Source organism: Streptomyces viridosporus, from assembly GCF_002078235.1.
GTDB lineage: Bacteria > Actinomycetota > Actinomycetes > Streptomycetales > Streptomycetaceae > Streptomyces > Streptomyces viridosporus.
On the sequence record NZ_MSGP01000218.1, the window covers coordinates 1 to 57671 of the forward strand.

At 74.2% G+C, this 57671-nt stretch carries 11 protein-coding genes (1 of these 11 running past the window's edge); 6 read left to right on the forward strand and 5 right to left on the reverse strand.

The window, feature by feature from the left end; all coding sequences use genetic code 11:
- A partial coding sequence (locus B7L92_RS16050) for a type I polyketide synthase (RefSeq protein WP_174703967.1) occupies positions 1-1645 on the reverse strand: 1645 nt, incomplete at its 3' end.
- Positions 1646-1690: 45 nt separating this feature from the next.
- A complete protein-coding gene (locus B7L92_RS16055; RefSeq protein ID WP_438363997.1) occupies positions 1691-10810 on the reverse strand; it encodes a type I polyketide synthase in 9120 nt (3039 codons plus the stop codon).
- 202 nt (positions 10811-11012) lie between these two features.
- On the opposite strand from B7L92_RS16055, the gene B7L92_RS16060 reads away from it, so the two are divergent.
- The 4 genes from B7L92_RS16060 (at position 11013) to B7L92_RS16075 (ending at position 14978) form a co-directional block, all read left to right on the forward strand.
- On the forward strand, positions 11013-12419 hold the full coding sequence (locus B7L92_RS16060; RefSeq protein WP_081238285.1) for a glycosyltransferase: 1407 nt from the start codon (positions 11013-11015) through the stop codon (positions 12417-12419).
- Between the two features lie 76 nt (positions 12420-12495).
- Positions 12496-13554 carry a DegT/DnrJ/EryC1/StrS family aminotransferase gene (locus B7L92_RS16065; RefSeq protein WP_081238286.1) on the forward strand — a complete coding sequence of 353 codons (1059 nt, stop codon included), beginning with the start codon at positions 12496-12498 and terminating at the stop codon, positions 13552-13554.
- A 31-nt stretch (positions 13555-13585) separates the two neighbouring features.
- On the forward strand, positions 13586-14764 hold the full coding sequence (locus B7L92_RS16070) for a cytochrome P450 (RefSeq protein WP_081238287.1): 1179 nt from the start codon (positions 13586-13588) through the stop codon (positions 14762-14764).
- 19 nt (positions 14765-14783) lie between these two features.
- A complete protein-coding gene (locus B7L92_RS16075) occupies positions 14784-14978 on the forward strand; it encodes a ferredoxin (RefSeq protein WP_081238288.1) in 195 nt (64 codons plus the stop codon).
- Positions 14979-15213: 235 nt separating this feature from the next.
- Here the strand turns inward: B7L92_RS16075 and B7L92_RS16080 are convergent, their stop codons facing one another.
- Genes B7L92_RS16080 through B7L92_RS16090 form a run of 3 tightly spaced genes read right to left on the reverse strand, consistent with a single transcriptional unit; the run spans position 15214 to position 54328 of the window.
- Positions 15214-21201: a type I polyketide synthase gene (locus tag B7L92_RS16080; RefSeq protein WP_081238289.1), complete on the reverse strand. Its 5988-nt coding sequence runs from the start codon at positions 21199-21201 to the stop codon at positions 15214-15216.
- A gap of 36 nt (positions 21202-21237) precedes the next feature.
- Complete coding sequence (locus tag B7L92_RS16085; protein WP_081238290.1) at positions 21238-26607, reverse strand: type I polyketide synthase; 5370 nt, start codon at positions 26605-26607, stop codon at positions 21238-21240.
- A 16-nt stretch (positions 26608-26623) separates the two neighbouring features.
- Positions 26624-54328 (reverse strand): type I polyketide synthase, encoded by a 27705-nt coding sequence (locus B7L92_RS16090; protein WP_255310986.1) that lies wholly within the window; start codon positions 54326-54328, stop codon positions 26624-26626.
- Between the two features lie 183 nt (positions 54329-54511).
- Between B7L92_RS16090 and B7L92_RS16095 the strand changes: the two genes are divergently transcribed.
- Both B7L92_RS16095 and B7L92_RS16100 read left to right on the forward strand, forming a co-directional pair.
- Positions 54512-56248, forward strand: a complete 1737-nt coding sequence (locus B7L92_RS16095; RefSeq protein ID WP_081238292.1) for an ABC transporter ATP-binding protein — start codon at positions 54512-54514, stop codon at positions 56246-56248.
- Positions 56245-57671, forward strand: partial view of an ABC transporter ATP-binding protein gene (locus B7L92_RS16100; RefSeq protein WP_081238293.1) — the 5' portion only. The gene runs 451 nt beyond the window's last position; the window shows 1427 of its 1878 coding nt (coding positions 1-1427); it begins with the start codon at positions 56245-56247; its stop codon lies beyond the right edge, outside the window. Before B7L92_RS16095 ends, B7L92_RS16100 begins: the two co-directional genes overlap by 4 nt.

The following is a 57671-nucleotide window of genomic DNA, read 5'->3' on the forward strand; positions in this document are numbered from 1 at the left end:
CGGCCACCGCCTCCGCGGCGGTCCAGGCCGACAGCTTCGCCGCCAGGTCGGCGCCGCCACGGCCGACGAACGCGGCCCGGTGCGCGAGGTGTGCTCGGCCGGTGGCCAGGGTGAGGCCGACGTCCGCCGGGTGCGCACCGGTGTCCAGCCGCAGTGCCAGCTGCTCCGCCTGTGCGCGCAACGCCGCCGGCGTGTGCCCGGACAGCACCCACGGCACGACTGCGTCGACCGGCGCTTCGGCACGCGGCTCGGCGGCCACGGTGGCGGGGGCCTGCTCCAGGATGGTGTGCGCGTTCGTGCCGGAGATCCCGAACGACGACACCGCCGCCCGCCGCGGCCGCTCCACCTCCGGCCACGGGCTCGCCTCCGCCGCGAGTGTCACCGCACCCGCCGACCAGTCCACATGGGACGACGGCGTGTCGGCGTGGAGCGACTTCGGCACGAGCCCGTGCCGCATCGCCATCACCATCTTGATCACGCCGGCGACACCTGCCGCCGCCTGTGTGTGCCCGATGTTCGACTTCACCGACCCGAGCAGGACCGGCGTCTCACGGTCACGGCCGTAGGTCGCCAGCAGCGCCTGCGCCTCGATCGGGTCGCCCAGCTCCGTGCCCGTGCCGTGCGCCTCGACGACGTCCACATCGGACGCTGCCAGCCCGGCGCTGTCCAGCGCCAGCTTGATGACCCGCTGCTGCGACGGGCCGTTCGGTGCGGTGAGTCCGTTCGACGCACCGTCCTGGTTCACCGCGGAACCCCTCACCACCGCGAGCACCGGGTGGCCGAGCCGCCGTGCGTCCGACAGACGCTCCAGCACGAGCATGCCCACGCCCTCGGCCCAGCCGGTGCCGTCGGCGGAGTCGGAGAACGCCTTGCAGCGGCCGTCCGCGGAAAGGGCGCGCTGGCGCGAGAACTCCACGAAGGTGCTGGGTGTGGACATCACCGTCACGCCGCCGGCCAGCGCCAGCGTGCAGTCGCCGTTGCGCAGCGCCTGCGCGGCCAGGTGTAGAGCCACCAGCGACGACGAACACGCCGTGTCGACCGTGACCGCCGGCCCCTCGAGTCCCAGCGTGTAGGCCACGCGGCCCGAGGCGACGCTGGGCAGGCTGCCGTTGGTGCGGTAGCCCTCGAAGCCGTCGTCGGCGAGCAGTTCCCGGTAGTCGCTGTACATCACGCCCGCGTACACGCCGGCGCGGCTGCCGCGCAGCGACACCGGATCGACGCCCGCCCGCTCCAGAGCCTCCCACGACGTCTCCAGCAACAGCCGCTGCTGCGCGTCCGTCGCCATGGCCTCCCGCGGGCTCATCCCGAAGAACTCGGCGTCGAACTCGCCCGCGTCGTGGAGGAAGCCGCCGGCCCGCGAGTAGGACGTGCCCACGTGCCCGGGGTCGGCGTCGTAGAGGGTGTCGAGGTCCCAGCCGCGGTTCGCCGGGAACTCGGTGACCGCGTCGATGCCGTCCACGACCAGTCGCCACAGGTCCTCCGGCGAGCGCACACCGCCCGGGTACCGGCACGCCATGCCGACGATCGCGATCGGCTCGCGTCCCTTCAGCTCCAGTTCCTCGATGCGCTGGCGGGCGGTGCGCAGGTCGACCGTGACACGCCTCAGATACTCGACGACCTTGTCCTGCTGGCCGTGGTCATCCATCGCAGGTCCTCTTCTCCATCAACGAACGGGGGGCGGTGGGCGGGTTCAGTCCTGGGAGATGCCCAGCTCGCCATCGATGATCGTGAACAGCTCGTCGACCGAGGCCGAGTTGATCTTGTCGGCGTCGATCTCGTCGACGTGTCCGGCCGCGTCCGTCTCCGCCTGCCGCAGCCGCCGGCCGAGCTGCTCGAGCCGGTCGGCCAGCGTCGCGTGGTCGGCCGTGGGACCGGCGGCCGCGAGGGCCGCCTCCAGCCGGTCCAACTCCTGAAGGGGCATGCCGGTCCCGGCCGCCTCGGCCCCGGCGGAGGGCGCCAGTTCGTCCCGCAGGTACTCCGCGAGTGCCGACGGAGTCGGGTAGTCAAACAGCAGCGTGGACGGCAGCCGACGGCCGGTGACCGTGTTGAGCCGGTTGCGCAGCTCGACGCCGGTGAGCGAGTCGAAGCCGAGCTGCCGGAACTCGCGGTACTGCTCGATCGCGGCCGACGAGCCGTGGCCGAGGACAGCGGCGGCCTCGGTCCGTACGGCGCCGAGCACCAGCCGGAGGCGTTCGTCGGGAGCCGCGCCGGCGAGGCGCGATGCCAAGGTGGCGACCTCCGCCGCCGCGGTGGAGGCGGCGGTACGGCGGCCGGTTCCGGCGAGACCGCGCAACACGGCCGGTGCGTCGCTCCTCGTGCGCAGCCCGGACAGCTCCAGCCGCATCGGCACCAGCGCCGGGGCGTCGACGGCCAGCGCCGCGTCGAACAACGCCATGCCCTGCTCCGTCGTCAGCGGGGCCATGCCGTCGCGGGCCATGCGCGCGAGGTCCACATCGGACAGCGTCGCGGTCATGCCGGCGCCCGGCGCCCACGCGCCCCAGGCCAGTGAGACGGCCGGAAGGCCCGCCGAACGGCGGTGTGCGGCCAGTGCGTCGAGGAAGGCGTTGGCGGCGGCGTAGTTGGCCTGGCCGGCGCCGCCGATGACGCCCATGACCGAGGAGAACGTCACGAAGTGGGCGAGTCGCCGGTCCTTGGTCGCCTCGTGCAGGTTCCAGGCCGCGTCGGCCTTCGCCCGCAGCACGGTCGCCAGCCGCTGCGGTGTGAGCGAGCCGACCACGCCGTCGTCGAGCACGCCCGCGGTGTGCACGACCGTCGTGAGATCGGGGATGCTCGCGACCAGTTCACGAGTGGCGTCACCGTCCGCGATGTCGCAGGCGACCACCCGCACCTGGACACCCAGGCCCGCCAGTTCCTCGCGCAGCTCCGTCGCGCCGTCCGCCGCCGGGCCGCGGCGTGAGGCAAGCACCATCCGGGCCACGCCCTGTCCGGCCAGATGCAGGGCGAGCCTGCTGCCGAGGCCGCCCGTGCCGCCGGTGACGAGGACCGTGCCGTCGGTGGCGGTCCCGGCCGGCATTGTGAGGGTGATCTTGCCGGTGTGCCTGGCCTGGCTCATGTACCGGAACGCGTCGCCCGCACGCCGCACGTCCCACGATCGCACCGGGAGCGGCGCCAGCACCCCGGCCTCGAACAGCTCACTCAGTTCGGCGAGCATGCCGGCGATGCGGTCCGGGTCCACCACCATCAGGTCGAACGGCAGGTAGCGCACGTCGGGCAGGTCGGCGGGGTCACGCAGGTCCGTCTTGCCCATCTCCACGAAACGGCCGCCGTCGGCGAGCAGGTCCAGGGACGCGTCGGTGAACTCCCCGGCCAGCGAGTTGAGCACGACGTCGATCCGCTGCTCGCCCAGCACCCTGCCGAACGTCCCGGCGAAGTCGAGCGTCCGGGAGGAGGCGATGTGGTCGTCCGCGACGCCGAGGGCGCGCAGCGTGTCCCACTTGCCCTCGCTCGCCGTGGCGAACACCTCGGCGCCCAGGTGCCGCGCCAGCTGGATCGCGGCCATGCCCACACCTCCGGCACCGGCGTGGACGAGTACGCGTTCGCCGCCGCGCAGCCCCGCCAGGTCGACGAGACCGTGGTAGGCGGTGAGGAACACCAGCGGGACGGCCGCGGCCACCTCGTCCGGCCAAGCCGCCGGCACGGGCGTGAGCAACCGCTCGTCCACGACCGCCAGCGGGCCGAAGCCACCCGTGATCATGCCCATGACGCGATCGCCGACGCGCACGCCCGTCACCTCGGGGCCGACCTCGACGACCTCGCCCATGCCCTCGGCGCCGGGCGCGCCCGGGTCGCCGGGGTACATGCCCAGGACGTTGAGTACGTCCCGGAAGTTCACGCCCGCCGCGCGCACCCGTACGCGCACGTGCCGGCCGGCCAGCTCGCGCTCGGCCTCGGGATACGGGACGAGTGCGATGTCGTCGATGCTGCCCCGCTTCGGGATGTCCAGCCGCCATCCGCTGCCGCCGGGCGGCAGCAGGCCCGCGTCCGCGCCGAGGCGCGCCAGCCGGGCGGCGTGCACGACGCCGTCCCGCACCCAGCCCTGCGGTTCACCGGACGTCACCAGCGCGCCGTACGCCGCCGGGAGGTCCCCGCCCTCCGGCAGGTCCAGCAGCAGGAAGCGGCCGGGGTTCTCGGTCTGAGCGGTCCGTACCAGGCCCCACACGGCGGCCGAGGCCGGATCGTCGCCCGACACCGCGCCGTGTGTCACGAACAGCAGCGGTTCCTCGCTGTCGCGGGACAGCCGCTCCTGCACGGCTTCGAGCGCCCTGGCCGCCGCCGCGTGTGCCGCCGCCGCCATGTCGCCGGTGGCCGGCGCGAACTCCAGCACCGCGGCGGGCTCGGCCGCCCCGGCCTCCGGCAGCGGCGTCCAGTCCAGTGCGAACAGCGAGTCGTACGCGAGAGCCGCGGCGGGCGTGGCGGCCGCCCGCAACGTCAGCGACTCGGCGGCCGCGACCGGTTCACCGAGCACGTCCGCGGCCGTGATGGACACGCCCGGGCCGTTCGGGGCCAGGCGGACCCGCAGCGCCGCCGCGCCGGCGGCCGGCAGGGACACTCCCTCCCAGGCGAAGGGCAGGGCACCGGGCGGCACGCCCATGTCGCCGAGGAACGCAACCTGCACGGCGGCGTCGAGCAGCGCCGGGTGCAGGCCGAAGGCGCCCGCCCGGTCGGCTACCGCGTCGGGCAGCGCCACCTCCGCGAACACCTCGGCGTCCCGCCGCCACACCGCGCGCACGCCCCGGAACGCCGGGCCGTAGTCGAGGTTCATCGCGGCCAGCCGCTCGTAGCAGTCGTCCAGCGGCAGGGCCTGCGCGCCGGCCGGCGGCCACTGGTCCCGTGCGAACGCCGTGTCCGCCGCGGGAGCGTCCGCCGCGAGGTGTCCGGTGGCGTGCAGCGTCCAGGTGCCGTCGGCCCACGAGGACACCTTCACCGGGCGGCGGCCGTCCTCGGCCGCACCGACCGCGACCTGCACGGGGACCGAGCCGCGCGCGGGCAGCACCAGCGGTACGGCCAGCGTGAGCTCGTCCAGCCGTCCGCAGCCGGCCTCGTCGCCGGCGCGCAGCGCCAGCTCCACGAAGCCCGTGCCCGGGAACAGGATCCGGCCGCCGACCACGTGGTCCGCGAGCCAGGGTTGCGCGGTGGCGGACAGCCGGCCGGTGAGCAGCACGCCGTCGCGGTCCGCCAGTTGGACGACCGCACCGAGCAACGGGTGGCCCGCCTGTTCGAGACCCGCGCCGACGACGTCACCGGTCTCGCCGTCGTCCGGCCAGAAGCGCTGATGGCGGAACGCATAGGTGGGAAGGGCCACGGTGTGCGCCCCCGTGTCCGCGAGGAAGGCCGCCCAGTCCACCTCCGTGCCGCGCACGTGCAGCTCCGTCAGCGCGGTGACGGCCCGGTCTTCCTCGGGCCGGTCACGGCGCAGCAGCGGGATCGCCCGGACGTCGGCGTCGCCGGCGGCGTCGGGCACCAGGGCGCTGAGCGTGCCGTCCGGTCCGAGTTCGAGCACGGTGCGGACACCTGCGTCGGCCATCGCCCGGACGGCGTCCGTGAACAGCACCGGTTGCCGTACGTGCTGCACCCAGTAGACGCCGCTGTCCGGCACGTCGATCCGTCCGGTGAGCGCCGACACGAACGGGATGCGCGGCTCATGGAACGCCAGGTCCTCCAGCGCCTCGCCGAACCCGGCCAGCATCGGGTCCATCAGCGGCGAGTGGTAGGCGTGGGAGACCAGCAGCAGCTTCGTGCGGCGGCCCTGCTCGGTGAAGGTGTCGCGGATCTTCGCGACCACCTCGCCGACACCGGCCACCACGACGGACGCCGGCCCGTTCACGGCCGCGACGGACACTCCTTCCACCAGCAGCGGGCAGACCTCGCCCAGGGTCGCCTCGACGGCGAGCATCGCCCCGCCCTCGGGCAGGGCCTGCATCAGGCCGGCCCGGGTGAGCACGAGCGTCGCCGCGTCGGCCAGCGACAGCACGCCCGCGACGTGCGCGGCGGCGATCTCGCCGACCGAGTGGCCGCCGACCATGTCCGGCTCGACGCCCCACGACTCCACGAGCCGGTACAGGGCGACCTCCAGCGCGAACAGCGCGGGCTGTGCCCAACGGGTCCGGTCGAGTTCCGCCGCGTCCTCGCCCCACATGACGTCCCGCACCTCGGTGCCCAGTGCCGCGATCACCTCGTCGTACGCCGTGGCGAACGCGGGAAACCGCTCGTACAGGCCGCGGCCCATGCCGAGGCGCTGCGAGCCCTGGCCGGTGAACAGCACGCCCAGCTTGCCCTGGACGACCGAGCCCTGGACCGCGTCGGTCGGGCCGGCCAGCGTGGCCCGCAGGGTGTCCCCGTCCCGGCCGGTCACGGCGAGACGATGGGCGAAGCGCGTGCGGGTGCCGGCCAGGGACAGCGCCACGTCGGCCGCACCGCCGGACGCGGTCGCGACCCGCGCCGCCTGCGCGCGCAGCGCCTCCGGCGTGGGCGCCGACACCACCCAGGGAACCAGGACACCGTTCGTCTCGGGCGCGGGCTCCGGCTGGGCGGCCTGCTCCAGGATGACGTGGGCGTTCGTGCCGGAGATGCCGAATGACGAGACCGCCGCGCGTCTCGGCCGGTCCGTGTCGGGCCACGGTGTGGCCTCGGTGAGCAGGTCCACCGCACCCGCCGACCAGTCCACGTGCGACGACGGCTGTTCGACGTGCAGGGTCTGCGGCAGCATGCCGTGCTGCATGGCCTGCACCATCTTGATGACGCCCGCGATACCCGCGGCGGCCTGCGTGTGGCCGATGTTGGACTTCAGGGAGCCGAGCAGCAGCGGCGTCTCCCGGTCCCGGCCGTAGGCCGCCAGCAGGGCCTGGGCTTCGATCGGGTCGCCGAGCCTCGTGCCGGTGCCGTGCGCCTCGACCGCGTCCACGTCGGACGGACGCAGGCCCGCGTTGGCCAGCGCGGCACGGATCACCCGCTGCTGCGAGGGCCCGTTCGGTGCGGTGAGGCCGTTGGAGGCGCCGTCCTGGTTGACGGCCGAGCCACGTACGACAGCGAGTACCCGGTGTCCGTTCGCGCGGGCGGCGGACAGCCGCTCCAGTACCAGCACGCCGACGCCCTCGGACCAGCCGGTACCGTCGGCGGCGTCGGAGAACGACTTGCACCGGCCGTCGGCGGCCAGGCCGCCCTGCCGCGTGAACTCCACGAAGTTGTCGGGCGTGGACATGATGGTCACGCCGCCCGCCAGCGCGAGCCCGCACTCCCCGGCCCGCAGTGCCTGGGCGGCCAGATGCAGCGCCACCAGCGACGACGAACACGCGGTGTCGACGGTCAGTGCCGGGCCCTCCAGGCCGAGCACGTACGCCGTCCGGCCCGACATGACACTCGGCGTCGTACCGGTCATGACGAAGCCGCGGGCGTCGTCCCGCCGGCCGAGCAACGATTCGTAGCTGCCGCCGAAGGTGCCGACGAACACGCCGGTCCGGGTACCGCGCAGGGAGGCCGGGTCGAGGCCGGCGCGCTCCAGCGCCTCCCAGGTGGTCTCCAGCAGCTGGCGCTGCTGGGGATCCATCGCCTTGGCCTCACGCGGCGAGATGCCGAAGAACTCGGCGTCGAAGCCCGCCGCGTCGGGGAGGAAGCCGCCCGAGCGGGTGGCGACGGCGGGTGTGCCGTCGGAGCCGGGGGCGAACAGCGCATCCAGGTCCCAGCCACGGTCGGTCGGGAAGTCGCCGACCACGCACCGTCCCTCGGCGGCGACCCGCCACAGGTCCTCGGGGCCGGCGATGCCGCCCGGGAACCGGCACGCCATGCCGACGATCGCGATCGGCTCGTCGGCGGCGGCCGGGGTGAGGGTGGCTTCCTCGGTCTCGCCGGTGACGGAGGCGAGCAGGAAGTCGGCGAGCCGGTCGGGCGTCGGGTGGTCGTAGACGACGGACGCGGGCAGCGCGATGCCGAGTGCGGCGACGAGCCGCTCCCGGAGGTCGACGGCGGTGATCGAGTCGAAGCCGAGGGCGCGGAACCCACGGGAGGTGTCGATCGCGGCCGCGTCCGTGTGCCCCAGCACGGTGGCGGCCTGCGCCCGGACGGTGTCGAGGAGCGCCGTGCGATCGAGCGCCGGGACCTCGGCGACGGCGGCGGGCTCCGGTTCGCGCACGGGCGCGGCCGTGGTACCGGGACCGGCCGTCCAGTACCGGCGGCGGTCGAACGCGTACGTGGGCAGGTCGATCCGGCGGCCGCCCTCGTAAAGACCGGCCCAGTCCACCGGCACACCCCGCACGAACGCCTCGGCGAACGACGCGTACACGCGGTCCAGGCCGTCCTCGCCACGGCGCAGCGTGCCCGTCACGACGGCCCGCACGCCGGCCGCTTCGATCGCCTCGGTGATGCCGACGCGCAGCACGGGATGCGGGCTGCACTCGATGAACGCGCGGTGCCCCTCGTCGAGCAGCGTGGCGATCGCGGGCCCGAAGTTCACCGTGCTGCGCAGGTTCCGGTACCAGTAGCCGCCGTCCATAGTCTCGGTGTCCAGCCACTCGCCGGTCACCGTCGAATGGAACGGCACCTCCGCGGTGCGGGGCCGGACCGGTGCGAGCAGGTCGAGCAGTTCCTCCTGGATCTTCTCGACCTGCGCCGTGTGCGAGGCGTAGTCGACGTCGATACGCCGCACTCGCACCCCGTCGGCGGTCAAGGTGTCGAACAGCGTCTCCAGCGCGGCGGGCGCACCGGCGACGACGACCGAGGCCGGCCCGTTGACGACCGCGATCTGCACGGACCCGTCCGCGGGCAGCAACGACTCAACGCGCTCCACCGGCAACGGCACCGACATCATGGCGCCCTCGCCCGCGATCCGGCGGGCGATGGCCCGGCTGCGCAGCGCGACCACCCGCGCACCGTCCTCGAGGGACAGCGCTCCGGCGACGACGGCGGCGGCGATCTCACCCTGCGAATGACCGACGACCGCGTCCGGACGCACGCCCCGCGCACGCCACAGGGCCGCCAGCGACACCATCACCGCGAAGGACACCGGCTGCACCACGTCCACGCGATCGAGGTCCGGCGCACCCTCGGCCTGACGCAGCACGTCCACCAGCGACCAGTCGGTGAACTCCGACAGCGCCGCCGCGCACGCGCCGATCCGCTCGGCGAACACCGGCGACTCGTCCAGCAGCCGTGCGCCCATGCCGGCCCACTGGGCGCCCTGGCCGGGGAACACGAAAACGGTCCGGCCCTCGACGTCCGCCACACCATGGACGGCGGCGGGTGTCGCCTCGCCCCGGGCGAACGCCTCCAGCCCGTCACGGTCGACGACCACCGCCCGGTGCTCGAACAGCGAACGCGTCGTCACCAGCGAATGTCCGAGATCCCGTGGATCGGCCTCCAGCCTGACCAGGCCGGCGGCCTGACCGCGCAACGCCGCGGCGGAGCGCGCCGACAGCACCAGCGGCAACGCGGCCGGCTCGGTCTCCCGTTCCGCCGGGGCGGGCGCGGGCGGGGCCTCCTCCAGCAGGACATGGGCGTTGGAGCCGCTGAACCCGAAGGACGACACGCCGCACCGCCGCGGGGCGTCACCGCTCGTCCAGTCGCGCTGCCGCGTCAGCAGCTCGACCGCACCGGACGACCAGTCCACGTGCGACGTCGGCGGTTCGGCGCGCAGGGTGGCGGGCAGGACGCCGTGCCGTAGGGCCTCGACCATCTTCACCACGCCGAGCACGCCGGCCGCGGCCTGGGTGTGACCCAGGTTGGACTTGAGCGACCCCGTCCACAACGGCCGGTCGCGGTCCTGTCCGTAGGTGGCGATGAGCGCACGGGCCTCGATCGGGTCGCCGAGCGGGGTGCCGGTGCCGTGCGCCTCCACGGCGTCCACCTCGGACGGACGCAGGCCCGCGTCAGCGAGTGCCGCGGCGACGACCTCGCGCTGCGCCTCTTCGCTCGGAGCGGTGAGCCCCGCCGAGGCGCCGTCGGAATTGATCGCCGAGCCCCGCACCACGGCCAGCACCTGATGTCCCTCGGCGCGTGCCGTCGACAGGCGCTCCACGAACAGCACGCCGGCGCCCTCGCTCCACGCGGTGCCGTTCGCGTCCGCGCCGAAGGGCTTCGGCCGCGCGTCGGGCGACAGTGCACGCTGCCGGCTGAACGCGACGAAGGCGGCCGGGGTCGGCATGACCGTGACGCCGCCGACGATGGCCTGCGCGCATTCCCCGCCGCGCACCGACCGCACCGCGAGGTGCAGGGCGACCAGCGAGCTGGACGACGCCGTGTCCACGGTGAGCACGGGTCCGCGAAGGCCCAGTTCGTAAGCGATACGGCCGGAGGCGACGCTGCCCGCGGTGCCCGTGTGCAGATGGCCCTCGGCGCCGTGCGCGTTGGTCAGCCCCGGCCCGTACTCATGCGCTTCCGCGCCGACGAACACGCCGGTGGCGGTGTTGCGCAGCGTCACCGGATCCACGCCCGCGCGCTCCAGCGCCTCCCACACGACCTCCAGCAGCACCCTTTGCTGCGGGTGCATCGCCTCGGCCTCACGGGGTGAGATCCCGAAGAACGGGGCGTCGAACTCGGCGGCGCCGGCGAGGAATCCGCCCTCGCGCACGTAACTCCGGCCCGGCGCCGTCGGGTCGGGGTCGTACAGCGCGTCGAGGTCCCAGCCGCGGTCCGTCGGGAACGGGCCGAGGACGTCCTCACCGTCGCACAGCAGGCGCCACAGCCCCTCCGGCGAGTCGATACCGCCGGGAAGGCGGCACGCGGTACCGACGATGACCACCGGGTCGATCACTTCCGGGTTCTCGTTGCCGGCTTCGCTCATGACGCGGGACCACCTCAGACCGGTAGGTACGACAGGGACTCAGCGGTGGAGCGTATGGGCGGCCCAACCCGTTTTTCCCTACAGGTGCGGCACCGGCGCAGGTGGCCTGCGCAGCCGTCGCCGATCTAGGGAATTCCGGCCGTCGGCGATGGGATAAACGGGATCTCGGGGGCGCACACCGGTCCCGTCCGTGGATAAGCCCGCCCGAAAGGTGTTGCTCATGTCATCCAGCTCGCGGCCGATCCTGTTCGTCAGCCTCCCCGAGAGCGGTCTGTTCAACCCGGTCCAGACGATCGCGGGCGAGTTCGCCCGGCGCGGTGTCCCGGACCTGTGGTTCGCCACCGACGAGGAACGCCGGGGCGACATCGAGGCGCTGGCCGACGCGTCGACGGTACGGTTCGCCTCACTCGGCGACGTGGTACCGGAGTTGTCGGCCCTGACGTGGGACGAGGACGTCTACGCCGAGGTGACGGGCCCGAAGCGGTTCGCCGCGCACGCCGCCGTGATCCGCCACACCTACGACCCCGCGCTGCACGTCGGCAAGTACCGGCGGCTCCTCGGGATCGTCGAGGAACTGAAGCCCGCGCTGATGGTCATCGAGAGCCTCACCGCGTACGCCATCGACATCGCGATCACCCGCAGGATCCCGTACGTGCTCGTCTCCCCCTTCCTGCCGAGCAACTACGTGACCGCGTACACCCCCTTCACCAAGGCGTACACCGGCCCCGACTTCCCCGTACCGCACTCGGGCCTGTCCGTGCACATGACGCTGCGGCAACGGATCGAGAACCGGCTCTTCCGTGTGCGCACCATGGCGATCTTCCTGCGTCCGTCCATGGCCCGGATCCTCAGGCAGGACAAGCGAACCCGCCGGGAGCTGGGCATCGATCCGGAGGCGCGGCGTTTCCTGGCCAAGATCGAACGCGCCGAGATGGTGGTGAACGGGTCGCTGGCCGAGCTGGACTACCCGTTCCGGGCGCCGGACAACATGAGGATGGTGGGCGCGCTGATCCCGCCGCTGCCCCAGGCACCCGAGGACGAGGACGTCAGCAGGTGGCTGGCCGCGCGCGACTCCGTGATCTTCGTCGGCCTGGGCACCACCACCCGCCTGACCTCCGGCCAGGTACGCGACATGCTGACGGTGGCACGGCGGCTCGGCAAGGACCACCACATCCTGTGGAAACTGCCCGAGGAGCAGCAGGGCCTGCTGCCCGACGAGCCGCTGCCCGAGAACGTGCGCATCGAGAGCTGGGTGCCCTCCCAGCTCGACGTGCTCGCCCACCCGAACGTGAAGGTGTTCCTGACCCACGGCGGCGGCAACGGCTTCCACGAGGGCCTGTACTTCGGCAAGCCGATGGTCATCCGCCCGCTGTGGGTGGACTGCCACGACCAGGCGGTGCGCGGTGAGGACTTCGGCGTGAGCCTGACCGTCGACGCGCACCGCGGCTCCGGCGACGACATCTTCCGTGCGCTGAAGCGGGTGCTGGAGGAGCCGTCGTTCGGCGAGCGCGCCCAGCACTTCGGCAAGCTGCTGCGCGCCGCCGGCGGCGCGGACGCCGCCACCGATCTGGTGCTCGATCTGCCCGCCCTGGCTCCGGAGCCCTTGCGGAGCGCTACGCCCGAATGATCCCCTTCGGCCGCAACATGGCCGGAGGCAGCCGAGCTCGCTCACGCGCCGGCACCCATCGACGAACGAGGACCTCATGGGATTCAAGTACCCGGTCTCCAGGCCCAGCATGAAGGGGCGCGAACTGGAGTACGTCACCGACGCGGTCACCAGCGGATGGATCTCCGCGCAGGGACCCTACATCCCGCGATTCGAGCAGGAGTTCGCCCGGTACAACGGGGTCGAGCACGCCGTCGCGTGCTCGTCGGGCACCACGGCACTGACCCTGGCACTGCGGGCGCTGGGCATCGGGCCGGGCGACGAGGTGCTGGTGCCGGAGTTCACCATGGTCGCGACGGCGTGGGCGGTGACCTACACCGGTGCCACGCCCGTGTTCGTGGACTGCGGCGACGACCTCAACATCGATGTCACGCTGATCGAGGACAAGATCACTCCGCGGACCAAGGCCATCCTGCCGGTGCACGTCTACGGCAGGCGCTGCGACATGGACGCGATCATGAAGATCGCCTACGAGTACAACCTGCGGGTGGTCGAGGACTCCGCCGAGGCGCACGGCATCCGCCCGGTCGGGGACATCGCGTGCTTCTCGCTGTTCGCGAACAAGATCATTTCCTCGGGCGAGGGCGGGGCGTGCGTCACCGACGACCCCCGTCTCGCCGCCCAGATGGAGCACCTACGGGGCATGGCGTTCAGCAGGGAGCACGACTTCCTGCACAAGAAGCTCGCCTACAACTTCCGGATGACCAACATGCAGGCCGCCGTCGCCCTGGCACAGGTCGAGCGGATCGACGAGATCCTCGCGGCGCGGGCGCGCATCGAGGAGCATTACGACCGCGAGCTCTCCGGCATCGACGGCCTCACGCTGATGCCCTCGCGTCAGGTGCTGTGGATGTACGACGTGCTGGCCCGGGACCGCGACGCGCTCATGGAGTTCCTCGGGGAGAACGGCGTCGAGACCCGGTACTTCTTCCAGCCGATGAGCAGGCAGCCGATGTACCGCGACCCGGTGTGGCCCTCGCTCAAGGCCGCCCGGTTCGCCCAGGAGGGCCTCTACCTGCCGACCTACACCGACATGAGCCCCGAGGACCAGGACTTCGTCGTCGGCCGGATCCGCAAGTTCTACGGCGCCGGCTGACCGCGCCCCGACCCCGATTGGACGTGTGCACATGACGTTATCCAAACCCGAAGTGACGCAGTTCCCGGTACGGCTGCCCGGCGAGCCCTTCCCCCCGCGCCAGTACGCCGACTTCCGCAAGCGGCCCGGTCTGATCCGCTCGACGCTGCCGACGGGCAGCCTTGTGTGGCTGGTGTCGCGGCACGAGGACGTGCGCACCGCGCTGACCGACCACCGGATCAGCTCCGATCCCGCGCGCGAGGGCTTCCCCAGCGTCGCGAGGACGGGCGGCGTGCCGACGCAGGAGCAGATCCCCGGCTGGTTCGTCGGCATCGACCCGCCGGAGCACGGCAGGTTCCGCAAGGCACTGATCCCCGAGTTCAGCGTGCGGCGTGTCAGGGAGTGGCGGCCGCTCATCCAGGAGACCGTGGACCGCTGCGTCGACCACCTGCTGTCCTTCGGCAACTCCGCCGACCTGGTCGCCGAGTTCGCGCTGCCGGTGCCGTCACTGGTGATCTCGACGATGCTGGGCGTGCCGTTCGTGGACCGGGAGTTCTTCGAGTCACGCACCAAGACGCTGGTGAACCTGAAGACCACCACCGAGGACGAGCGGAGTGCGGCCGTCCAGGAACTGCTGCGCTACATCGGCAGGCTCATCAAGGTCAAGCAGAAGCGGCCGGGCGACGACCTGATCTCCCGGCTGCTGGAGTCCGCGGTACTGACCCCGGAGGAGCTGACCGGCGTCATCATGCTGCTGCTGATCGCCGGGCACGAGACCACGGCGAACAACATCGCGCTCGGTGTGGTGACCCTGCTGTCGAACCCGCAGTGGATCGGCGACGACCGCGCGGTGGACGAGTTGCTGCGCTACCACTCGGTCGCGGACCTGGTCGCGCTGCGCGTGGCGGTCGAGGACGTGGAGATCGGCGGCCAGCTCATCAGGGCCGGGGAGGGCATCATCCCGCTCATCGCCGGCGCCAACCACGACCTGGACAGCTTCGAGCGGCCCGACGAGTTCGACCCGGGCCGGGCCGCGCGCCACCACGTCGCGTTCGGCTACGGCGTGCACCAGTGCCTCGGGCAGAACCTGGTGCGTGCCGAGATGGAGATCGTCTACCAGACGCTGTTCCGCCGGGTGCCGACGCTCGCGATCGGCGCGGACGTCGCGGCCCTGCCGTTCAAGTACGACGGCACCCTGTTCGGCCTGCACGAGCTGCCCGTCCGTTGGTGAGTCCGGGAGGAACGAAGACATGAAGATCAATGTGGACAGGAGCCGGTGCGTCGGCGCGGGCCAGTGCGTACTGACGGCGCCGGCGCTGTTCGACCAGGGCGAGGAGGACGGCCTGGTGGAGGTGCTAGACGCCGAACCGGACGACACGCAGGCCGCCGCCGCGAAGATGGCGGCGCAGGTCTGCCCGTCCGGCACGATCACTCTGATCCGCTAGGAGTTCTCCCCCTCCCACGGCCGCACAGGGCCGGGGACCAGCGCGGCGGCTTGTGCTCCGCTTCCGGTCCCCGGCCCTCCTCGGTTCCCTGCCGCACAGCGTGCGCCCGCTTCCTGTTCGCGGGCGCACGCTGTGTCGTTCGTGCGCGGCTGCCTGTCGTGCGTCGTGTGCGTCCGAGCCGTGGCGGAGTCCTCGACGCCCTCGACGTCCTCGACGACCGACCGCGGTCACGGAGTCACAACGTGGCCAGCCACTCCTTCATGACGGTCGCCGTGACGTGGGAGTCCCGCTGCGCCAGCGAAAAGTGGTCGGCGTCGATGGTGCGGACCGTCTCCGCGGGGACGAGCAGCTCCTGCTGCCCATGCTCTACGCTCGCGTCGGGGTCACCGAGCAGGGGCACGCTGCAGCGCACCAGCAACGTCGGCGCGGTGGTCGGCGGAACCTCCAGGGCGGACATGCGGTTGAGGTAGTGCGCCATGGCCGACAGCCGGTTGCTGTCCACCGTCACGGTGGCCGAGTCCGTCTCGCCCATGAACCTCCTGGCCAGCTGCCGGTAGTCCACGCTGTCCCCGTGTTCGTGCCGCAGGCTGAGCGTGTCCAGCATGATCACACCGTCGGCGCGCACACCCCACATGCTCTCCAGCAGCCCGGCCACCGCCAGGGCCAGCGCACCGCCCGACGAGTGGCCGACCAGCACGAACGGGTCCCCGTCGCCGGCGTGCAGCACACTTTCCGCGACGGCCCGTGTGATGGCCTGCGCCGAGCCGGGCAGGCTCTCCCCCGCCGCGAACCCGACCAGTGGCAACGCCTGCACACCACGGTCGCCGCGGAAGTGGGCGGCGATACGGGCGTACTGGTGCGCACCGCCGACGGACACGGGTGAGCTGATGCAGATCAGCCGCGGCCCGGCTGGCCCGTCCGCGAGGGTAACGGGCTCGGGAAGTTCCTCCAGTTCGGCGGGCGCCTCGAACAGCGGCCGGGTGAGGGCGATGGCCTTGAGCAGCTCCCAGCCCTCGTCGACCTTGCCCGCCCGGACCGCGTCGAAGTACACCTTGCCGACGGTGTCGCCGGACTGCCCGGACGTGGTCGCCGGGGCCGGGCCGACGTGTTCGGCGAGCTGGCCACGCAGCCACCGGGCCAGCTCGGCGGGCGTCTTGTGGTCGAGTACGACCGTGCCGGGCAGCCGGAGACCGACCGTGTCGGCGAGCCGGTTGCGCAGCTCCACCGACATCAGCGAGTCGAAGCCGGCCTCCAGGAAGTCACGCTCCGGGTCCATGTCGCTCGCGTCGGCGTGGCCGAGCACGGCCGCCGCGTAGTCGACGATCAACTCACACAGCACCGTGTCCTGGTGGGCGGCGGGGAGCCCGCTCAGCCGGTCGCGCAGCGCCGCCGTGGACACCGCGGACGCGTCCGCGGCGGCGCGGCGGCGCGGTGCCCTCAGCAGGCCGCGCAGGATCGGGTGCGTGGCCGGTCCCCCCTTCGCACCGGGCTTCACCGCGAACGGCACGAGCAGCGCCTCGTCGGTGGCGGACGCGGCGTCGAACAGGGCCATGCCCTGCTCCACGGTGAGCGGCATCGAACCCGAGTTCGCCATCCGCCGCATCTCGGCCTGCGACAGCGCTTCCGTCATGCCGGCGTCCTGCGTCCAGGCGCCCCATGCCAGCGACAGCGCGGGACGTCCGGCGGCGCGGCGCCGGGCCGCGATGGCGTCCAGGGCGGCGTTGGCGGCCGCGTAGTTACCCTGGCCGGCGCCGCCCATCACACCCGAGAGCGAGGAGTACAGCACGAACACGTCCACGTCGCCGACGAGTTCGTCGAGGTGCTGCGCCGCGTCCACCTTCGGCCGCAGCACGGCCGCGAGCCGCTCCGGCGTCAGCGTGTCGAGCACGCCGTCGTCCAGCACGCCCGCCGTGTGCACGACCGCCCGGACCGGGTGCCCGGCCAGGAGGGCGGCCACCGCGTCACGGTCGGCCACGTCGCACGCCGCCAGCGTGACGTCGGCGCCCTGCTCGATCAGCTCGGCCGCCAGCTCCCGCGCACCCGGCGCCTCCGGGCCGCGTCGGCTGACCAGCAGCAGCTTGCGCACGCCCCGTTCCACGACGAGGTGCCGGGCCAGCGCGCTGCCGAGGCCACCGGTGCCGCCGGTGATGAGGACCGTGCCGTCCGGGTCCCACGCCCGGGGCTCCGGCGCGGTGCCGAACCTCGCCAGTCGTGCGACGGCGGCCGCCCCGTCGGTGAGGACGGCCTGTGTCTCACCGTCGTCCAGCAGGCCGGGCGCCGCGGCGACGAGCAGCCGTGACGCTTCCGTGTCGTCGACGTCGAGCAGCAGGAACCGGCCCGGGTTCTCGGCCTGGGCCGCCCGCACGAGGCCCCACACGCCCGCCGCGGGAACGTCCGCGCCGGCCACCGCACCGGAGGTGACCAGCACGAGCGGCACGTCGTCGGCACGCTCGTCGGCCAGCCAGGACGTGAGCAGGCCGAGCGCCGCCGCGGTGGCCTCCTGCACCGAGTCGCCCGTGACGGGCGCGAGCACGAGGTCGGGCCGTGTGGCCAGTACCGTGTCAAGGGTGTCGCCGTAGCCGACGACGTCGCAGCCCGCGCCCGCCAGCGCGGCACCGAGGCCGAGGGTGTCGGCGCCGAGCACCGCCCATCGCCCGCCCGTCACCGGGGCGACGTCGACCGGCGTCCAGTCGAGGCGGAACAGCCAGGCGGACTCCGGCCGCACCGGCCCGGCGGCGACGGGCTCACGCAGTGCCAGCGACGCCACGGACACCGCGGGGCGGCCGGTCGCGTCGACCGCCGTGACGGAGACGGCGTCGCCGCCGAGTGACGTGATCGCCACGCGCAGCAGCGCCGGCCCGGAGGCGTGCAGCGTGGCACCTTCCCATGAGAACGGCGCCAGCACACGGCCGGCGGCCTCCGGCAGGAACGCGACCGCCTGCACCACCGAGTCGAGCAGTGCCGGGTGCACGCCGAAGTCCGCGGCGTCCCCGATCGAGTTCGGCAGCGCCACCTCGGCGTACACGGTGTCGCCGGCCCGCCGGACCTCGCGCAGGCACTGGAAGGCCGGGCCGTAGCCGGAGCCGTCGTAGTGCGCGCCGATGTCGACGGGTTCGGCGTCGCGCGGCGGCCACGCCACGGTCGCGCCGGTCACGCCGCCGGAGGTGAGGGTGCCGGTGGCGTGGGGCAGCCACTCGCCGCCGATCGCGTCCTGGCGGGAGAACACGCCTATGCGGCGGCGTCCCCGCTCGTCGGCCGCGGCGACCCGTACCTGCACCGCGACCGCGCCGGTCTCGGACAGAGCGAGCGGGGCCGCGATGGTGAGTTCCTCGACGGTGTCGCAGCCGACCTCGTCGGCCGCGCGGAACGCCAGCTCCGCGAAGGCGGTGGCCGGGAGCACGACGGCGCCGGCCGCGACGTGATCCGCCAGCCACGGATGGGTGCGCAGGGACAGCCGTCCGGTCAGCAGGGTGTCGCCGTCGGCGAGTTCGACGGCCGCGCCGAGCAGTGGGTGGGCCACCGAGTCGAGACCGGCGCCCGTGACGTCGGCCGCGCCGGAGCGGGCCTGTGGCCAGTAGCGAACGTACTGGAAGGGGTAGGTCGGCAGGTCCACCGGCCGCGCCGGCGGCAGCACCGCGCGCAGATCGACGGCGACGCCGCGGGTGTGCAGGGTGGCGAGCGCGGTGACGGCCGACTCCTCCTCCGGACGGTCCCGCCGCAGCATCGGCACCGTGGCGCCGGCGTCGACCGTCGCCGCGATCATCGCGGAGAGTGTGCCGTCGGGCCCCAGCTCCAGGAAGGTGGTCACGCCCTCCTCGGCCATGGCGGTCACGGTGTCCATGAACCGGACCGGCTCGCGGACGTGCCGCACCCAGTAGCCGGGGTCGGTCGGGGCGCCGGAGACGAGGCCGGTCGTCGGCCGCGCGAACGTGACGCCGGCGAGGGCGGCGGCGAAGCCGTCGAGCATCGGGTCCATCAGCGCCGAGTGGAACGCGTGCGACACCGGCAGCCGCTTGTGCTTCCAGCCCTTCTCGGCCGCCACGGCGGCGACCCGCGCCACCGCTTCCGTCTCGCCCGCTACGACGGTCGCCGCCGGCCCGTTCACCGCCGCGACGGTCGCCCCCTCGCCGAGCACGGCGACCACGTCGGCCTCCGCCGCCGACACGGCGAGCATCGCGCCGTCCTCCGGCAGCGCGTCCATCAGCTCGGCCCGCGCCCGCACCAACCGGCACGCATCACCCAGCGACAGCACCCCCGCCACATGCGCCGCGACGATCTCACCCAGCGAATGCCCGGCCACCACCTCCGGCCGCACACCCCACGACTCCACCAGCCGATACAACGCCACCTCCAGCGCGAACAACGCCGGCTGCGACCACCCGGTCCGGTCCAACGCGTCGGGATCCTCGCCCCACATCACCTCCCGGACGTCCGCACCCAGCTCCCCGACCACCGCGTCGAACGCCTCCGCGAAGACCGGGAAGCGCTCGTACAGCTCGCGGCCCATGCCCAGGCGCTGCGAGCCCTGTCCGGTGAAGACGATCCCCAGCCGCCCGCGCGCCACCGTGCCGGCCACGACGCCCTGCGCCGCGCCGCCGGCGGCCCACTCCGAGAGCGCCTCGGCCAGGTCGCGGCGCGTGCGGCCGGTCGCCACCACGCGGTGCTCGAACCGGGTGCGTGCGGTGAGCGCCGCCGCGACGTCCGCGGCCCTCCAGTCCGGCTCCCGCCCGACGCGCTCCACCAGCGCGGTCGCCTGATCACGGAGTGCCGCGGCGGTCTTCGCCGACAGCGCCCACGGGATCACCGACGTCTCCGGCGCGCTCTCCGAGGTGTCCTGCGTGGTCGCGTCCTCCGTGGGCGCCTGCTCCAGGATCGTGTGCGCGTTGGTGCCGCTCACGCCGAACGACGACACACCGGCCCGGCGCGGACGTCCGGTCTCCGGCCACGGCGTGGCGGCCGTCGCCAGCTCGACCGCGCCCCCCGTCCAGTCCACGTGGGACGAGGGCGCGTCCACGTGCAGCGTCTGCGGGACGACGCAATGCCGCATCGCCATGACCATCTTCATGACGCCGGCCGCGCCGGCCGCGGCCTGCGTGTGCCCGATGTTGGACTTCACGGAGCCGAGCAGCACCGGCCGCTCGCGGTCCTGGCCGTAGGTGGCGAGCAGGCTCTGCGCCTCGATCGGGTCGCCGAGCCGGGTGCCGGTGCCGTGCGCCTCGACCACGTCGACATCACCGGCGGACAGGCCGGCGCTGGCCAGCGCCTGCTCGATGACCCGTCGCTGGGACGGCCCGTTGGGAGCGGTGAAGCCGTTGGACGCACCGTCCTGGTTGACGGCGGAGCCGCGCACCACGGCCCAGACCGGGTGGCCCAGCCGCTGTGCGTCGGACAGCTTCTCCACCACGAACATGCCGACGCCCTCGGACCAGCCGGTGCCATCAGCGGCGTCCGCGAACGCCTTGCAGCGCCCGTCCGAGGCGAGCGCGCCCTGGCGGGTGAAGCCGGCGAACCGGAGCGCGGTCGACATCACGGTGACGCCGCCGGCCAGCGCGAGGTCGCACTCCCCCGCCCGCAGCGCCTGCGCCGCCAGGTGCAGCGCCACCAGCGACGATGAGCAGGCGGTGTCCACGGTGACCGCGGGGCCCTCGAGGCCGAACGTGTAGGACAGGCGGCCGGCGATCGCGCTCGCCGCGATGCCCGTGCCGGCGTGCCCCTCCGCGTCCTCGACGGAGTCGAGCACCAGCGAGGCGTAGTCCTGTCCGTCGGTGCCGGCGAACACCGCGGTGCGGCTGCCGCGCAGCGACGCCGGATCGATGCCGGCCCGCTCGAACGCCTCCCACGACGTCTGCAGCAGCAGCCGCTGCTGCGGGTCGAGCACCACGGCCTCACGCGGCGAGACACCGAAGAAGCCCGCGTCGAATCCGGCGACGTCGTGCAGGAAGCCGCCACGGAGCGTGGCGCTGTGGCCGGGGCCCTCACCGGAGAGCAGGTCCAGGTCCCAGCCGCGGTCGGCCGGGAAGGGAACGATCCCCTCACGGCCGTCGGCGACCAGCTCCCAGAGCTGCTCGGGGGTGGTGACGCCGCCGGGGAACCGGCAGGCCATGCCCACGATGGCGACGGGCTCGCAGTGGCCGGACTCGGCCTCCTCCAGTCGGCGCCGGGTCCGGTGCAGATCGGCCGTCACCCATTTCAGGTACTCGACCAGTTTCGTGTCGTCCGCCATCGCGATGGCTGCCTTTCGGTGCGGAGTGAGGGGAGTTCAGCGGTCGTTGATCCGGCCGAGCTCGTTGTCGATGAAGGCGAAGATCTCGTCGGTGCTGGCCGAGGAGATCTGTTCCGTGACGGCTTCGCCGTCGGGTGCCGCGTCGACGGTGGCCCACTGCGCTGCGAGGCCCCGCAGCCGGGCCGTGATGCCGGCGCGGGTGATCGGGTCGGGATCGGCGCCCGCGAGCGCGGACTCCAGCCGGTCCAGCTCCGCGAGCAGGTTCGGGGCCTGCGCCTCGGCGGTGGCCGTGCCGCCGAGCCGGGACAGCAGGTGGTCGGCGAGCGCGGCGGGGGTCGGGTAGTCGAACACCAGGGTCGCGGACATCCGCAGCCCGGTGGCCGTCGCGAGCCGGTTGCGCAGCTCCACGGCGGTCAGCGAGTCCATGCCCAGGTCGCGGAACTCACGGTCGTCGGCGATGCCGTCCGTGGAGTCGTGCGCCAGCACCGCCGCCACCTCGGCACGCACCAGGTCCAGGACGAACCGCGTACGCGCCTGCTCGTCCAGCCCTGCGAGCCGGTCCGTGACCGGCACCGGCGGTGTCGCGTCGGCCGACGGGCGCCGGCGTCGCGTGCGCACGAGGTCACGCAGCAGCGGATGCGGCGCGCCGCCGTGGGCGCCGAGGCGTACCGCCAGCGGCACGAGCACCGGCTCGTCGGTGGTGACGGCCGCGTCGAAGAGGGCGAGACCCTGCGGCACGGTGAGCGGCGCGGAGCCGGAATCCGCCATGCGCTTGATGTCGGCCTCGGTCAGCGCACCGGTCATACCGGCGTCCTGCGACCACGGGCCCCACGCCAGCGACAGCGCCTTCAGACCGTCCGCGTGCCGCTCGCGGGCGAGCGCGTCGAGGGCGGCGTTCGCTGCGGAGTAGTTGCCCTGGCCGGGGCTGCCAAGCGTGCCCGCGACGGAGGAGAACAGCACGAATGCGTCCAGGTCGGCCGTCAGCTCGTGCAGGTGCCGGGCGGCGTCCACCTTGGGCCGCAGCACGCCGTCGAGCCGCTCCGGGGTGAGCGCGGTGACGACGCCGTCGTCCAGCAGACCCGCGGTGTGCACGACGGCGGTGACCGTGCGCCCCTGGAGGACGGCGGCCAGGGCGTCGCGGTCCGCGACGTCGCAGGCGACGATGTCGACGTCCGCGCCGTGCCCGGTGAGCTCGGCCGCCAGCTCGCTCGCACCCGGCGCCTCCGGGCCGCGCCTGCTGAGCAGCAGCAGCTTCCGCACACCGTGCTCCGCGACGAGGTGCCGGGCCAGCTGCGCGCCGAGACCGCCGGTGCCCCCGGTGACGAGCACCGTGCCGTCCGGGTTCCACTCGGACGGCCGCTCCTCGCCGGCGAACCGGGCCAGCCGGCCGGTCTTCACGGTGCCGTCCTCGATGACGGCCTGGGTCTCCCCCGCCGCCACCAGTTCCGGTGCCACCGCGAGCAGCGGCCACTCCTCGGCGGCGGCGTCGAGCAGCACGAAGCGACCCGGGTTCTCGGCCTGTGCGGTCCGCACCAGGCCCCACACCCCGGCGGCCGGGACGTCCGCCCCGGACACGGCGCCGTCGGTGACGAACACCAGCGGCACGTCCTCGGCGCGCCGGTCGGCGAGCCATTCCCGGACCAGGCCGAGCGCCCGCGTCGTCGCGTCGAGCACGGAAGCACCCGTGAGCGGTGCGAACACCACGTCCGGTCCGGCGGCGAGCGCGGCGTCGACGGTGTCGTGCCGCACCGCGCCGGCGAGTCCACCCGGCTCGGCGCCGAGCACCACGAAGGTCCCGGTCACCGGCCGGGCGGCAAGCGGTGTCCAGTCGACGCGGAACAGCCAGTCGGGACGGCGCGCCGTGTCCTCCTCCGACGGCGCACGCAGCACCAGCCTGCCCACGGTCACCACGGGCCGGCCCGCGCCGTCCACCGCCTCGATGCCGACGGCCTCGTGGCCGCCGCGGGTGAGCCGCACGCGCAGCGTGGTCGCGCCCGTGCGGTGCAGGGTCACGTCCTCCCACGAGAACGGCAGCACGCCGCGGCCGCCGTCCGCGGACTCGACCCAGCCGACGGCGTGCAGCACGGCGTCCAGCAGCGCCGGGTGTATGCCCATGCGGTCCGCACCACGGGCCGTGGTGGGCAGCGCCACCTCCGCGAACGCCTCGCCGTCCTGCCGCCACACCGCGCGCAGTCCCTGGAAGGCGGGCCCGTAGTCACCGCCGTCGTAGAAGCCGGCCAGGTCGACCTGGCCGGTGCCGGGCGGCGGCCACGCCGCCGCGAAGTCCGTGCCGGTGTCAGGGCTTGTGGCGCCGAGCGTGCCCGCGGCGTGCTGGAGCCACTCGCCGGCGCGCTCGGCGTCGCGGGACCAGACGCCTACCGACCGCCGGCCGTCCTCGCCGGCCGCGCCCACCCGCACCTGGACGGCGACGGCGCCGTGCCGGGGCAGCTCCAACGGCACCGACAGGGTCAGCTCCTCCACGACGCCCGCGCCGACCTCGTCGGCGGCGCGCAGCGCCAGCTCCGCGAACCCTGTGCCGGGGAACAGGATCCGGCCCAGGATGACGTGGTCCGCCAGCCACGGCTGGGTGGCCAGGGAGAGCCGGCCGGTGAGCACCACGCCGCCGTCGCCGGCCAGTTCCACGGACGAGCCGAGCAGCGCGTGGCCGAGCGCCGACTGCCCGACCGACGCGGCGTCGCCGCCCACACCGCCGTCCGGCCAGAACCGGGAGCGCTGGAACGCGGAGGTGGGCAGGTCCACCGGGCGCGTCCCGAGCGGCGCGAAGAACGCGTCCCACGCGACGTGCTCGCCGCGTGCGAACAGCCGCGCGAGCGCGCCCACCACGGTGGTCTCCTCGTCGCGGCCCGCACGCAGCACGGGTATGGCGGTGACGGGATCCGGCGCGGTGTCCTCGACCATCGCGCACAGCGTGGCGTCGGGGCCCAGTTCCAGGAAGGTCGTCGCCCCGGCGGCGAGCAGCGCGCGCACGCCGTCGGCGAACCGGACCGGTCGCCGCACGTGCGCCACCCAGTGGGCGGCGTCGCGGATCCGCGCCGCCTCGGCGACCGTCCCGGTCACCGACGACACCAGCGGGATCCGTGCGTCGTCGAACTCGATGCCCGCGATGGCGTCGGCGAAGTCGCTCAGTATCGGGTCCATGTGCGCCGAGTGGAAGGCGTGCGACACCGTGAGCCGCTTGTGCTTCCACCCTCGCTCGCCGGCCGCGGCGGCGACGCGCTCGACCGCGTCCTCGTCGCCGGCGACGATCACCGCCGTCGGGCCGTTGACCGCCGCCACCGACACCGCGGCGTCCAGCAGCGGCGCGACCTCCTCCTCGGTCGCCGCCACGGCGAGCATCGCGCCGCCGTCCGGCAGCGCACCCATCAGCACGGCGCGGGTGGCGACCAGCCGGCAGGCGTCGGCCAGGTTCAGCACCCCGGACACGTGTGCGGCGGTGATCTCACCGAGCGAGTGGCCGGCGACGAGGTCGGCCCGCACGCCCCAGGACTCGACGAGCCGGTAGAGCGCCACTTCGACGGCGAACAGGGCGGGCTGCGACCAGTTCGTGCTGTTCAGGGTGTCGGCGTCGGCGCCCCAGAGGACGTCACGGACCGAGCCGGGCAGGTGCCGGTCCAGCTCGGCGGCGACCTCGTCGAAGGCCTCGGCGAACACCGGGAACCGGGCGTGCAGGCCGCGGCCCATGCCGAGCCGCTGCGCGCCCTGGCCGGTGAACAGCACGGCCAGCTTCCCGGTCCGCGCGGCGGTGTCCGGCACCACGCCCGGCGCGGGGTCGCCCGACGCCCACGCCGACAGCGCCGCCGCGAGGTCCGCGGTGTCACGGCCGACGGCGGCGACACGGTGTTCGTGGGCGGTGCGGCCGGTGGCCAGTACGGCGGCCACGTCGGCGGCGCTCGTCGTCGCCCCGACGTGCGCGACCAGCCGCGCGACCTGGTCCCGCAGTGCGGACAGCGTCCGGCCGGACACGATCCACGGCACCACCGCGTCGCGCGCGGGGCTCCGCTCGGCCGGCGGCGGCTCGGGCGCCTGCTCCAGGACGGTGTGCGCGTTGGTGCCGGAGATGCCGAACGACGACACGGCGGCACGGCGCGGCCGGCCCGTCTCCGGCCAGGGCGTCTCCTCGGTCAGCAGCTCGACCGAGCCCGCCGACCAGTCCACGTGCGAGGACGGATTGCGGGCGTGCAGGGTGCGCGGGAGCACGCCGTGCCGCATCGCCTGCACCATCTTGATCACGCCTGCGACGCCCGCGGCGGCCTGGGTGTGCCCGAGGTTCGACTTCACGGAGCCCAGCAGCAGCGGGCGTTCCCGGTCACGGCCGTAGGTCGCCAGCAGCGCCTGCGCCTCGATCGGGTCGCCGAGCGCGGTGCCCGTGCCGTGCGCCTCCACGGCGTCGACGTCGTTCCCGATGAGCCGGGCGTTGGCCAGCGCCGCGCGGATCACCCGCTGCTGCGACGGCCCGCTCGGCGCGGTGAAGCCGTTGGACGCGCCGTCCTGGTTGACGGCCGAGCCGCGCACCACCGCGAGCACCGGGTGGTCGTTGCGGCGGGCGTCGGACAGCCGCTCCAGCAGGAGCATGCCGACGCCCTCGGCCCAGCCGGTGCCGTCGGCCCCGTCGGCGAACGCCTTGCAGCGCCCGTCCGGGGCGAGGCCGCCCTGCTTGGAGAACTCCACCAGCGCGCCCGGCGTGCTCATCACGTTCACGCCACCGGCCAGCGCCAGCGTGCACTCGCCGGCGCGCAGGGCCTGTGCCGCCCAGTGCAGCGCCACCAGCGACGACGAACACGCCGTGTCCACCGTGATCGACGGTCCCTCGAGGCCCAGCGTGTAGGAGAGCCGGCCGGACATGGCGCTGGCCGCGATGCCGGTGCCCACCTCACCCGTACTCTCCGCGGGTGAGCGCACCATCAGGTACGCGTAGTCCTGGCCGTTGGTGCCGACGAACACGCCGGTCCGGCTGCCACGCAGTGACGCCGGGTCGACGCCGGCCCGCTCGAACGCCTCCCACGAGGTCTCCAGCAGCAGCCGCTGCTGCGGGTCCATCGCCAGCGCCTCGCGCGGCGAGATGCCGAAGAACGCCGGGTCGAAGTCGGCGGCGTCCGGCAGAAAGCCGCCGAACAGCGTGGTGTCGCCGCCCGCCAGTTCTCCGATGTCCCAGCCGCGGTCGGCGGGGACCGGCGTGATGGCGTCGTCGCCGACGGCGACGAGCCGCCACAGGTCCTCGGGCGACGCGACGCCGCCCGGGAACCGGCACGCCATGCCGACGATCGCGATCGGCTCGGTGGCGGCCGAGACCAGCCGCTGGTTCTGCGTACGCAGCCGCTCGGTCTCCTTCACGGCCGCCCGCAACGCCTCGACGACCTTGTCGGTGCTGTCCTTGGGTGTGGTCACCGAAAATCTCCCTCCCTCAGTCGAGCGTCAGGTCGGACGAGCCGTTCAGCGCGGCTCGGACCAGGTCGTCCACGGTCATCTCGTCGACATCCACCTTTTCGGCGACGTCGTCCGGCTCGCTGCCGTCCGCCGGTCCGGTGCTGCGGCCAGCCAGTTGCAGCAGGGGTTCCAGCACGCCGATCTCGCGGAGCCGGCCGAGCGACACGGAGGCGAGCAGCGCGCGGACGGCCGCCTCGTCGCCGTCGGCCACCGCGCCGTCGGTCTCCTCGTCGAGCCCGAGCTCGTCGAGCAGGTACGCGGTCATCGCCGAGGGCGTCGGCCGGTCGAACACCAGCGTGGACGGCAACGTCAGCCCGGTCGCGGCGGTGAGCCGGTTGCGCAGTTCGACGCCGCTCAGCGAGTCGAAGCCCAGGTCCCGGAACGACCTGTCGGGTCCGAGCAGTTCGGCGTCGGCGTGGCCGAGCACCGCCGACGCGCTGTCCTGCACCAGCTGCAGCATCTCCTCCCAGCGCTGTACCGACGTCAGGCCGGCGAGCCGCGTCAGCAGCCGCGGCGCCTCCTCCTGCCGCGGCGCCGGGGCGTCGAGGGCCTCGCTGCCGGGCAGTTCCTGGAGCAACGTCCGCAGGCGGGACCCCGTGGCGCCGCGCAGGAACGCCGCGGCGGTCACCCGGGCCACCACCGCGGTCGCCACCGGCTCCGCGACGAGCTGCCGCAGCGCCAGCACGGCCGGCTCCGGGTCCATCGCGCCGACGCCGGTGCGCCGCGCGCCCTCATCGGCGCGTGCGGTGGCGGCCATACCGTCGCCGCCCCAGGCGCCCCACGCGATCGACGTGGCCGGGAGGTTCTTCGCCCGGCGCTGGTCGGCCAGCGCGTCGAGCACGGCGTTCGCGGCGGCGTAGTTGGCCTGGCCGGGGTTGCCCACCGTGCCCGATGCCGACGAGAACAGGACGAAGCCGGTCAGGTCGAGATCACGCGTCAGCTCGTCGAGCAGCAGCGCCGAGGTCACCTTGGCACGGAACACGTCCTGGAAGCGGTCCGGCGTCAGGGCGTCGACCACGCCGTCGTCCAGCACGCCCGCCGTGTGCACGACCGCGGTCAGCGGGTGCTCGGCCGGGATTCCGTCCAGCAGCGCGGTCAGGCTGTCGCGGTCGGCCACGTCGCACGCCGCGAGGGTGACCCGTGTGCCGAGCCCCTCCAGTTCCGCCCGCAGTTCGGCGGCGCCGGGCGCGGCCTCGCCGCGGCGGCTGGCGAGCAGCACGTGCGGCACGCCCTCCGCGGCGAGCGACCTGGCGACGTGCGCGGCCAGTGCGCCGGTGCCGCCGGTCACCAGGACCGTGCCGTCCGGCGTCCACAGGCGGTCCGGGTCGGCCGCCGGCGCCGGGACGAGCCGGCGGCCGAACACCGCGCCCGGCCGCACCGCGACCTGGTCCTCACCGCCCTCGCCGGACAGCGCTCCCGGGAGCCGGGCGGCCGCGGCCCCGTCCAGCAGGGAAGGCAGGTCCACGAGACCGCCCCAGCGGTCGGGGTGTTCGAGGGCCACGATGCGCCCGAGGCCCCACACCGCCGCCTGCACCGGGTGCACCGGCGGCTCGCCCGCGTCCACAGACACCGCGCCACGGGTGGCGCACCACAGCGGTGCGGTGATGCCGGCGTCGCCGAGCGCCTGCACGAGCGCGGTGGTCAGCAGCACGCCGTTCGGTACGGCGCCGACCATCGTCTCGTCCAGCGCCAGCAGCGAGAGGACGCCCGCGATGTGCGTACCGCCCACGACCTCGCGCAGCCGTGCGGCCACCCGCTCACGGTCGGTGTCGCCGATCTCGACCCGGATGGTGTCGGTGCCGAGCGTGCCGGCCACGGTGTCCGCCCAGGCGTCGCCGGCCGGGTCGGCCGGCAGCACCGCGAGCCAGGTACCCGTGACGGCGGTACGGCGCCCGGCGACGGGGCGCCACGCGATCCGGTGCCGCCAGCTGTCCACCGTGGCCTGCTCGTCCTTCGCGCGCCGCCAGTCGAGCAGCTTCGGCATGACCTTCGCCAGTGCCTCGCCGTCGACGTCGAGCAGGGACTGAAGCGATGTGGGATCGGTGTCCCGGACGGCCGCCCAGAACCGGTCGTCGTCGCGCCGGCCGGCGGGCACGACCGTGGTCGCCGTGGTCTGCGGCCAGAACCTCTCGTGCTGGAAGGGGTACGTGGGCAGCCCGATCCGGCCGGCGCCGGCGTACACGCCGGCCCAGTCGATGCGGACACCGCGCGTGAACAGCGTGCCGAGGGCCGCGGCCAGTGCCGTGTCCTCGTCCCGGTCGCGGTGCAGCGAGGCCACCGCGACCGGTCCCGCGCCGTTCATCGCGATGGTGTCCTGCGCCATCGCGGTGAGCACGCCGTCGGGGCCGATCTCCAGGAACGTCGTGACGCCACGGGCCAGCAGGGTCCGCACGCCGTCGGCGAACCGGACCGCGTCGCGGACGTGCCGGACCCAGTACGCCGGGTCGGTGACGAGGTCACCCGGCTCGACGACCACGCCGGTGAGCGTGGAGACCAGCCGTGTCGTGGGAACGTGGTAGGTCACCCGGTGGGCGACGCGCTCGAAGTCGGCGAGCATCGCGTCCATGTGCGGGGAGTGGAACGCGTGACTGACGTTGAGCCGCCTGGTCCTGCGTCCCTGCCGCGCGAAGTGCGCGGCGAGCGCCTCGGCCGCGTCGGCGTCACCGGCGATCACCACCGCCTCGGGGCCGTTCACCGCCGCGATGGACACGGCATCGGTGAGCAGCGGGATCACCTCGTCCTCGGACGCCTGTACGGAGACCATCGCGCCGCCGGTCGGCAGCGCCTGCATCAGCCGCCCGCGGGCAGCGACCAGTGCCGCCGCGTCGGCCAGCGAGAACACGCCGGCCACGTGGGCCGCGGCCAGCTCGCCGACGGAGTGCCCGGCCAGGAAGTCGGGCCTGACACCCCAGGACTCCACCAGCCGGTACAGGGCCACTTCCAGCGCGAACAGCGCGGGCTGGGTGAACTCCGTCCGGTCGAGCGCGCCGTCCGTGCCGTCCCACATCACCTCGCGCAGCGGCCGCGCCAGATGCGGATCCAGCTCCGCGACAACCGCATCGAACGCCTCCGCGAACACCGGGTACAGCGCGTACAGGCGACGGCCCATGCCCACGCGCTGCGCGCCCTGCCCGGTGAACAGGAACGCCACGTGGCCGCTGCCGGCGCGGTCCGTGAGCACGGCCGCCGACCGCGTGCCCTCGGCGAGGGCGGTGAGCCCGGCCCGCAGGGCATCGACGTCGGCCGCGAGCACGGCGGCGCGCTGGTCGAACACGCTGCGGGTGGTGCCGAGGGAGAGACCCAGGTCCGGCAGCGAGGTGATGTCCGTGTCGAGCAGCCGGCGGGCCTGGTCGCGCAGCGCCGCACCGGTCACCGCGGAGAGCGGCAGCGCCAGCATGCCGTGCGGACGCTCGGGCACCGTCTCGGTCACGACCGGCGGCGCCTGTTCCAGGATCAGGTGCGCGTTGGTGCCGCTGGCGCCGAAGGACGACACCGCCGCGCGGCGGGCCCGGCCGGCCGCCGGCCAGGCCGTCGCCTCGGTGACGAGCCGTACCGCGCCGGACGACCAGTCCACGTGCGAGGAGGGCGTGTCGGCGTGCAGGGTCCGCGGCAGCGTGCCGTGCCGCATGGCCATCACCATCTTGATGACACCGGCGACACCGGACGCGGCCTGGGTGTGGCCGATGTTCGACTTCACGGAACCCAGCAGCAGCGGGGTCTCCCGGTCACGGCCGTAGGTCGCCAGCAGCGCCTGCGCCTCGATCGGGTCGCCCAGCCTGGTGCCGGTGCCGTGCGCCTCCACGGCGTCCACGTCGGACGGTGCCAGGCCGGCGGCGGCCAGCGCCCGGCGGATGACCCGCTGCTGCGCGGGGCTGCTCGGCGCGGTCAGGCCGTTGGAGGCGCCGTCCTGGTTGATCGCCGAGCCGCGCAGGACCGCCAGCACCTCGTGGCCGTTGCGCCGTGCGTCGGACAACCGCTCCAGGACGATCATGCCCACGCCCTCGGCCCAGCCGGTGCCGTCCGCGGCGTCGGAGAACGCCTTGCAGCGGCCGTCCGGCGACAGCGCGCCGAGGTCGGTGAACTCCACGAAGTTGACCGGCGTGGACATCACCGTCACACCGCCGGCCAGCGCCAGGTCGGTCTCGCCGGACCGCAGCGCCTGAGCCGCCAGGTGCATCGCGACCAGCGACGACGAGCACGCCGTGTCCACCGAGACGGTCGGTCCCTCGAGGCCGAAGGTGTAGGCGAGGCGGCCGGACAGCAGGCTCGCCGACTGCGCGGTCTGCCAGTCGCGCCCGTCGGCGACGGGCCGGTAGTCGCCGCTGATGCCGCCGACGTACACGCCCGTGTCCGAGCCGCGCAGCCCGGCCGGATCGACGCCGGCCCGCTCCAGCGCCTCCCACGCCGACTCCAGCACCAACCGCTGCTGCGGGTCCATGATGAGCGCCTCGCGCGGCGAGATACCGAAGACCGCCGGGTCGAAGTCGGCCGCTCCGGGCAGGAAGCCGCCGCCGCGCGCCACCGTGCGCGGCCGGCCGTCCGGTCCCGGCTCGAACAGTCCTGCCAGGTCCCAGCCGCGGTCCGTGGGCATGGGGCCGATGGCGTCGGCGCCCGCGACGATCAGGTCCCACAGCTCTTCCGGCGAGCCGACACCGCCCGGGTAGCGGCAGGCCATGCCGACGATGACCACCGGGTCGTCGTCGGCGACGACGGCGCGCACCGGCGCAAGGTCCTCGGTCCGCTCCCCGAGCAGCTCGGCGAGCAGGTGGTCGGCCAGCGCGGCAGGCGTCGGATGGTCGAAGGCCAGAGTGGCCGGCAGCGGCAGCCCGCTCAGCTCGGTGAGCTGGTTGCGCAGGTCCACCGCGGTCAGCGAGTCGATGCCGAGGTCCTTGAACGGCAGGCCCGGCTCGATCGCCGTGCCGCCCGCGTGGCCGAGCACCGCGGCCACCCGGTCGCGGACCAGGGTGCGCACCTCGGGGGCGCGGTCCTGCTCGGGCAGGGCGAGCAGGCGGTCGCGCAGACCACCCGCCGGTTGTGCGACGGCGGCCTCTGGCAGCTCGCTGAACAGCCCGCTGCGCCGGGTGCGCAAGAAGGCGGGGGCAAAGGTCTCCCACGCCACGTCGGCGACCGTCACATCGACGGTGCCGCCGAGCACGCCGTCCAGGGCGGCGAGCGCCCGGCTGGATTCCATGGCAGGCAGGCCGTTGAGCTCCAGGTGCCGGGCCATCCCGTCGCGCTCGCTGCCGGCCCAGGCACCGAACGCCACGGCGACACCGGCCAGGCCGCGGGCCCGCCGCTCTGCGGCGACGGCCTCGCGCCGCGCGTCGGCGGCGGCCTGCCCGGCCCGGTCGCGCACGCCCCAGGTGCCGGCGACCGACCCGAACAGCACGAACGCGTCGAGCGGGGTGTCGTGCAGCAGTGCGGCCAGGTGGTCGGCTCCGGCGTCGCCCGTGACGAACACCGTCGAGACGGCGTGCTCGGCGAGCAGCGCGGCCAGCGCGGCCCGGTCCTCGGGGTCCGCGTCGGACGCCGTGACCGGCACGCCCAGGTCGCCGGGGTCGCCACCGAGCAGCAGCAGGCCGGGCACACGACGGTCGGCCAGCCAGCGCGCCACGCGGGCTCCCTCGGGGGTGTCCGCGCCGGTGACGAGCACCGTGCCGGTGGCGGTCCACTCCGCGGTGAGACCCGCGGCACGGACCAGTCTGCGGGCCAGCACGCCGGGCTCGCGCACGGCGACGTTGTCCTCCGCGCCGCCGAGCGCGGACCTCAGGTGCTCGGCGGTGGTGGTCGTCACCGGGCCGGCCAGGTCGAGCAGGCCGCCCCAGCGGTCGGCGTGGTCGAGGGCCACGACCCGGCCGGCGCCCCAGAGCGCGGCGCGGGCGGGCACCGGTCGCTCACCGTCGTCGACGGCGACGGCCCCGCGCGTCACGAGCCAGACCGGCAGGCCGGTCCCCTCGGACGCGGCCAGCAGCGCCTCGGGCCACGCCTCGTCGGGCACGTCGTCGCCGTCGGTGGCGGCGAGCAAGGACACCATCCCGGCGAAGCCGTGGGTGTCGGGCAGGTCCGCGCCCGGCACCACGGGCACCGCGTCCAGCGCCGCCACTGCGGAGGCCACGGTCCCGTCCGCTTCCCAGCCGGCCGGCACGAGTGCCAGCCACCGCCCGTCGCCGGGTTCCTGCCGGACGGGACGCCATGTGATGCGGTAGCGCAGGCCGGCCGTGGCCGCGCGGTCGCGCCGGCGGCGGCGCCACTGCGACAGCGCCGGCACCACCGCGGACAGTTCCGTGCCTTCGAGCTCCAGGGTCGACGCCAGCGTGTCGAGGTCGGCACGCTCGACCGCCGCCCAGAACTCCGCTTCCACGGGAACGGTGGCGGTGACGGGCGCCGCGGTCGGCCAGAACCGCTCGCGCTGGAACGGGTAGGTGGGCAGGTCGACGGTGCGTGCGCCGCTGCCGGCGAGGAACGCCGTCCAGTCGATGTCGACGCCCTGCGTGTAGAGGCGGGCCAGCGCCGTGACGACAGCGCGTTCCTCGCCCCGGTCGCGGCGCAGCGCCGCCACGACGGTGGCCTCGGCGCCCCGCTCCAGCACGGTCTCGGCCGCCATCGCGGACAGCACCCCGTCCGGGCCGAGTTCGAGCAGGGTCGACACGCCCGCGTCGAGCAGCGTCGCCACGCCGTCGCCGAACCGCACCGCCTCGCGGACGTGCCGGACCCAGTACTCCGGCGTGGACAGCTCGTCGCCGGCGATGCCGCCGGTCACGTTGGACACCACCGGGATCTGCGCCGGGCCGAAGGACAGCCCCTCGACCACGGAGCGGAACCCGTCCAGCATCGGGTCCATCAGCGGTGAGTGGAACGCGTGCGACACCCGCAGTTCCCGGGACCTTGCGAACCGCGCCGCCACCGTGGCGACCGCCTCGCTCTCACCGGCGACGACGACGGCCCGCGGGCCGTTGACCGCCGCGATCGCCGTACCGTCGACGAGTTCGGCGCGGACCTCGTCCTCGCCGGCCTCGACCGCCGTCATACCGCCGCCGGCCGGCAGCGCGGCCATCAGCCGCGCCCGTGCCGACACCAGCGCCGCCGCGTCGGCCAGTGACAGCACACCGGCGACGTGGGCCGCCGCGATCTCGCCGACGGAGTGACCGGCGACGAAGCCGGGGGTGATGCCCCACGACTCGATCAGACGGTACAGCGCCACTTCCACCGCGAACAGCGCCGGCTGCGTCCACCCGGTGTCGTTCAGGGCGTCGGCGTCCGAGCCCCACATCACGTCACGGGCATCGGCCTCCAGCTCCGCGACCACCGCGTCGAACGCCGCCCGGAACACCGGGAACCGTGCGTACAGCTCACGTCCCATGCCCAGCCGCTGCGAGCCCTGGCCGGAGAACATGACTGCCAGTGAGCCGCCGCCCGCCATGCCGGTGACCGTCTCCGCGACACCGTCCGGAGTGGACAGCAGCACCGCGCGGTGGGCGAGGTGGGCGCGGGTGCTGACCAGCGACCACGCCACGTCGACCCGCTCGTGCCCGGTGGCGAAGGCCGCCAGCCGCTCCCGCTGCGCGTCCAGCGCCTCACGGCTGCGCCCCGACACCGGCCACGGCAGGACCTCGGGGCTGACGGAGTCGGCAGCCGGCTCCGCCTCCGGGGCCTGCTCCTCCTCCGGCGCCTGCTCGATGACCACGTGCGCATTGGTGCCGGAGATGCCGAACGCCGACACTCCGGCCCGGCGCGGACGGCCGGTCTCCGGCCACGCGACCGGGCCGGTGACCAGCTCGACCGCGCCGGCCGACCAGTCGACGTGTGAGGACGGCGTGTCCGCGTGCAGGGTCGGCGGCACGGTGCCGTGCCGCATCGCCAGCACCATCTTGATGACGGCGGCGGCACCCGCGGCGGCCTGGGTGTGACCGAGGTTCGACTTCACGGAGCCGAGCAGCAGCGGCGTCTCGCGGCCCTGGCCGTAGGTGGCCAGCAGCGCGTGCGCCTCGATCGGGTCGCCGAGCGAGGTGCCGGTGCCGTGCGCCTCGACCGCGTCCACGTCCTGTGCGGTCAGACCGGCGTCGGCGAGCGCGGCGCGGATCACCCGCTGCTGCGACGGGCCGCTGGGCGCGGTCAGACCGTTGGACGCGCCGTCCTGGTTGACGGCGGTGCCACGCACCAGGCCCAGCACGTGGTGGCCGTTGGCCCGCGCGTCGGACAGCCGCTCCAGCACCAGGACGCCGACCCCCTCGGCCCAGGCGGTGCCGTCCGCGTCGTCGGCGAACGACCGGCACCGGCCGGTCGGCGACAGCCCGCCCTGGGTGGTGAACTCCATGATCGAGTCCGGTGTGGACATCACGGACACGCCACCCGCCAGCACGAGCGAGCATTCGCCGGAGCGCAGCGCGCGCGTGCCCCAGTGCAGCGACACCAGCGACGAGGAGCACGCAGTGTCGACGGTGACGGCCGGGCCCTCCAGACCCAGCGTGTACGACAGGCGGCCGGACAGGATGCTCGCCGTGTTGCCGGTGGCGGCGTGGCCGCGCACGTCCTCGGTGGCGGTGCGCAGGACGGTCAGGTAGTCCTGTCCGTTGGTGCCGACGAACACGCCGGTCTGCGAGCCGCGCAGCGCTGTCGGGTCGATGCCCGCGCGCTCCACCGCCTCCCACGCCGTCTCCAGCAGCAGCCGCTGCTGCGGGTCCATCGCCAGGGCCTCGCGCGGCGAGACGCCGAAGAACGCCGCGTCGAAGTCGGCGACGCCCTCGAGGAAGCCGCCCTCCATGGTGGCCGACGCGCCCGCCGCGAGGGCGGCCAAGTCCCAGCCGCGGTCCGTGGGGAACGCTCCGATGCCGTCCCTGCCGCCGGCGACGAGCTCCCACAGTTCCTCGGGCGAGTCGACGCCCCCCGGGAAGCGGCAGGCCATGCCGACGATGGCGATCGGTTCGTCGTCCACGGGCCGCGTGGCGACCACGGCCGCCGGCACCTCCGCGTTGCCGAGGATCTCGGCGAGCAGGAAGTCCACCAGCTCCGTCGGTGTCGGGTGGTCGTAGACGAGCGACGCAGGCAACGTGGTGCCGGTCGCCGCGGCCAGGCCGTTGCGCAGCTCCAGCGTCGTCACCGAGTCGAAGCCCAGGTCCCGGAACGCGCGGTCGTGCTCGATCCGGCCTGCGTCGGAGTGCCCGAGCACGGCGGCGATCTGCGCCCGTACCAGCTCCAGCAGCACCTTCTTGCGGTCGCCCTCCTTGCGGCTCAGCAGGTCCGCGCGCAAGCCGGACTCGGACGGCCGCTCGACGGCCGGGCCCGTGCGCAGCGCCCTGACCGCCGGCAGATCCTCGACCAGCCGGGTGGGCCGCATGAGCGCGAAGGCGGGCACGAACGTCGCCCAGTCGACATCGGCGACGGCCACCGCCACGTCGTCCAGCTCGATGGCCCGGCGCAGCGCGCCGACACCCGTCCGCGGGGGCAGCGGCTCGAACCCACCGCGCCGCACCCGGGCGGCCAGCTCGCCGTCGGCGACCATGCCCGCATCGGCCCACGGGCCCCAGGCGATCGAGGTCGCCACCCGGCCCTGCGCTCGCCGCCACTCGGCGAAGGCGTCCAGCCAGGCGTTCGCGGCGGCGTAGTTCGCCTGCCCCGGCGCGCCGATGGTGCCGGCGGTAGACGAGAACAGCACGAACGCGTCGAGTTCCAGCCTCGCGGTGAGCTCGTCCAGGTTCCGGGCCGCCGTCGCCTTGGCGTGCAGCACGGTCGCGAACGACTCCGGCGTGAGCGCGTCCAGCACGCCGTCGGCCAGCACGCCCGCGGTGTGGAAGACCGCGGTCGGCGTGACGTCGGCGAGCAGCGCGGCCAGCGCCTCGCGGTCGCCGGCATCGCACGCGGCGACGGTGACCCGCGCGCCGAGCTCCTGCAGTTCCCCGGCGAGTTCCACGGCACCGGGTGCGTCCGGACCGCGTCGGCTCATCAGTACGAGGTGCTCGGCGCCGGCCCCGGCCAGCCAGCGGGCGACGTGCCCGGCGATGCCGCCGGTACCGCCCGTGATGAGCACGGTGCCACGCGGGCTGTACAGCTGCCCCGCGCCGGTGGTGGCGTGGGCGAGCCGGCGGACGAACGCACCCGCCGCGCGCACGGCGACCTGGTCCTCGCCGTCCCCGGCGAGCACGCCGCCCAGCCTCTGTGCGGTGACGGCTTCGAGACGTGCCGGCAGGTCGATCAGACCGCCCCAGGTGGCGGGCCGTTCCAGCGCCGCCACCCGGCCGAGGCCCCACACCGCGGCCTGGTCGGAGTCGGGGATCTCCGTGCTGTCGACGGCGACGGCGGCACGCGTGACGCACCACAGGGGCGCGGTGATCCCGGCGTCGCCGAGCGCCTGCACGGCGACGGTGGTCAGCGCCAGGCCCGCAGGCACCTCGCCGTCGCCGGGCGCGGCGGCCGACAGCAGCGATACCACGCCCGCGAAGCCGCCCCCGGCGGCCTGGTCGCGCAGCGCGTCGGCGAGCGCAGCCCGGTCGGGTTCCGTGACGTCGAGCCGGACGGTGTGCGCCCCGGCGGCTGCGAGCCCGCCGATGGCCGCGGTCACCCACTCCGAGTCGCCGGGCGCGAGCACCAGCCAGGTGCCGCCGGGCGTTGTGGAGCCGCCGGGCATCGGGGCCCAGACGACGCGGTAGCGCAGGGAGTCCGCGGCGGACTCCTCGTCGCGGCGGCGACGCCAGGCCGACAGCGCGGGCACCATCGCCGAGACGGTGCCGGCGGGCAGGCCGAGGTCGGTGGCGAGGGAGTCGACGTCCGCCTCCGCGACGGCCGCCCAGAACGCGGCGTCGACGGTGTCGCCGGGCCGCGGCGCCGGGTCGGCGTCCTGCTCGGGCCAGAAGCGCTCGTGCTGGAACGCGTAGGTCGGCACGTCGATCCGGCGGGCGCCGCTGTCCGCGAAGAACGCCGTCCAGTCGACGGGGACGCCGTGGACGTGCAGGGCCGAGACCGCCGCGCCGACGGCGGCGGTCTCGGAGCGGTCGCGCCGCTGTGACGCCACCACCGCGACGCCGTCCTCGGGCAGGCTCTCCTGCGCCATGCCGGTCAGCACCGCGTCCGGGCCGAGCTCCAGGAAGGCGCGTACGCCCTGTCCGGCCAGCCAGGTGACGCCGTCGGCGAACCGCACCGCGGCGCGCACGTGCCGCACCCAGTACTCGGGGTCGCAGACCTGCTCGGCGGTGACCGGCTCGCCGGTCACGTTGGACAGGATCGGAATGCGCGGCGGCCGGTACGTCAGGGTCGCCGCGACCCGGCGGAAGTCGTCGAGCACCGCGTCCATGCGCGGCGAGTGGAAGGCATGGCTCACCCGCAGCCGCCGCGTACGGTACCCGTCGGCCTCGAGGCCTTCGGCCAGCGCCAGCACCACGTCCTCGTCACCAGCGATCACCACGGACTCCGGACCGTTGATCGCGGCGATGGACACGCGCCGCTCGTCGAGGCGCGGCGCGACGACCGCCTCGGACGCCCGTACGGAGACCATCGCGCCGCCCTCGGGCAACGCCTGCATCAGCCGTCCGCGCGCGGCGACGAGCTTCGTGGCGTCAGCCAGCGACAGCACGCCGGCGACGTGCGCGGCGGCGAGCTCGCCGACCGAGTGGCCGGCGAGGTGGTCCGGCCGTACGCCCCAGGACTCCACGAGCCGGTAGAGGGCCACCTCCACGGCGAACAGCGCCGGCTGGGTGTAGCCGGTGCGGTCCAGCTCCGTGGTGTCGCCCGCCCACATCACGTCCCGCAGCGGGCGGTCCAGCTCACCGTCGAGGTGCAGCAGCACCTCGTCGAGGGCGTCGGCGAACACCGGGAAGCGTTCGTACAGTTCGCGGCCCATGCCGCTGCGCTGCGCGCCCTGGCCGGTGAACAGCACGGCCAGGGCGCCGCGCTCCGCCGGGCCGCGCACCACACCCGCGCCCGGCACCCCGTCCCGCACGGCCGTCAGACCGCTGCCCAGCTCGGCCAGGTCCGTCGCGACGACGGCGGCGCGCCGTTCGAACGCCGAGCGGCCGGTCGCCAGCGAGTACGCGAGGTCGGCCGGGTGCGTGTCGGGCCGCATGCGCAGGAGGTCGAGCAGCCGCCCGGCCTGCGCCCGCAGCGCGGCGTCGGTCCGTGCGGACAGGACGAACGGCACCGCGCCGTCGATGCGCGGCGCGGCCGGCTCCTCCATGACCGGCGCCTGTTCCAGGATCGCGTGCACGTTCGTGCCGCTGAGCCCGAACGACGACACGGCGGCGCGGCGCGGCCGGCCCGTCTCCGGCCACGGCACCTGCTCGGTCAGCAGGCTGATGGCACCGCTGGACCAGTCGACGTGCGTGGACGGCGTCTCCGTGTGCAGGGTCCGCGGCAGCACGCCCTGCCGCATGGCCAGCACGAGCTTGATCACGCTGGCCACGCCGGAGGCCATCTGGGTGTGGCCGATGTTGGACTTCACGGAGCCGAGCAGCAGCGGCCGCTCCGGGTCGCGATCCCGGCCGTAGGTCCCGAACAGCGCCTGCGCCTCGATCGGGTCGCCGAGCGCGGTGCCGGTGCCGTGGCCCTCGATCACGTCGACGTCGGACGCCGTCAGCCGGGCGTTGGCCAGCGCCGCGCGGATCACCCGCTGCTGCGAGGGCCCGTTCGGCGCGGTCAGGCCGTTGGACGCGCCGTCCTGGTTCACCGCCGAGCCCTTGAGCACGGCGAGCACCTCGTGACCGTTGGCCTGCGCGTCGGACAGCTTCTCCAGCAGCACCACGCCGACGCCCTCGGCGAGGGTCATCCCGTCGGCGTCGTCGGAGTACGCCTTGCACCGCCCGTCCACGGCGAGCGCCCGCTGCCGGGAGAAGCCGATGAACGCGCCCGGGTTGGACATGATGCTCACGCCGCCGGCCAGCGCCATCGTGCTCTCCCCGTTGCGCAGCGACTGCGCGGCGAGGTGGATCGCCACCAGCGACGACGAGCAGGCGGTGTCCAGTGTGACGGCGGGGCCCTCCAGCCCGAGCAGGTACGCCAGGCGGCCGGACAGGATGCTGCCCAGCGAGCCGGTGACCATGTGGCCCTCGGAGCTGTCCGCGGTGCGCGACACCGACGCCGTGTAGTCCTGGTAGCTGGCGCCGATGAACGTGCCGGTGAGGCTGCCGTGCAGAGCGTGCGGGTCGAGGCCGGCCCGCTCGAAGGCCTCCCACGCCGTCTCCAGCAGCAGCCGCTGCTGCGGGTCCATGGCCAGCGCCTCACGCGGCGAGATGCCGAAGAAGTCCGCGTCGAACTCCGCGGCGTCCCGCAGGAAGCCGCCCTGCACCGAGTACGTCTTTCCGGCGCGGTCGGGGTCCGGGTCGTACAGCTCGTCCGCGTGCCAGCCGCGGTCCGCGGGGAAGCCGCTGATCGCGTCGACGCCCTCGGTGACCAGCCGCCACAGGTCCTCGGGCGAGTTGGCCCCGCCCGGGTAGCGGCAGCTCATGCCGATGATGGCGATGGGCTCGTCGAGCGCGGCCGCCGCGGCGGCGGTGCCCGTGGCCGCCGACGCGTCGCCGGCGATCTCCGACAGCAGGAACTCGGTCAGCGCGACCGGGTTCGGGTGGTCGAAGACGAGGGTGCTGGGCAGCGTGAGACCGGTCGCGTCGGCGATCCGGGTGCGCAGGTCGATCGCCGTCACGGAGTCGAAGCCGGCGTCGCGGAACGCCCGCTGCTCGCCGAGCGCGTCGCCGGAGGTGTAGCCGAGCACGGTGGCGGCCAGGCCGCGTACCAGGTCCAGCAGTGTGCGCTGCCGCTCCGCGGCGGGCAGCGCCCGCAGCCCGGCGGCGAACTCCCCGGCGGCGCCACCGGTCGCGGTCTCCTGTTCCCGGACCTCGGTGAGCGCCTCGACCTCGGGGATCTCGTCGAACAGCGTCGTCGGCCGGGTGGCGGTGAACACCTCGTGGTAGCGGTCCCAGTCGATGTCGGCGATCGCGAGTGCGGTGTCGTCCCCGGCGAGGGCGTTCCGCAGGGCCGCCAGCGCGAGCGGCGGCTCCATGAACACGAGGCCGCTGCGCAGGATCTGCTCCGGGTCGACCCGGCCGAGCTTCATGTCGTCCGCCCAGATGCCCCACGACAGGGACTTCGCCGGCAGTCCGCGGGCGCGGCGGCGCGCGGCCAGCGCGTGCAGGTACGCGTTGCCCGCGACGTACGCGGCGTGCGCGCCGGAGCCCCACATGCCCGCAGTGGACGAGTAGAGCACGAAGTCGTCCAGCTCGTCCTCGGCGAGCAGCTCGTCGAGGATCCGGGCACCGGTCACCTTCGCGTCCAGCACCCGCTCGAACTGGTCGAGGGTGGTGTCGGCGATGGTGTGGAGCTCGATCACGGCGGCCGTGTGCACCACGGTCCGCAGCGGCGGCCCGTCCGCACGCAGCCGGTCCAGCAGGGCGGCCACGGCGTCGCGGTCGGTGATGTCGCAGGCCACGACCTCGGCGACGGCACCGCGCTCGGTCAGCTCCGCGACCAGGTCGGCCGCGCCGGGCGCGGCCGGGCCGCGGCGGCTCGTGAGCACGATGCGCTCCGCGCCCCGGTCGGCGAGCCAGCGGGCGAGGTGCGGGGCCAGGGTGCCGGTGCCGCCGGTGACCAGGACGGTGCCGCGGGCGGTCCAGCCCGGGCCGTCGGCGGTCCTCGGCGCACGGACGATCCGCCGCGCCAGCGTGCCGGCGGAACGCACGGCGAGCTGGTCCTCTCCCGTCGCGCCGGACAGCACGGCGGCGAGCCGGCCCGCCGCGCGGGCGTCCAGTTCGACCGGCAGGTCCACGGTGCCGCCGATCCGCTGCGCGTGCTCGAGCGCGGCGGTCCAGCCGACGCCGAGCACCTGTGCCTGGCCGGGGTTGAGCACCTCGTCGACACGGCCCGTCGACACGGCGGCACGGGTGAGGAACCACAGCCGGGCGTCGATGCCGGCGTCACCGAGGGCCTGCACGAGCGCCACGGTCAGCGCGAGGCCCTCATTCAACGCGGAGCGGCCCTCGAGCGGGCGCTCGGCACCCGCCACCAGCGACACCACTCCCGTGACCTCGTCGAAGCCGTCGAGGCGCCCGGCGAGCACGGCCCTGTCGGCACATGCGGCGTCGAGGACGAGCCGCTCCGGCGTGGCACCGTGTGCGGCCAGCGCGGAGACCACGTCCTCGTCGGCGACACCGTCGGCGGTGACCACGAGCCAGCGTCCGGTCAGCCTCGCGGTGCCCGTACTCACCGGCGTCCACGACACGCGGTACCGCCAGGCGTCCACGGCGGACTCCTCGCGGCGGCGGCCGCGCCATGCCGACAGCCCGGGCAGCACCGCCGCGAGAGCCTCCTCGTCCACGGCGAGGTCGGTAGTGAGCGAGGCCAGGTCCCCGCTCTCGACGGCTTGCCAGAAGTCCGCCTCGACCGGGTCCGTGCCACCGGCCACCGCGGGTGACGGCACCGGGATCCACAGGCGTTCGTGCTGGAACGCGTAGGTGGGCAGGTCGACCCGGCGGCCACCCTCGTACAGCGCGGCCCAGTCCACGCCGACGCCCCGCACGAACGCCTCGGCGAACGACGTGAGGACGCGGTCCAGGCCGCCCTTGTCACGGCGCAGCGTGCCGGTCACCACGGCCCGCACGCCGGCCGCGTCGATCCCCTCGGTGATCCCCACCCGCAGCACCGGGTGCGGGCTGCACTCGATGAACGCGCGGTGGCCCTCGCCGAGCAGGGTGGTGACGGCCGGGCCGAAGTTCACGGTGCCGCGCAGGTTGCGGTACCAGTAGCCGGCGTCCATGACCGTGGTGTCGAGCCACTCGCTCGTCACGGTCGAGTAGAACGGCACCTCGGCGGTCCGCGGCCGGATCGGGGAGAGGAGTTCGAGCAGCTCGTCCCGGATGTCCTCGACCTGAGCGGAGTGCGAGGCGTAGTCCACGGCGATCTTCCGCACGCGGACGCCGTCCGCGGTCAGCGTGTCGGACATCGTCTCCAGCGCGGCGGGAACACCGGCCACGACGACCGATCCCGGCCCGTTGACGGCCGCGATCTGCACCGAACCGTCCAGGGGCAGCAGCGGCTCGACGCGGTCCGCGGGCAGTGGCACCGACATCATGCCGCCCTTGCCCGCCAGCCGCCGCGCGATCACCTGACTGCGCAGGGCGACCACACGGGCACCGTCCCTGAGGGAGAGCGCACCGGCGACCACCGACGCGGCGATCTCACCTTGGGAATGGCCCACCACGGCGTCCGGGTGCACGCCCTGCGACCGCCACAGTGCCGCCAGCGCCACCATCACCGCGAACGACGCGGGCTGCACGACGTCGACGCGCTCGAGGCCCGGCGCACCCTCGGCCTGCCGGAGTACGTCCAGCAGGGACCAGTCCGTGAACTCCGACAGCGCGACGGCGCATTCGCTGATGTGCTCCGCGAACACCGGCGATTCGTCGAGCAGCTGCGCTCCCATGCCGACCCACTGCGAGCCCTGGCCGGGGAATACGAACACGGTCCGGCCCTCGACGTCCGCCACGCCCTCGACCACCTCGCGCGACGCCTCGCCACGGGCGTAGCCGTCCAGGGCGTCTCGGTCGATGACCACGGCCCGGTGCTCGAACAGCGAGCGCGAGGCCACCAGCGAGTAGCCGAGGTCGACCGGGTCCGCGTCCAGGCCGGCCAGGCGGGCGGCCTGGTCACGCAGCGCGGGCGCGGACCGCGCCGACAGCACGAGCGGCAGTACGGCCGGGACGAGCACGGCCGCGCGCTCGGCCGGTGCGGGCGCGGCCGGCGGTTCCTCCAGCACGACGTGGACGTTGGTGCCGCTGATGCCGAACGACGACACGGCGGCGCGGCGGACCCGCTCCCCCGGCTCCCACGGCCGGGCCTCCTGCAGCAGCTGGACGGTGCCGGTGCTCCAGTCGATGTGCGAGGACGGCGTCCCGGCGTGCAGCGTGGGCGGCAGCACGCGATTCTGCAGGGCCAGCACCATCTTCATGACACCGGCGACGCCCGCGGCGGACTGCGTGTGGCCGATGTTGGACTTCACGGAGCCGAGCAGCAGCGGCCGCTCCGGGTCCCGGTCCACGCCGTAGGTGGCCTGCAGCGCCTGGGTCTCGATCGGGTCGCCCAGCGCGGTGCCGGTGCCGTGCGCCTCCACGACGTCCACGTCGGACGGTGCCAGCCGCGCGTTGGCCAGCGCCTGCCGGATGACCCGTTGCTGCGAGGGCCCGTTCGGCGCGCTGAGGCCGTTGGACGCACCGTCCTGGTTGACGGCGGAGCCGCGGATCACCGCGAGCACCGGATGGCCGTTGGCCTGCGCGTCGGACAGCTTCTCCAGCAGCACCACGCCGACGCCCTCGCCGAGCGCCATGCCGTCCGCGCCCTCCGCGAACGCCTTGGACCGGCCGTCGTGGGCGAGCGCCCGCTGCCGGCTGAACGCCGTGAACGGCCCCGGGTTCGGCATCACGGTCGCGCCGCCGGCGAGCGCCAGCGTGGTCTCGCCGTTGCGCAGTGACTGGCAGGCCAGGTGCATGGCCACCAGCGAGGAGGAGCAGGCGGTGTCCACGGTGACCGCTGGCCCCTCCAGCCCGAACACGTAGGCGAGGCGGCCGGACAGTACGCTCGGGATGGTGCTGGTGACGACGTGCGCCTCCAGGTCCTCGGCGTGCTGGGCGCCGTACTCCTGGAAGCTGGAGCCGACGAAGGTGCCGGTCATGGTTCCGCGCAGCGTGGCCGGGTCGATGCCGGCCCGCTCCAGCGCCTCCCACGAGGTCTCCAGCAGCAGGCGCTGCTGCGGGTCCATGGACAGGGCCTCACGCGGCGAGATGCCGAAGAACGCCGGGTCGAAGTCGCCGGCGTCGTGCAGGAAGCCGCCGCGCGTGGTGTAGGTGGTGTGGGGTTTGTCCGGGTCCGCGTCGTACAGCGCGGCCGCGTCCCAGCCGCGGTCCACGGGCCATTCGCTGCTGGCGTCGACGCCGTCCTCGACGAGGGCCCAGAACTGCTCGGGCGTGGCGGCACCGCCCGGGAACCGGCATGCCATGCCGACGATCGCGATGGGCTCGTCGAGGGCGCCGGTCGCGGCGGTCACCTGCGCGGCGGCGCCACCGGCGTCGAGCAGCTCCTCGGCCAGGAAGCGAGCCAGTGCCGACGGCGTCGGGTAGTCGAACACCATGGTGCTGGGCAGCGCGTGGCCGGTGACGCGGCTGAGGCGCTTGCGCAGTTCGACGGCGGTCAGCGAGTCGAATCCATCGTCGCGGAAGGCCCGCTGCTCCGGCACGCCGTCCACGGAGTCGTGGCCGAGCACGGCGGCGGCCTCGGTACGGACGAGGTCGACGAGCTGCCGCTCCCGCTGCTCGGCGGGCAGTGCGGCCAGGCGGGCGGCGAACTGCGGGCGGCCGCTCGCGTCCTCGGCCTGTGCCGCCGCCTCCGGCAGCGCCGCGAGCAGCGGACTGCGGCGGGAGGCGGTGAAGACCGGCGCGTAGCGCGTCCAGTCCACGTCGGCGACGGTGACGGTGGTGTCGCCGCGCACGACGGCGTCACGGAGCTCGGCGATGCCGGCGGCCGGCGCGATGAACCGCAGGCCCTGCCGCAGCAGGTTCGCGGTCATGGCGTCGTCGGTCGCCATGCCGGCCTCGGCCCACGGTCCCCACGCCACGGACGTGGCGGCCAGGCCGCGTGCGGCACGGGTCTCAGCGATGGCGTCCAGGTAGGTGTTGGCTGCGCTGTAGGACGCCTGGCCGCCGCTGCCGATCGTGCCGGCGACGGAGCCGAACAGCACGAAGAAATCCACGTCCCCGACGAGGGCGTCGAGGTTGAGGGCGCCGGCCACCTTCGCCGACAGCACGGACTCGAACGCGGCGAGGCCGGTGTCCGCGAGCGCCTTCATGTCGCTGACACCCGCGGTGTGCACCACACCGGTCACCGGGTGCTCGGCGAGCACCGCGGCCAGCGCGGCCCGGTCGGCCACGTCGCAGGCGATGATCTCGACGCGTGTGCCCAGTTCCTCCAGCTCGGCGCGGAGCTCGTCGGCTCCGGGCGCGTCGGGGCCGCGCCTGCTGGTCAGTACGAGCTCGGCGGCACCGGAACGGGCGAGCCAGCGCGCGACCTCGCCGCCGAGGCCACCGGTGCCCCCGGTGACGAGCACGGTCCCGCGCGCGGTGAACTCGCCGGCGGGCACGGGAGCGGTGTACCGGACGAGACGCCGGCCGCTGCGCCCGGCCGGCCGGATCGCGACCTGGTCCTCACCGTCGGTCCCGGCCAGGGTGGCGGCGAGGTGGTGTGCGGCCCGGTCGTGCGACGCCGCGGGCAGATCGATCAGGCCGCCCCAGCGGTCGGGGTGCTCCAGCGCGATGCTGCGGCCGAGGCCCCAGATGGCGGCCTGCGACGGGCGGGTCACCGGGTCGCCGGGGCCGGTCGACACCGCTCGGCGCGTGAGGACCCACAGGGGGGCGGTGATGCCGGCGTCGCCGAGCGCCTGTGCGAGCGTGACGGTCAGGGCCAGCCCGAGCGGGAACGTCTCCGGCTCCTCCTCGGACGGCGGCACCCACACCACGCCCGTGGGGTCACCGGCCTCGGCGAGCCGGACGGCGAGCGTGGCACGGTCGGTGTCGGCCACCACCAGGGTGCGGACCTCGGCGCCGTGCGCACGCAGCGCCTCGGCGACCTCGGTGTGCTCGGTCGTGCCGATGAGCAGCCAGGTGCCCGTCAGCGTCGCCGCGTGCTCCGCCAAGGGGGCCCACTCGACGCGGTAGCGCCAGGTGTCGAGCCTGGTCCGCTCGCGCCGCTCCCGGTGCCACGACGACAGTGCGGGCAGCAGCGCGTCCAGCGAGCCGCGCTGGTCGTCGCCGAGGCCGAGGAGTTCGGCGAGCCCGGCGGCGTCGCCCTCGTCGACGGCCGCCCACAGCCGGTCGTCCGCGGAGTCGCCGGGCCGCTCCGTGCGGGCCTCGGGCCAGTAGAACTCGTGGGAGAACGCATAGGTCGGCAGGTCGACGCGACCGGCGCCGGTGCCGGCGAAGAACGCGGCCCAGTCGACGTCCGGACAGAACGTGTCGATCCGCGCCAGCGCGGTGACGGCGGCGCGCTCCTCGTCCCGGTCGCCCCGCAGCACGGCGACGGCGGCGGCATCGGCGGCGTTGTCCTCGACCATCGCGGAGAGGGTGCCGTCCGGTCCCAGTTCGACGAACGCGCGTACGCCACGGTCCACGAGGGCCCGCACGCCGTCGGCGAACCGCACCGCCTCCCGGACGTGCCCGACCCAGTACTCCGGCGTGGCCAGCTCGTCGCCGGCGACGGCGCCGGTCACGGTGGACACCACCGGAATCCGCGCCTCGCCGAAGGACAGGCCCTCGACCACGGTCCGGAACTCGTCCAGCATCGGATCCATCAGCGGCGAGTGGAACGCGTGCGACACCCGCAACGCCTTCGTGCGGCAGCCCCGCTCGCGGAACACCGTCTCGATCCGGGCGAGCGCGTCGAGCTCACCGGCCACGACGACCGACCGCGGACCGTTCACCGCCGCGATGGACACGCCCTCGACCAGCTCGGCGGCGACATCGTCCGCACCGGCCTCGATCGCCGTCATGCCGCCGCCGGCCGGCAGTGCCTGCATGAGCCGGCCGCGCGCCGAGACCAGCGCCGCCGCGTCGCTCAACGACAGCACGCCGGCGACGTGCGCCGCCGCGATCTCACCGACCGAGTGCCCGGCGAGGAAGTCGGGCCGTACGCCCCAGGACTCGACCAACCGGTACAGCGCCACTTCCAGCGCGAACAGCGCCGGCTGCGCCGAGCCGGTCTCGCTCAGCGCCTCCGCGTCCTCGCCCCACATCACCTCGCGGACGCCCTCGCCCAGCTCCCCCGTCACCGCGTCGAACGCCTCGGCGAAGACCGGGAACCTGGCGTACAGCTCACGGCCCATGCCCAGCCGCTGGGCGCCCTGACCGGCGAACACGAAGGCCGTACGGCCGTGGACCGTCTCGCCCTCGAACAGCGCCGGGTCGGGCCGGCCGGCTGCCAGCGCGGCCAGCGCCCGTCGCAGTGTCCCGGCATCCGGCGCGATCACCGCCGCCCGCTGCTCGAACCGCGATCGGGTGGTCGCCAGCGAGAAGGCGAGGTCCAGTGGAGGGGCCGAGTCGACGTGCCCCAGCAGCCGCTCCGCCTGCGCCCGCAGCGCGTCCCGGCCGCGCCCGGACACCAGCAACGGCACGACACCCGGAGCGGTCACCGGCTCCGGAGCGGACTCCACCACCGCGGGCGGGGCCTCCAGGACGGTGTGCACGTTGGTGCCGCTGAAGCCGAACGACGACACCGCCGCGCGCCGCGGCCGGCCGGTGACCGGCCACGGGGTCTCCTCGGTGAGCAGCCGCACCTCACCGGCTGCCCAGTCGACCTGCGTCGACGGCTCGTCCACATGCAGGGTGCGCGGCACGACTCCGTGCCGCATCGCCAGCACCATTTTGATGATCCCGGCGACACCCGCCGCCGCCTGGGTGTGGCCGATGTTGGACTTCACCGACCCCAGCAGCAGCGGCGTCTCGCGCTCGCGGCCGTAGGTCGCCAGCAACGCCTGCGCTTCGATGGGATCGCCCAGCGCCGTGCCGGTGCCGTGCCCCTCGACGACGTCCACCTCGGACGCCGACAGGCCGGCGTTCGCCAGCGCGGCCCGGATCACCCGCTGCTGGGACGGACCGTTCGGCGCGGTCAGGCCGTTCGACGCGCCGTCCTGGTTCACCGCGGAGCCGCGGACCACGGCGAGGATCTCGTGCTCGTTGCGGCGGGCGTCGGACATGCGCTCCAGCACGAGGATGCCGACGCCCTCGGACCAGGCCACGCCGTCGGCGGCGTCCGCGAAGGCCTTGCACCGACCGTCGGCGGCGAGGCCGCGCTGCCGGGAGAACTCGAGGAACGACGTTGGGGTCGACATGACCGTCACGCCGCCGGCGAGGGCGAGGGAGCATTCCCCCGCCCGCAGCGACTGTGCGGCCAGGTGCAGCGCCACCAGCGAGGACGAGCAGGCCGTGTCGACACTGACCGCCGGGCCCTCCAGACCGAGCGTGTACGACACCCGGCCAGAGGCCACGCTCGGGGACGTGCCGGTGCCCTGGTACCCCTCGAACTCGCCGCCGCCGAGCGCGTGGACGTAGTCGCTGTACATGACGCCGGTGAACACGCCCGTGCGGCTGCCGCGCAGCGAGACGGGAGGGATGCCGGCCCGCTCGACGGCCTCCCACGACGCCTCCAGGAGCAGGCGCTGCTGCGCGTCGGTGGCGAGCGCCTCGCGGGGGCTCATGCCGAAGAAGGCGGGGTCGAACTCGCCCGCGTCGTGCAGGAAGCCGCCGGAGCGCGCGTACGACGTGCCGATGTGGTCGGGATCCGGGTCGAACAGGGTGTCCAGGTCCCAGCCGCGGTTGGTCGGGAAGCCCGATATCGCGTCGACGCCCTCGCTGACCAGCCGCCAGAGGTCCTCCGGCGAGGAGACCCCGCCCGGGTAGCGGCAGGACATACCGACGATAACGATCGGGTCGTCGGTGACGGCCGCCGGAGCGGTGACCGCGTCGGCGGGCTCCTCGGTGCCGAGCAGTTCGTCCAGCACGTACGCGGACAGCGCGCCGACGGTCGGGTGGTCGAAGACGAGCGTGGCCGGCAGCCGCAGCCCGGTGGCGGCCGTGAGCTGACCGCGCAGCTCGACGGCCGTCAGGGAGTCGAAGCCGAGGTCGGCGAAGGTCCGGTCGGCGTCGACGCGATCGGTGCCGGTGTGGCCGAGTACGGACGCCACCTGTGCCCGTACCAGCTCCAGCACGGTGTCGGCACGCTCGACGGCGCTCAGTCGCGCGAGCCGCTGCGCCAGGCCGCTCGCGGCGACGCTCACCGCGGTGCCGCGCCGGGCCCGGGGCCGGACCAGGCCGCGCAGCACGGGCGGCACCTCGTCGCGGGCGCGCAGCGCGGGCAGGTCGAGCCGCACCGGGACGGCCACGGCGTCGGGGCCGGCGACCGCCGTGTCGAACAGCGCCAGACCATCGTCGACGGACAGCGGCAACGTGCCGGTACGGGCCAGGCGGCGCAGGCCGGACGCGCCGAGCGAGCGGGTCATACCCGTCTCCTGCGTCCACGGCCCCCAGGCCAGCGACACTCCCGGCAGGCCCTCCGAGCGCCGCTTCGCGACCAGTGCGTCGAGGAAGGCGTTGCCGGCCGCGTAGGCCGTCTGCGCCGCCGCGCCCATCACGCCCGCGACCGAGGAGAACACCACGAACGCCGAGACGTCGCCGGCCAGTTCGTGCAGGTTCCAGGCCGCGTCGGCCTTCGGCCGCAGCACCCCGTCGATCCGGTCGGCCGTCAGGGAGGGCAGGACGCCGTCGTCGAGGACGCCGGCGGCGTGCACGATGCCCGTGACGGGCGCCTCGACGGCGAGCGCGGCGGCCAGCGCTTCCCGGTCGGCCGCGTCCACGGCGGCGAACGTCACCCGCGCACCCAGTTCGGTGATCCGGGCTGCCACCTCGGCCGCGCCCTCCGCGGCACCACCGCGACGGCTGGCCAGGATCAGGCGGCGCACGCCGTGGTGCTCGGCGAGGTGCCGCGCCACCAGGGCACCGAGACCGCTCGTACCGCCGGTGACCAGGACAGCACCGTCGCCCCAGTCGACGGCACCGTTGTCGGCGGCCCGCACGCGGGCGAGGCGGGCGGCGAACACCTCGCCGTCCCGCACCGCCGTCTGCGGCTCGCCCGTACCGAGGGCCGGGCCCGGGACGCCGTCGATCGCGCCGAACAGTCCGGGGTTCTCCGCCTCGGCCGCCCGCGTGAAGCCCCACACGGCCGCCTGGGCCGGGTCGGCCGTGTCCCCGGGCCGCACGGCCACGCCGTTGCGCGTGAGGAACAGCAGACGGGAGCCGCCGCAGCGCTCGTCCGCGAGCCAGTCCTGTGCGATGCCCATGGCCCAGGCCGCGTTCGCGTGCGCGTCGGCGACCGGGTCGCCCGTGCCCGCCGGCACCGGCGCCAGCACGATCGGCGGCACCGCGCCGGGCAGGTCGGCGACACCGGCGGCGACCAGCATCTCCACGCCGGGCAGCACGGGGGCGTCCGGCCCCAGGACCGCGACGGTCGCGGGCACCGTTCCCCCGGACACCGGGACCCAGTCCAGACGGAACAGCGCGTCCCCGCCTGGCTCGGCGGCCAGGCGTTCGTCCCCGAGACGCCGTAGCGCCAGGGACGCCACCGACATGAGCGGCGCGCCGGCGGCGTCCGTGACCTCGATCGACACGGCGGAATCGCCGAGCGGTGTGAGCAGCACGCGGGCCGCCGTCGCGCCGGTGGCGTGCAGGCGCACGCCCTCCCACGAGAACGGCAGCATGGCGGTGCCGTCGCCGAGACCGGTGAAGGCGACCGCGTGCAGGGCGGCGTCCAGCAGCGCCGGATGCATGCCGAAGGACGACGCCTCGGCCGCGACGCCCTCGGACAGCTCGACCTCGGCGGCGACCGTGCCGTCCGAGCCGACCCGCCAGGCGGCGGCGAGGCCGCGGAACGCCGGTCCGTACTCCAGCCCGGCCTCGGCCGCGCGCTCGTAGAACCCGTCCAGGCCGACCGCCTCCGCCCCGGCCGGCGGCCACACGGGGAAGTCGGACGAGGCGGCCTGCTCGCCGGGCGCCAGCACGCCGTCGGCGTGCCGGGTCCACGGGCGGTCCTCGCCCGGGTCGGAGGCGTCGCCCGCGTCGAGCCGCGAGTACATCGTGAGGGGGCGGTGACCGCGGGCGTCCGGACCACCGATCCACAGCTGCACCTGAACGCCGCCCTGGTCAGGCAGCACCAGCGGTGCGGCGAGCGTCAGCTCCTCAATCCGGCCGCAGCCGACCTCGTCCCCGGCGCGCACCGCGAGTTCGAGCAGCGCGGTGCCGGGCAGCACGGCCGTGCCGCGGACGGCATGGTCGGCGAGCCATGCGTGCGACGCCACCGAGAGCCGACCGGTGAGCAGCACGCCGTCCGAGTCCGCCAGGGACGCGGCAGCGGCCAGGAGGGGGTGGTTGGCCGAGCCGAGGCCGGCGGCGCGCAGGTCGCCCAGGGAGGCGTAGGCGTCACGCGGCCAGTAGCGGCGGCGCTGGAAGGCGTACGTCGGCAGGTCGACGCGGCGGGCGCCGGTGTCGGCGAAGTAGTCGGCCCAGCGCAGCGGGACACCGAGCGCGTGCAAGCCCGCGGCCGCGGACGCGAGGGCGGCGTCCTCGGGCTGCGCCCCGCGCAGCGTCGCGAGCGCGTCGGCGTCCGGGAAGTCCTCCTGCACCATCGCGGTGAGCACTCCGTCCGGGCCCAGCTCCAGGAACGCGCCGACTCCGTGCTCGCGCAGCCAGCCGACGGTGTCGTGGAACCGCACCGGACGGCGCACGTGGTCGGTCCAGTAGTCCGCGTCGGTGAGCTGCTCGACGGTCGCCTGCTCGCCGATCACGGTCGACACGACCGGCAGCAGCGGCTCGCGGAACTCCAGGTCCCCGGCAACCGCGCGGAAGTCGTCCAGCATCGGGGTCATCAGCGGTGAGTGGAACGCGTGCGACACGCGCAGCCGCTTCGGCCTGTGCCCGCGCTCGACCAGTGCCGCCTCGATCCCGGCGACCGCGTCGGCCTCGCCCGCGACGACCACCGACCGCGCGCCGTTCACGGCCGCGATCGACACGGTGCCGGCATGTTCCGACACCAGCGGCGCGACCTCGGCCTCGGACGCCCGCACGGACGTCATCACGCCGCCGGCGGGCAGCGCCTGCATCAGCCGCCCGCGTGCCGCCACGAGAGCCGCTGCCGCGGTCAGGTCGAGGACACCGGCCACATGCGCGGCGGCCAGCTCGCCGATGGAGTGACCGGTGAGGTAGTCCGGCTTGACGCCCCACGACTCCACCAGCCGGTAGAGCGCGACCTCGACGGCGAACAGCGCCGGCTGGGCGTATTCGGTGCGGTTGAGGGTGCGTGCCGTTCCGGCCCACATGACCTCGCGCAGCGGGCGGTCGAGGTGGACGTCCAGCGCCGCGCACGCCTTGTCCAGTGCGGCCGCGAACACCGGGAAGCGGTCGTACAGCTCGCGGCCCATGCCGACGCGCTGCGCGCCCTGGCCGGTGAACACCACTGCCAGCTTGGGCCTGCCCCGTGTGACACCCGAGACGAGCCCGGCCGGCGTCTCGCCGGCGGCCAGCGCCGCCAGCGCGGCCCGGGCCTGCTCGCGATCACTCGCCACGACGGCGGCACGGTGCTCGAACGCGGCCCGGGTGGTCGCGAGCGAGAAGGCGGTGTCGGCCAGGGCGCCGGAGTCCACCGTGGACAGCAGGCGCGCGGCCTGTTCCGTGAGAGCCTCACGGGTGCGCGCGGACACCACCAGCGGCACGGCGCCGGGCGCGATGTCACCGGCGGGCGCCTCGTCCGCGTCGGCGGGCGCCTGCTCGATGATGGCGTGCGCGTTCGTGCCGCTCAGGCCGAACGAGGAGACGGCGGCGCGCCGCGGACGGTCCGCCTCCGCGGGCCACGGCGTGTTCTCGGTCGCGAGCGCCAGCGCCCCGCTGGACCAGTCGACATGGGACGTCGGCGCGTCCACGTGCAGTGTCCTGGGCAGCATCCCGTGCCGCATCGCCAGCACCAGCTTGATGACGCCGGCCACACCGGCGGCGGCCTGCGTGTGGCTGATGTTGGACTTCACCGAGCCGAGCAGCAGCGGACGGCCGGCGGGGCGGTTGCGGCCGTAGGTGGCGAGCAGTGCCTCCGCCTCGACCGGGTCCCCGAGCGTGGTGCCGGTGCCGTGCGCCTCCACCACGTCGACCTGGTCGGCGGAGAGCCGCGCGTTGAGCAGGGCCTGCTCGATGACACGGACCTGTGAGGGCCCGTTGGGGGCGGTCAGGCCGTTGGACGCGCCGTCCTGGTTGACGGCCGAGCCGCGTACGACGGCGAGGATCCGGTGTCCGTTGCGCCGTGCGTCGGACAGCTTCTCCAGCACGAGCACGCCGACGCCCTCGGCCCAGCCGGTGCCGGACGCGGACTCGGCGAAGGAACGGCAGTGCCCGTCGGCGGCGAGACCGCCCTGCTTGGAGAACTCGACGAAGGTGAGCGGGCTCGACATGACGGTGACACCGCCGGCCAGCGCGAGGTCGCACTCCCCCGCCCGGAGCGACTGGGCCGCGAGGTGCAGCGCCACCAGCGAGGAGGAGCACGCGGTGTCCACGGTGACGGCCGGACCGACCAGGCCGAAGCAGTACGACAGACGGCCCGATATCACACTGGACGTGTTGCCGGTCAGCCGGAAACCGTCGATGTTGTCGGCCGGGCCGACCCGGTACTCCTGCGGCATGGCGCCCACGAACACGCCGGTCTGACTGCCCTTCAGGCCCGTCGGGTCGATGCCCGCGCGCTCCAGCGCGTCCCAGGTCGTCTCCAGCAGCACCCGCTGTTGCGGGTCCATGGACAGCGCCTCGCGCGGTGAGATCCCGAAGAAGTCCGCGTCGAACGTGGTGGCGTCGTGCAGGAATCCACCGGACAGCGTCGAGGACGTGCCCAGTGCCTCCGGGTCCCAGCCCCGGTCGGCCGGGAAGTCGGTCACGCCGTGGCCACCGCGCTCCAGCATCGCCCACAGGTCCTCGGGGCCGCGCACGTCACCGGGGTAACGGCAGCCCATGCCGACGATGGCAATGGGCTCGGACGCCGCCTCCTCCAGTTCCTGCACCTTCTGCCGGGTGCGCCGAAGGTCGACGGTCGCCCGCTTCAGGTAGTCCCGAAGGCGCTGCTCGTTGCCCATCGCACGATCCATGTCGGTTCCATTCACTCGCGGACACCCTCGTGCAGTGTCGATCTCGGGGCAGCCGGAATTTCCTAGTGTCGGGACGGAAAAATGTTCGGGGCACTAGGGAATTACCGATCCGGGCCGGGCGACGCTGCCCGCGCCGGACGCACGCGCCCGGCGGTCAACCGCCCTCGACTCCCGGAGTACCGCGTGCTCTTGCGACTGCTCAGGACGTGCCTTCTCCCTTACCGGACCTGGGTCGCGCTGACCGTCGCCCTGCAGGTCGTGCAGACGCTCGCGCTCCTCATGCTCCCCACGCTGAGCGCACAGGTCATCGACCGGGGGCTGCTGGTGGGGTCGCTGCGGGGAATCGTCTGGCTGGGCGCGGCGATGCTGCTGGTCGTCGTGGTCCAACTCGCCGCGCGGCTCGGAGCCGAGTACTTCGCCGCGCGTGCCGCCACCGCGGTCGGCCGCGACCTGAGGTCGGCGATGTTCCGCCACGTGCAGCGGTTCTCCGCGCACGACGTGGGCCGCTTCGGTACGTCCTCGCTGGCCACCAGGACGCTCAACGACGTGCAGCAGGTCCAGACCCTCACGGCCGACGGACTGAGCAGCATCATCACCGCGCCGATCATGTGTGTGGTGAGTGTGGTGCTCGCGCTGCGCCAGGACGTGCCGCTGGCGCTGGTCGTGATCGTGCTCGTTCCGGTGACGACGGTCGTGGTGGCGGTGATCCTGGTCCGGATGAGCCGGTTGTACGACCGCGTCCAGGTCGGCATGGACCACATGAGCCGGTTGTTCCGCGAGCAGATCACCGGCGTGCGCGTGGTACGCGCGTTCGTGCGGGACGCGCACGAACAGGAGCGGTTCGGCGCGGTGAACACCGAGATGTTCCTGCTGACCCGCAGGGTGCGCCGGCTCGCGGCCGGTATGTTCCCGCTGGTGTGGCTGCTGGGCAACGGGTTCACCGTGCTGGTGGCGTGGATCGGCGCGAAGCGGATCGCGTCGGGCGCTCTCCAGGTCGGAGCGCTGAGCGCGTTCCTCGGCTACATCGTGCTGGTGCTGACCTCGATGGTCATCGCCATGTACGTCATGCTCACGGTCCCGAGGGCGGCGTCCGCCGCGCGGCGCATCCGTGACGTGCTCGACACCGCACCGGAGACGACCACGTCCTCCCGACCGGTCGTGTCCCGGCCGCGGCCGGGACACCTGGAACTGCGCGGCGTCGGGTTCCGTTACCCCGGCGCGGAGGAGCCGTTCCTGCACGGCATCGACCTGATCGCCGGGCCCGGCCAGACCGTTGCGGTGATCGGCGGCACCGGGAGCGGCAAGACCACCCTGCTGAACCTGGTACTGCGGCTGTTCGACGCCACGACCGGAACGGTACTCGTGGACGGGGTCGACGTGCGTGATCTGGACGACGACGCCCGGAGTCTCGCGGTGGGCCTGGTCGCGCAGCAGCCTTACCTGTTCGCCGGAACAGTCGCGTCCAACCTGCGCTGGGGCAACGAGAACGCCACCGACGCCGATCTCTGGCGCACCCTCGAGATCACCCAGGCCCGCGAGTTCGTGGCGGCGATGCCGGGTGGCCTGCAGGCGGAGATCACCCAGGGCGGCACGAACGTCTCGGGCGGGCAGCGACAGCGGCTCGCCCTCGCCCGGACCCTGTTGCGACGGCCCGGGATCTACCTCTTCGACGACTGCTTCTCCGGCCTGGACGCCGCGACGGACCTGGCGGTGCGCAGCGCTCTGGCGCCGGAACTCGCCGACGCGACGGTGGTGATCGTCGCGCAACGGGTGGGCACCGTCCAAAACGCCGACCTGATCCTCGTGCTGGAGGACGGCCGCGTGGTGGGCCGGGGCACACACGAGCAACTGCTGACGGAGAACGGGACGTACCAGGAGATCGTGCGCTCCCAGCTCGACAACGCGGAGGAAGCGGCATGACCGAGAAGCAGCAGGCCGCCGACCCGAGGGGGACGCTGCGGGCGATCACGCGGCTGATGCGCCCGCACCGGACGGTCCTCGTCGTCACCCTCCTGGTGAGCCTCGCCGGTGTCGTGGTGAACATCATCGCCCCGCTCCGCCTCGGCCACGCCACGAACCTGATCGTCGCCGGCGTGGCCGGCGAGTCACTGCCGGCCGGGCTGACGAAGGAGCAGGCACTGGCCCGGCTTCGCGCGGAGGGCCACGGCACCCTCGCATCCGTGTACGACACGGTCGACTTCGTACCCGGTCACGGCATCGACTTCGCGGCGGTGGCGTCGGTCCTGTTGCTGGTGCTGGCCCTGTACGCGGCCGGGTCGGCCGCCAACTTCATGCAGGAGCGCATCGCGGCGAACGTCGTGCAGGCGGTCGCCCGGGACGTACGGACACGGGCGGAGGCGAAACTGGCCCGGCTGCCGCTCGGCTACTTCGACGGTCAGCCGCGCGGCGAGCTCCTGGGCCGCGTCACCAACGACGTCGACAATCTGCAGCAGGTGCTCCAGCAGACGTTCAGCCAGCTGGGCACCGCCGTACTGTACGCGACCGGCCTCACCGCCGTGATGTTCGTGATCTCGCCGCTGCTGGCGGCTCTGCTGCTGCTGAGCCTTCCGGTGTGCGCCGTGATCGCGGTGAAGCTGAGTGCCCGGGCACGGCCGCGGTTCGCCGAGCAATGGGCCGCCACCGGAGCCCTGGCCGCACACGTCGAGGACATGTACACCGGACACACCCTTGTCCGGGTGTTCGGACGACAGGCCCACAGCGAGGCGGAGTTCGACAGGCACAACGAGAAGGCGTACCGGGCGGGCTCGGCCGCGCAGTTCTTCGCGGCGACCGTCGAACCCGCGCTGAGCTTCGTGTCGAACCTGAACTACGTCGCCGTGGCCGTCATCGGCATGTTGCGGGTCGCCTCGGGCGCGCTGTCCATCGGTGAGGTGCAGGCCTTCCTGCAGTACACTAACCAGTTCAGCAACCAGGCCGGCCAGATCGGAGCGGTGGTCGGCAAGTTCCAGTCCGGCCTGGCCTCGGCCGAACGCGTCTTCGCCCTCCTCGACGCCGACGAGCAGTCGGCCGACTTGGCCGACCCGGCCACGCTCGCCACCGTGTCCGGCCACGTGGAGTTCCGGGACGTCAGCTTCCGCTACCGGCCGGACCGCCCGCTGATCGAGGACTTCTCCCTGTCGGTGCCGCCGGGGACGACGGTCGCGGTCGTGGGACCGACCGGCGCGGGCAAGACGACACTCGGCAACCTCCTGATGCGCTTCTACGAGCCCGACTCCGGGCGGATCCTGCTCGACGGCGTGGACATCGCGACGATGAGCCGCGAGGACCTCCGCTCACGCACGGGCCTGGTGCTCCAGGACACGTGGCTGTTCGAGGGGACGGT

What these genes read in the sequence shown, in the direction of transcription:
- B7L92_RS16060 (WP_081238285.1), top strand. Translation starts at nt 11,013, where the DNA reads ATGTCATCCAGCTCGCGGCCGATCCTGTTCGTCAGCCTCCCCGAGAGC.
- B7L92_RS16080 (WP_081238289.1), bottom strand. Translation starts at nt 21,201, where the DNA reads ATGGCGGACGACACGAAACTGGTCGAGTACCTGAAATGGGTGACGGCC.
- B7L92_RS16090 (WP_255310986.1), bottom strand. Translation starts at nt 54,328, where the DNA reads ATGGATCGTGCGATGGGCAACGAGCAGCGCCTTCGGGACTACCTGAAG.
- B7L92_RS16075 (WP_081238288.1), top strand. Translation starts at nt 14,784, where the DNA reads ATGAAGATCAATGTGGACAGGAGCCGGTGCGTCGGCGCGGGCCAGTGC.
- B7L92_RS16065 (WP_081238286.1), top strand. Translation starts at nt 12,496, where the DNA reads ATGGGATTCAAGTACCCGGTCTCCAGGCCCAGCATGAAGGGGCGCGAA.
- B7L92_RS16070 (WP_081238287.1), top strand. Translation starts at nt 13,586, where the DNA reads ATGACGTTATCCAAACCCGAAGTGACGCAGTTCCCGGTACGGCTGCCC.